The organism is Deltaproteobacteria bacterium (assembly GCA_030690165.1).
In the GTDB taxonomy this organism is placed as follows: Bacteria; Desulfobacterota; GWC2-55-46; order UBA9637; family UBA9637; genus JACRNJ01.
In genome coordinates this window covers 1-55,511 of sequence record JAUYHF010000028.1, presented here as the reverse complement: position 1 = coordinate 55,511, position 55,511 = coordinate 1, and the positions used below count along the sequence as shown (strand labels likewise).

Here is a 55,511-nt window from a genome sequence, read left to right as displayed (position 1 = left end):
CCCCATGGATATTTGTTCCCATTCGGGCCTCTGGCAGCCTTTTCCCACTCTTCTTCTGTGGGCAGTCTCTTGCCTGCCCAGGCACAGTAGTTATAGGCATCAAACCATGTTACATTGGTTACAGGGTGATTTGCTTCACTGTTAGGATACATAGTATTTACCCATGTTGGGGGAGGGGGATAGTTTGCCGCAGTAACAAATGTCTTATATTCCATATTAGTTACTTCGTATTTACCTATATAAAATCCTTTCAGAAATATTTTCCTCACAGGTTTTTCATCCTCATAGTATCTGCCTTTTCTTTCACCGAACTCCTTTCCAAGGCCTTCTGTGTCAATATCTGCGCTTCCCATGATAAACTCGCCGGAGGGTATATATACCATGCCTTCTATTTGGGACGCCTTTTCTATGGAGCACGAAAATAGAAAAAGACTGGAGATTATGAGCAAATAGCCGTAGATCTTCTTATTCTTATCTATCATCGTTAAATTTCCGCATAAATTTTATTTTACATCTGAAGCGCATCTGAAGCCGAAGCTGTCATTCTTTATGGATGGATCAAAAAATGACCTGTTAAATACAGGCGCCGAAATACCGCAGGTGTAGAACGAGCAATCCATCCATGAACCGCCCTTTAACAATCTATGTTTCTGACCAAACTCGGGGCTCACAGCATCTGATCCTGGGTGCGCAAAATAATAATCATCAACCCATTCCCAGACATTCCCGCTCATATCGTAAAGGCCGTAAGGGCTCTTCCCTGCTTCAAATGAACCGACTTCCATTGTGCCTTCATATCCACTCAAGGGATTATTAGATTTATTCATATCCCATTTGTTGCCCCATGGATATATGCGGCCGTCAGCGCCTCTGCTTGCCTTTTCCCATTCCCTTTCACGGGGAAGCCTCTTGCCGCGCCACTTACAGTATGCATCCGCATCATTCCAGCTTACAAATATTACAGGGTGTTTCCCCTTTCCGGACGGATAGCGGCCATATTCCCAATTATCCGGCGCATAGTAACCGGAGGCAGAAGTAAATTTCTTGTAATCCTCGTTTGTCACCTCAAACCTGTCTATGTAAAAAGCCCAGAGATACACAACATGGAGGGGTTTTTCATCCCTCAACCTGTCGTCAGTGCCCATAAGGAATTCACCTGCAGGAATTAAGACCATGTCCTTTAAGTCTGAAATAATCTCCTTCTCTGCAGCTTCTGCTACCCCTATAACCCCTTTCCTGGGAGCCGCATCCTTATAGGGATGGCCTGCAATGCCGTGGCAGGTGAGGCATTTTTTTAGCTTTTCTATATCTTCCTTCTTATATTTGGGATTGGTGTGGCAGTCTATGCAGGTGTTTGCATAGACATAGGCATTGTAGAAAAGCATGACTTGAAAGATAAGGGGTAATATATAGATGAGCCTGCGCATTATTTTAATCTGTTTTCCGATATCTATCCTACTTGAAATCAGGAGAAGCTTTTCTAAGTTTTTCATCCGAGAGAACTCCTTCAAACTGGCAGTTGCAGAGTTTCCTGAGGTATAAAATTACGGCCTTTATTTCCTTATCCGTAAGGGTAGCTCTCCATGGCGGCATCATAGCCGACTTGCTTATACTTATCCCGCCGCCCTTTATTACCTCCTCTAACTGTTTATCTGTCCTTGTTGACATATAAGAGGCGTCAGTATGATCCCTGGGATTTATCCGCATATCGGTATCGGGTGCAGAGTTTACACCATCACCCCTCCCTTCAAGGCCGTGGCACTGGCTGCACCAGTGAAGATATAGCTCGCGTCCATCTATCTCAACCTCAGCGTGGGCAGAAGACGGCATTATAGCACAATATAAAACAAACAATGGATAAAGAATCCGCATCTTCATATAGATGTAGTTTGGCAGGGGTTTTAGCCTGCGATTAGTAACTTGGCTTATGTTTAAAATAGTGAGTCGCTGTTATGTATCGGATTGTCCTAGTCTTTGACCGCATCACAACAGAGTGGGTTTCCGCGCCTCCGCCGAAAAATCTGACGCCTCTTAAGAAATCACCATCTGTAACCCCTGTTGCCGCAAACATTACATCGCCTTTAGCAAGTTCTTCTATGTGGTATATTTTATTTATATCCTTTATGCCCATCTTTTTTGCCCGCGTTATTTCATCGTCATTTCGCGGCTTGAGTCTTCCCTGCATATCGCCGCCTACACACCGCAGGGCTGCTGCGGCTATAACCCCTTCCGGCGCGCCGCCGATGCCCATGAGCACATCCACGCCGCTCTCCTCTTTTGCCGTGGCAATGGCTGCCGACACATCGCCGTCAGGGATAAGCTTTATCCGCGCCCCGGCCCTTCTTACCTCCTCAATAAGGTCTTTGTGTCTGTCCCTCTTCAAGATGATAACCGTAAGGTCTTCAATATTTACTTTTTGAGCGTCAGCGATATTTCGTAAATTTTCCGTAGGCGTCTTGTTCAGGTCAATTGCCCCTTTGGCCCGGGGACCAACAGCTATCTTTTCCATGTAGGTATCAGGCGCATGAAGGAAATTGCCTTTTTGTGCAATGGCTATAACTGACAGCGCATTTGGCCCGCCTGTTGCGGTTAGGGTGGTTCCTTCCAGAGGGTCAAGGGCAATATCTATTGCGGATGAGTTGTTGTCTCCACAGCCTACCTTTTCTCCGATATAGAGCATGGGGGCTTCATCCCTTTCGCCCTCGCCTATAACCACTGTCCCGCACATCTTGATTGAATTAAATGCCTTTCTCATTGCGTCCACCGCAGCCTGATCAGCGGCCTTTTCATCACCCCTTCCCATAAGCCTTGCGCTGGCCAACGCAGCAGCCTCTGTAACCCTTACAACCTCTATTGCTAAGTTTTTATCCATAAATAAATCTCCTGTTTAGCTCATAGCTCATAATAGTTGCTATCAGCTATTTTTCCATCTCAATATCGGATTTCTTGCTGCCCGTGTCTCATCAAGCTTGCCGAGCCTTGTGGTATGCGGCGCATTTTTAACCATATCCGGATTTTCTTCTGACTCGTTTGCAATCTTTATCATGGCATCAATAAATCCATCCAGAGTTTCTTTGGTCTCCGTCTCTGTTGGCTCTATCATGAGCGCACCCGACACAATAAGAGGGAAATAGATGGTAGGCGGATGAAAACCATAGTCAATAAGCCTTTTAGCGATGTCAAGCGTATGCACATCCTTTTCAGATTGCGCTTTGTCCGAGAACACACACTCGTGCATACAGGTCTGGTCATAGGCAAGATGATAGCGGTCTTTTAATCTCTCTTTTATGTAGTTGGCGTTCAGCACTGCCATCTCGCTAGCCTTTTTAAGACCATCCGGCCCCATTGCCTTTATATAACTGTATGCCCTCGCCATAATGCCGAAGTTGCCGTAGAATGCCCTGAGTCTTCCAATGGTTTTTGGCCTATTATAATCAAGGCTAAACCTCCTCCCCTTTTTTATTATCCTCGGTTTCGGCAGGAATGGCTCAAGAGATTTTTTCACGCCAACAGGGCCGCTGCCAGGCCCCCCCCCGCCGTGCGGCGTTGAAAATGTCTTATGAAGATTAAATTGAATCACATCAACGCCCATATCGCCAAGTTTTGCGATACCCATAAGCGCATTCAGATTTGCGCCGTCGCAATAAATAAATCCGCCCTTCTTATGGACTATCTCAGCAATCTCTTTTATATGCCTTTCAAAAAGGCCGAGGGTGTTCGGATTGGTAAGCATCAGCGCCGCTGTGTCCTCATCCATGACAGATGCTATTGCCTCAGGGGTTATAATACCGCCGTTTTCTTCCTTCACAGAGACAACAGTAAAACCGGCAAGATGAGAGCTTGCAGGGTTTGTGCCGTGGGCAGTATCAGGGATAATCACCTTTTTTCGCGGTCTTCCCTTTTCCTTAAAATACGCTGCAATCATGAGCATACCGCACAACTCTCCATGCGCGCCTGCAGCAGGCTGAAGAGTAACCGCATCCATGCCGCTTATCTCTGCCAAAAACCCCTTAAGCTCATACATAAGCTGCAATGCCCCTTGTGTCAGCTCTTCCGGTTCGTAAGGATGAAGCATGGAAAATCCATGAAGCCTTGCAATATCCTCGTTTATTTTGGGATTGTACTTCATGGTGCATGAGCCGAGGGGATAAAAACCTGTATCAACGCCAAAATTCCACTGAGAAAGCCTCGTAAAATGGCGGACAACATCTATTTCAGACACCTCCGGGAATCCCTTAATGTCATCACGCAAAAATTCCTTTGAGATAACATCACGAGGATTAATTTCAGGGCAATCCGATTTTGGTACGGATACGCCCTTTCTCTTTGCAGAACTTTTTTCAAATATTAATGGTTCGTCCATTGCGGGTCCTTTCTTATGCCTATATTACATAATCTATGTAGCTATCTTCTCCAGCCCCTCCAGCAATTCATCCATCTGCTCTTTGGTATTCATCTCAGTTGCGCAAATCAGTACATGCCTTGAAAGCTCACGATAAAGCCCTTTTAGCTGAAGCCCTGCAATCACACCCTTTTTTAAAAGCGCCTTTAACACACCATCAGGTTCTTTATCCAGTTCTATTACAAATTCGTTAAATGTCGGAGCGGTAAATGCCGGCTTAATTCCTTTTATATTTGCAAGCCCATTTTTCAGGTACTCTGCCTTTGATAGATTTAATCTTGCCAGTTCCATCAAACCGTTTTTTCCAAGCGCTGTTAAATAGATCGCCGCCGCCAGAGCGCACAGCCCTTCGTTTGTGCAGATATTGGATGTTGCCTTTTCTCTTCTGATATGCTGCTCTCTTGCAGCCATAGTAAGGACATAGCCGCTTTTTCCTCTTTTATCAACAGTCTCTCCAACAAGCCTTCCCGGCATCTGCCTTAAATACTTTTCTAATGTTGCAAAAAAGCCGAGATACGGACCGCCAAAGTTGAGGCCGTTCCCAAAGGCCTGTCCTTCGCCGATTACAATATCAGCGCCAAGTTCTCCCGGTGGTTTGAGCAGACCCAAAGATATGGGTTCTGCAATTGAAATGATTAAAATACTATTATTTTTATGGACAACCTCAGCAATGGCTTTGATGTCCTCAATTGAGCCGAAGAAGTTCGGTTGCTGGATAACAACGGATGAAGTGTCTTTATCAAGGAGTTTTTCTATTGCCTCCGGCATTGTCCTGCCTGTCTCTGTGCAGTAAAAGACTTCTTTTATACTATCTCTATTTCCGGAGAGATATGTATTGATTACCCCGCGATATTCAGGATGAATGGCGGCAGATAATATAACCTTTGACCTGTTATTAATCCTTCTGGCCATTAAGACTGCTTCTGCACTTGCAGAAGCGCCGTCATACATGGAGGCATTGCTCACATCCATGCCCGTGAGCTGGCATATAAGGGTCTGGTATTCAAATACGGCTTGTAAAGTACCCTGGCTGATTTCCGGCTGATATGGTGTATAGGCAGTATAAAACTCGGAACGGGATATGAGATGATTTACAATGCTTGGCATATAATGGTTGTATGCGCCTGCGCCAAGAAAGGAAACATACTCCTCTACCGTAGCATTCTTTCTGCTGAGAGTTGTCATCTCCTGAATTAGCTCTTGCTCAGAAAGAGGAGCAGGCAAGTTTAACGGCTTCTTTACTCTCAGGTTATCTGGAATTGCCTTAAAAAGGTCTTCTACAGACTCCGCGCCAATGACCTTGAGCATTTCCTGTATATCTTTTTCGGTATGGGGGATGTATGACATGTCGCTATGCTCCATTGCAAAATGAAGATTGAACATTGCAAATTGCAGATTAGATATTTTGCATTTTGCATTTTACAGTTTGCAATGACTATTTTTCTTCCTCCACATACTTTTTATATTCATCTGCTGTCAACAATTCTTTTATTTCCGCCGGACTATTCATCTCGACCTTCAACATCCATGCATCTCCGTAAGGGTCGCCATTTATAACCTCAGGGCTGTCAACCAGCGCGTCATTTATCTCTATGACAGTTCCGCTGATAGGTGAATAGAGGTCCGACACCGCTTTGACAGACTCAACAACGCCAAATGTCTCATCCTTTGTTACGGCTGCCCCGTCACTTGGAAGCTCAAGGTAAACAATATCCCCAAGCGAATCCTGGGCATGATCGGTAATCCCAATTGTGGCTACATTCCCTTCCATTCTTACCCATTCATGCTCTTTGGTGTATCTTAAATCTTTTGGAAATTCCATAGTTCCCTCTCCTTTTCTTTTTAGTTTGCTGCCTTTGCAGCGGTGTCTCTTGTATAAAACCGGGTTTTTGAAACCTTAGCCCTTACCATCTTATTTCTAATCTCTACTGCTAATTCCGTCTCAATAGGCGAAAATGCCGTTTCTACATAACCCATGCCAATGGCCTTGCCAAGAAACGGCGACATTGTTCCGCTTGTTACTTCACCGATTGCCCTGCCCTTTGCAAAGATTTTATAGCGGCTCCGCGGTATTCCGGATTCTATCATCTCAAGACCAACAAGCTTTTTATTTATACCTTGCCTTGCCTGTTTTACCAATGCGTCCTTGCCGATAAAATGTCCTTTATCCAATGTTACAAATTTGTGCAAACCTGCCTCAAGAGGGGTTGTGTTTTCGTTAAGTTCATTTCCATACAACGGGAAACCCATCTCTAATCTCAATGTATCTCTTGCCCCAAGGCCGATTGGCTTTATACCGAACTTATTGCCTGCCTCCATCAATCTTTGCCAAATCGTTATTGTCGCATCCCATGGAGTATAAATCTCAAACCCGTCTTCACCTGTATAGCCTGTCTTTGATATGACAACATCTGCGCCAAAGACATTTACATTTTTAAAATGGTAATACCTTATTAGAGATAAATCAAGATTGCAAGTATTTTGTAAAACCTCCTGAGACAGAGGCCCCTGTATAGCTATCTGGCCAAAATAATTACTTAGATTTTTAATATCTGCAATACTGCCGGCATTTTCCTTAATCCAGTTAAAGTCCTTTTCTGTGTTTGAGGCGTTTACGCAAAACATATATCTTGTATCGCTGAATTTGTAAAGCGTAACATCATCCACTACCCCGCCATTCGGATAACATAACAACGTATACTGCACCTGGCCATCTTTGAGTTTAGATGCATCATTGGTTGTTATGCCTTGAACTGCCTCAATGGCCTTTGCGCCTGATACCTCTATCTCACCCATGTGGCTTACATCAAACAGCCCGCATGACTTACGGACAACGAGGTGTTCTTCTATCACACCGGCATACTGCACAGGCATTTCCCATCCTGCAAAGGGAACCATTCTTGCATGAAGTTCTTTATGGATTTGATGGAGCGGCGTAATCTTTAAATTTTTATTTTCCAAGGTCATCCAGCCCTTTCATTTGGCAATTATTGCAAGTGGAAAAAAAAATGTCAAAGGGAAAAAAATAAAACTTTGTATTGACTCATTTGATTTAAACTTGATAGTCTATGCGCAATTACTTTTTAAAAGTAACTACACAGGGAATCCCGTTAAAACCGGGAGCTGTCCCGATATAACATCGGGGTGGAAAGGGATGGGTTTCTTATTTATGAAAAAAGGCCTGATACATATTTACACAGGGGAAGGAAAGGGCAAAACAACAGCCAGCATCGGCCTTACTATAAGGGCTGCCGGCCAGGGGAAGAAGGCGCTTTTTGTGCAGTTCTTTAAACTTGATGATGCGCCGTCAGGAGAAAAGGAGATATTCAAGAAGATCCCTGAGATAGAGCTTATCCGCTCTAATGTCCGGCATCCAATATTTACAAAGGAACATACAGATAAGGAACTGCTTCAAAAGTCTATTACAGATACCTTTGAAGCAATAAAGAAAAGAATTGATAAGGGCGATGTAAACCTCCTCGTTCTGGACGAAATAAACAGTGTCGTTGCAGGAGGCTGGCTCTCGCTGGATGAATTATCAGCTTTTTTAAGAAACAGGCCGGAAGGGTTGGAGGTGGTATTAACAGGCAGAGATGCTCATGTTGAACTTGTAAAGACGGCAGACTATGTTACAGAGATGCTAAAGATAAAACATCCGTTTGACAATGGTGTAAAAGCTAGGAAGGGAATTGAATACTAAACTTATCTTCGTAACAGGCGGGGCACGTTCAGGGAAGAGCGCCTTTGCATTAAAACTGGCAGAGTCAATTCCTGGAAAGAGATTGTATCTTGCCACTGCCGAGGCATTGGATAATGAAATGCTGCAAAGGATTAAGAGGCACAAAAAAGAAAGGGGAAATAACTGGAAGACTATAGAGTCGCCGATAAAGATCGCCGATGTTATTAAAAAAAATACTGGATACGATGTGATACTGCTGGACTGTTTGACGTTGTGGATTTCAAATATGATGCACACCGCCAATCGCCCCTCTGGCAAAGGTGCGGGAGGAATTACAAAAGAAATCCATTCTCTTATCTCTGCCTGCAAAGCATCCAAAACAAATATCATAATTGTTTCTAATGAGGTTGGGCTTGGCATTGTACCTGACAATCCGTTGGCAAGAAGATTCAGGGATATATCAGGCATCTCAAACCAGAAGATGGCAGAGGCTGCAGATGAGGTCTATTTTGTGGTAAGCGGGATGGAGATGAGGTTGAGATAGCACAGAGTATCAAAAAGAGTCAGGGGGCAGGGAAAAGACTATGACTCTATGACACTAAATTATTTATAAGGGGGTCTCAAATGTCCAAACTTGAACAAACAATAAATTCCATCAGGCCGTTAAATCCTGTATTTTACGAAAAGGCGCAGAAGAGGCTTGATAATCTTACAAAGCCGCAAGGGAGTCTGGGAAGGCTGGAGGAATTCGCAGCGCGGATTGTTGCCATCACTGAAAATACGCGGCCTGCGCTGAATAAAAAGGCGATATTTACCTTTGCAGGGGACCACGGTGTTGCAGAGGAAGGGGTTTCTGCATTTCCAAAAGAGGTTACGCCGCAGATGGTGTTGAATTTCCTGCGGGGCGGCGCAGGGATAAATGTGCTGGCAAGACATGCGGGAGCGGATGTGGCGGTTATTGACATTGGCGTTGATTATGATTTCGGCAATCTGGATGGTCTCATACACAAAAAGATAATCAGGGGAACAAAAAATATCCGCAAGGGGCCTGCCATGACAAGGGGAGAGGCAATTAAGTGTATTGAAGTGGGCATTGAACTATCAGGGGAATATGCTAAAAAGGGTTATCATATCTTCGGCACAGGCGAGATGGGGATTGCAAACACAACCCCTTCCAGCGCCATTGCCTCTCTCTTTTCAAAAAGGCCTGTGGCTGATGTTACAGGCAAAGGCACAGGGATAAATGAGAGCGCCTTTCAAAACAAGGTAAAGGTCATAGAGGATGCGATTAGGATAAATAAGCCCAATCCGAAAGACCCTACGGATGTGCTGGCAAAACTCGGCGGCGCAGAGATAGCGGGCATTGCCGGCCTTGTGCTGGGCGCAGCCGCAAACCGTATTCCTGTTGTTATTGACGGATTCATATCAACAGCAGGGGCGCTCATTGCTTATGAGCTTGAGCCGAAGGTTAAAGAATATATGTTCGCAGCGCACACCTCTGTTGAAAGAGGACACTGGATAATGCTGGAGAGGATGGATTTGAAGCCCATACTCAATCTTAATATGAGGCTTGGCGAAGGAACAGGCGCTGCGCTCGGCATCTCTTTGATAGAGGCAGGCGTGAAGATATACAACGAGATGGCAACCTTTGGAGAGGCTGGCGTATCTGATAGAAATGATGAAGAAGAACCAGCAATCAGCAGTCAGAAGTCAGAAGCAAAAAGATGAAAGGTTTTATATACGCACTGCAACTCCTCACGATTATCCCTGTCAAAATCAAAGACACTGTTGAAGAAAGGGAACTGGGCAGGAGTACAGCCTTCTTCCCTCTGGTCGGCGCAGTTCAGGGGATAATCCTTGTTGGCGCAAATCTCCTCTTTTCAAGGTTTTTACCAACCGATATTGCAAGCGGCCTTGTCTTAGTAGTTTTAATATTGACCAACGGCGGTTTTCACCTTGACGGCTTTGCTGACACCATTGACGGCCTTGCAGGCGGCAATACAAGGGAAGAGAAGCTTGATATAATGCGGGACAGCAGGATAGGCGCTATCGGTGTTGTGGCGCTGATTCTTTTGCTCCTGACAAAATTTCTTGCCATAAACAGCCTGCAGACAGAGATAAAAAATTACATCCTCTTTCTTATCCCTGTTATAGGCAGGTGGTCTATGGTTCCAATGGCATACTGGGCGGATTATGCGAGACCAACAAGCGGCCTCGGCAGGACGTTTACAGAGAATACAGGCATAAAAGAATTTTTGCCGGCAACGTTCCTTGCATTATTTTTCTCCACAATCTTTTTAGGATGGCTTGCGCTTCCCTATTTAGCTGTCATGCTTTTTATGATATATTTAATAACAGTATTTTTCAGAAAAAAATTAGGCGGCGTAACTGGAGATGTGTTCGGTTTTCAGAGCGAGATGTCAGAGGTGTTATTTATTTTAATTGTAATTGCAGAGGTAATATAAAGATATGAACATTACCCGTCTCTATCTCCTCCGTCACGGCCAGGTGGTTAACCACCATGAGTTCCGCTACAACGGCCACTTTGATGTGGATATAACAGACATAGGTGTCCTGCAGATGGAAAATATTGCGGCATTTCTTGCAAAAGAGCCGATAAAGGCAGTGTATTCAAGCGACCTTCAGAGGGCATTCAAGGGGGCTGAGATTATAGGAAAGTATCTGGAGATAAAGCCTGTAAAGATTCATGCCTTCCGTGAGCTTCACCTCGGCAGGTGGGAAGGGCTTACAAGGGAAGAGGGCGCAGCAAAGTTCCCTGAAGAGGCAGATTTCAGATTCAGAGATCTTGCAAATACAAGGGTTAAGGACGGCGAGAACCTGCATGATTTAAAGGCAAGGGTTATGCCTGCCTTGGAAAGTATTTTAAATAAACATAAAGGCGGGCATATTGTCCTTGTTGCACATGGCGGTGTGAACAGGGTTGCCCTTTGCGATGCCATGCGCCTTCCCATGGAAAATTTTTTCAGGATTGAGCAGGATTATGGCTGTCTCAATGTGGTTGATTATTTTGACGATGGTGTTAAGGTAGTAAAGCTTCTAAACGGCGGGCCGAATCAGGAATTAATGACAGCGGAGATTTATTAATTCTATGCTCAATGAAAAACAGAAACTCACACAGATAATAAATCTCGGGCTGGAGGTCGCTCAGGTTAAAGATATAGATGTTCTACTTGAGAGGCTTCTTACAGAGGCGCGGCAATTTGTCAATGCAGATGCAGGCTCAATCTACATAAAAGAAGGCGCTGAGTTAAAATTCAGCTACACCCAGAACGAAACCATTAGAAAGAAACTGCCTGAAGGCAAAAAGCTCATCTATTCCACCTTTGCAATCCCAATAAATGAAAAATCTATAGCAGGATATGTGGCACTTACGGGCAGGACATCGAATATTAAAGATGTTTATAAACTGCCGGATGGTGTCCCCTATTCATTTGACAGGCAATACGACGAGATATCCAATTACCGCACACGGTCAATGCTGACATTTCCTCTTAAAACCCACAGAGGAGATGTAATCGGTGTGCTTCAACTCATCAATGCCCTTGACAAGGACAAAAATATTATCCGGTTTGCTGAGGAGGATGAGCCATTTATTATGCACTTTGCCAATAATGCGGCTATTGCCGTGGAGCGCGCCATGATGACGCGGGCAATAATCCTCAGGATGATAAGGATGGCCGAACTCCGCGACCCCAAAGAAACAGGCGCCCATGTCAATCGTGTGGCTGCATATTCTGTGGAGATTTATGAGACATGGGCTTTGCAAAAGGGGGTTTCGGAAACGGAGCTTAACACTAACAAGGATATCCTCAGAATGGCCGCGATGCTTCATGATGTGGGGAAGGTGGCAATTTCCGATGTTATATTAAAAAAACCTGCCAGACTGGATAATAATGAGATGGAAATAATGAAACAACACACCTATCTTGGCGCAAGGCTTTTTTCCGACGCATACTCAGACTTTGATGAGACTGCCTGCCTTGTTGCGCTAAATCACCATGAAAAGTGGGATGGCAACGGATACCCCGGACATATTGACATCATGACAGGCAAACCCCTCTCTAACTTTGAATCCGGTAAAGGGGCTGCACTCGGCAAAAAAGAAGAAGAAATACCGCTTTTTGGCAGGATAGTTGCTATTGCGGATGTATACGACGCATTATCCTCAAGAAGGGTATATAAAGAGTCCTGGGATGAGTCAAGGGTGCTGGAAACCCTTAAAGAAGACTCAGGCAAGCACTTTGACCCTGATTTGATCAGTGTCTTTTTCGCAAGCCTTGACGCCATACGCAGCATCGCAGCGCGATATCCTGATTAAGAAAAACAGACAGGAGGTTAATGATTTATTTTGAAGAGAAAAGATTATATTTCCTCTGCAAAAAAGATTGTCGTCAAGATTGGCAGCGCTGTGCTTGCAGGCGGACATGATGACGGGCTTGATGAGGCAGTGTTTTTAAATCTTGCGAGGGGCATATCGGAAATAAAAAAGTCCGGCAAAGATATTATTCTTGTTACATCAGGCGCCATTGCAATAGGAATGAAAAAGATGGGGCTTAAAAAAAAGCCGGCAAGCATCCCTGAAAAACAGGCAATCGCAGCCCTTGGACAAGGAAGCCTGATAGCATTGTATGAAAAGGCATTTACGCCGCTGGGCGAAAAGGTTGCCCAGATGCTCCTGACGCATGATGACCTTGGCAACAGGCAGAGATTTTTAAACGCCAGGAATACCCTCTCTACCCTCCTTGGCTACAATATAATCCCGATCATAAATGAAAACGATACTGTGGCAGTGGATGAGATAAAATTTGGCGACAATGACCATCTGGCTGCGCTTGTTACAAATCTGATTGAAGCAGATTTGTTGGTCATCCTGACAGATATAGACGGATTGTTTGATAAGGATCCCAAAAAGGATAAGACAGCAAAACTTATACCTGTGGTAGATAATGTTGACCATCTTGCTGTAGTATGGAGAGGAGAGACAGCAAGCCCCCGATTGAATCTATCGGGGGCAAGCGTATTCGGCACAGGCGGCATGGCATCAAAGGTAGAGGCGGCAAAAAAGGCTGCACACTTCGGCGCGCCGACTATTGTTGCTAATGGAAGAGATGCCGATATATTGAAAAAGATTTTCAGCTGCGCGGATGTTGGGACACTATTTCTTCCAATGGAGGACAAGCTTACAAGCAAAAAACACTGGATTGCATTTTCTGCCAGGCCAACGGGGCGGATATTTGTTGACGAAGGCGCAAAGGATGCTATTCTAAAAAAAGGGAAAAGCCTGCTGCCGTCCGGTATAACAAAGATAGACGGCGTATTTGAGGCAGGTGAGGTTATTTACTGCGTAGACCGGCACGAAAAGGAATTTGCAAGGGGTGTTGCAAACTACAGTTCAATAGAGATTGAAAAGATAAAGGGGATTAAGACCACCGAGATTGAAAAGACCTTAGGCTATAAATATTATGATGAGGTGATACACAGGGATAATCTTGTGACGTTATAATCACAACGATTAGCCAATCTTTTTCTTCTGAATTGGTCGGGGCGGCGGGATTCGAACCCACGACCCCTGCGTCCCGAACGCAGTGCTCTACCAGACTGAGCCACGCCCCGAAAGAATATAATAATGATTGAACAGCAATTAGTGTATAGTAAAAAGATATGAAAGGCAAATTATTCTTAAGACAAAAACTCTGCCCTGTTATTTACCCCCACACCAAAATCTTTGGTGTGGGGGTTTACTTATTACTGTTAACCTCATTAATCTCCTGCGCGCCTGTCATATCGCCGGAGGTTTTAAAGACCGTTGACCAAGCAATTACCTTTGAACAAATATTAACAAACCCAGATGCCTATAAAAATAAAATGGTTCTCCTGGGCGGCACAATTATCAGGACCACAAATCTGCCGGATGAAACGCTTATTGAGGTTGTCCAACAACCATTAAACAGAATAAATATGCCAAAAAATCCTGAGGCATCGAAGGGTAGATTCATTATACTGTTTAAGGAATTCAAAGACCCTGCCATATTTAGTCAGGGCAGGCTTATAACTGTGGCAGGTGAAGTAACCGGCTCTCAGCAAAGGCCGTTTGGTGAAACCAATTATAATTATCCTGTCATATATCCAAAAGAATATCACCTGTGGAAACCCTATGGAGGCCCTGATATTCACATAGGCATCGGTGTAGGAACAACCTTCTAAAAATACTCACGCAAATTTATTCGCCTATCTCCAGCTTCATCGCCGCTATTGTCTTCTTATAGTTTTCGCTCCCGAATACAGCAGAGCCTGCAACAAACACATCTGCGCCTGCCTTTGCCACAGCGCCTATATTAGAAACCTTTATCCCGCCATCCACCTCAAGCTCTGCATTGTAATTACCCTCATCAATCATTCTCCTGAGACGTTCTATCTTCGGAATGCATGAATTTATAAAACTCTGGCCGCTGAAACCCGGATTTACAGTCATAATCAAAACCAAATCAACATCTCCCAATATATGGTCAAGACGGCATAGAGGAGTTGTAGGATTCAGGGATACGCCTGCCCTTATACCTTGTTCTTTTATATACTGAATAGTTCTGTGCAAATGCCTGCATGTCTCCGCATGGACCGTTATAATGTCGCTTCCCACCTTCGCAAAATCCTGAATAAACTTATCAGGGTTTTCTATCATCAGATGAACATCCAAAGGAAGCCTTGTCGCCCTTCTGACAGCCTCCACAATAAATGGCCCTACTGTTATATTTGGCACAAAGTGGCCGTCCATCACATCTATATGTATATAATCCGCCTTTGCGTCCTCAACAGCCTTTATCTCCTTTGCAAGTTTTGTAAAATCTGCAGACAGGATAGATGGCGCTATCTTTTTCATTTCTTACCCCTCCGGAAGGCTTATAGGCTATAATATATTCTAACGGTTTGTCAACTGTTAGGTATTTGTATGTATATCTTTAAAAATCTTTTCAAGCAGTTTACCTGTTTTTGTTGCAGGAGAGATTGACCTCAGATTGTTCCTTAATTTTTTAAGGGTGTTTATCTCATCCACATCATACCATTGCGGCAATACAGCCGATTTTAATCCAGCCCTCTTTGCCTTTTCTATGGTCTCTTTAAAAACCGCATCTGTGCTCCATGAAATGTCTTTGAATATTTCCCTGTGATCCCCCCTTGACATAGCAATAAGATAATAGCCGCCGTCTTCAGAAGGGCCAAGAACAAGCCCTGTTTTTCCTTTAAGCAACAAAAAAGATTTTTCAATGTATTCAATTGGCAGGTCAGGACTGTCGGCGCCTATTATTGCAATCTTTTTGTAACCGATGGAAAAAAGACGGGAAAATATATTCTGAAGACGTTCACCGAGGTCTCTACCTTTTTGAGGGATTATGACAGCCCCTGATGGCGCTAATCTTTTTGCCCTGCCTATGAGATTTTGAGGGGTGTATGCCGCAATAATGTCTATATTACTTAATAAACTTATGCGGCTAAAAGTATCGTGTATAAAACACCTATAAAGTTTTGTCGCATCTTCTTTGCCAATCTGCGTCGCAAGTCTTGTCTTCACCTGTCCAACAACAGGAATTTTTAACATTACCACAAGGGCATGAAAAGATTTTTTTTGAATAAATTGCATTGGGGAAGCCTAACACAAAATGACTGGCTGAACAAGAAAGAGGATTGATCCCTTGAGTTACAGGTATATGCTTCATTGATTTAATTCCACTCTTTAAAGGTAATTTTGTATTTCAATTCCTTTTGCGCTGCCAGCCATTCTACAGCCTTTCCATCGATCTCAGCATATGGATACATAAATCCGTATGGCAGTACACCGTCCTTCTGCGCCGGGCTTAAGGAATAACCCTTTGCCCCTCTGGTTAAGACAATCCTGTACGCATCAACGGCCCCAAAGTAGTAGTCCCGATACTCTTTTGTTTTTGCGTCCTTTATTAACTCCAGTTTTTCCGTAAGCATTGCCTTTCTCACATCTGCAGGGTCAACTGGAACCCAGCCATAGCCGGGCATATAAAACTCAGCCCAGCAGTGATGCCCGCCTGTCATATCCTCTTCAGGCTTTTTGCCGAGTCTTAATCCCCAGACCTCTCTTGCAGGAATCCCGGCTGCCCTTGCAATAGCCACATATACACCGCTTATGTCAGCGCATTTTCCTCCCTTTTCTGCAAGTATCCTCTCCACATCGCCTGTCCCGCACCCCTTAATATCCGGATTCCTGACTGTATTTTCAATAACCCAGTCATAGACAGCCATTGCCTTATCTTTTATATTTTTCTTGCCGCGGATTGCTTTAAGCGCTATCGCCTTTATTTTCCCGTCTATTGGTATAAACTCGGAACCTTTGACATATTCTTTAACCTCAACAGGTATGCCTGACTCCTGAAAAGGAATTTTTGACGGAAAATCTTTTTTTATCCTTTCCATTGCCTTTGCCTTGAATGTCAGGGTGATAAATCTCTCTTTTGCAGGCTGTGTCCACTCAGCATAAAGGGCCATATCCCCTTCCTGCTTCTGACCGTAGATGCCGCTGTAATAAAAATTGCCGTCAATCTTTACATCCTCTATAGTCTGCTCCTTGTCAGATACAGGATATGGAAGCCAGAGCCTTACATCTTTACTGTCCTCTGGCGCCTCAATATTTATCTTAAAGGTAACTTCTCCCTGTCTTTCCTTTGCATATAATAATCCCTGGATAGCAAAAGAAAATACCAATAAAAATAGAGTCATGGTAATTCCTCTAAATATACGCATGGTCTTCTTGCCTCCTTTGTTTTATTCTGCTATTAAAGCAAGTTATATAGATATTATAAATATGTCAAATTCAAAATTTGAATGGCAAAAAGGTTTTATATAGAGGGGCAGGACGTCTGTCCTGCAACTATTGGAGGTGTCAATATTTATTTTGGTTTCATCAAGAACTTGTCAGGTATCTACCTTTGTGGTATGTTAATTTTAATAGACACCAGACTCCTGTTTACCATCTACTATTATATGATCCGGAGGTTATGATTTATGAGCAAAAAGACAATTACAAATACAGAAAAGGCGATATGCGCAGCGGTTCAGGATGACATCCCATTAGAGCCAAGGCCTTTTGAAACACTTGCCAGAGGGATTGGTATATCAGAGGGAGAATTTATAAAAAATGTTCAGGAACTCCTTGATAAGGGATATATCAGAAGATTCGGCGCTGCGCTGCGCCACAGGAAGGCAGGCATAACTGCCAATGGCATGGGGGTATGGATTGTGCAGGAGGCGGACAGGGAAAGGATTGGGAAGATTATGGCGTCTTTTAAAGAGGTAAGCCACTGTTATGAACGGCCAAGCTTTGATGGTTGGCCTTATAACCTTTTCACAATGATACATGGAAAGACAAAAGAGGAATGTTATGAAACAGCAAGAAAGATTTCTGAGGCAACGGGAATAAAGGATTATAAACTTTTGTTCAGTTCTCAGGAATTTAAAAAGGAGAGCATGGTATATTTTTGAGCAGAACCGTGGAAGAGTCAAACATACTCCTTGATGATTTTTTGAATTTCTTAACTGTAGAGAAAGGCCTGTCCAAAAATACCATTGAGGCATACAGCAGGGATATTATTAAATACATTTCTTTTCTTGACGATAAGGGCGTGTCGCCGCTTGACGCCGTATCTTCCCATATAATTTCTTTCCTATCTAAACTCAAAGAAAACAATATTTCCGTGAGGTCTTATACAAGAAATCTGGTTGCCGTCAGGATGTTCTACAGGTTTCTTCTCAAGAACAATAAAATATCAATCTTGCCAACTGCAAATATTGATATGCCGAAGCTTGCAAAAAGGCTTCCAAGGGTTTTAAGTATCGAAGAAGTGGAAGCTATTTTAAATGCGCCAAAAACAGAAAAATATCTCGGTTTAAGAGACAAGGCAATGCTTGAGACCCTCTATGCAACAGGGATGAGGGTTTCTGAGCTGGTTTCTGTAAAATTGAACGACCTAAATCTCCAGACAGGGTATATTATTGCTTACGGCAAAGGCTCCAAGGAAAGGATAGTGCCTATAGGAGAGGTAGCGATAATATACATTAAAAAATATATTGACTCATCAAGACCCGTATTTCTAAAAAACAGGAAAAGCGAATATCTTTTTATAACAGCAAGGGGCCGGAGGCTTACGAGACAAGGCTTCTGGGCCGTTATAAAAAGGTATAGCCTGACAGCCGGAATTTCAAGAGACAGGGTTAAACCCCATGCCATACGTCATTCCTTTGCAACTCATTTGTTAGAGAGGGGAGCTGATTTAAGGGTTATTCAGACAATGCTCGGCCATGCAGATATATCTACCACACAGATATATACCAGTGTAAAAACAGAACAACTTAAGGCAATACATAAAAAGAGTCATCCGAGAGGATAGCGGGTTTGCTTATCACACCCACCAGTTATAGTTCTCAAAATCCTCTGACGGCGCTGTAACAGCCACATACCCTTTTGACGGCCACCTTTCAAGACCTCTTTCACCGCCGTCTACTGTTATGAAAAACCTCATTTCATCGCCCTTTTGTATGCCAAGTTTTTCGAACGGGAGCTCAATCTCTACCACATCCTTTGCCGCAACAGACCCTATCTTTTGTCTTTCTGCAATAGCGCCTGCAGCACCCTCCTTTTCCAGCATCCATGCGCCGGCCTTTTCACCCTCCACAGATATCTTAATCTGCATTGTCTTTGGAAAAATAAAGTTTATAAGCGCATCCCATTTTTGTTTATATGGGGTAATCTCATGGATGTAGTCAAACCTTAAAAACAGCGATTTTAGATTGAAACCATAAGAAATGCCGCCGACAACGCCGCCCGTTGCCCCTCTGTGCATCGCAACGCCATAGTCTGTTCTTTCAAGCCTGCCTACTGAAAGCCATTCGAAATAATTGGAGACCTCTCCGTCAATAACAGGATTTATAAATGCAGTGGGCTTAACCGCAGGCTCGTAGAGCTTTTCCTCCAGCATTATCGGAACATCCAGATACAAAGGGGGTTCTTTTCCAATAAGGGAATACACCTTTTTTATGTGCCTTCTGAAAAGTTCATCAAATTCTTTATCGCTCATGGATGTATGTTCATCGCCATACCACCAGAACCAATCGCTCCCCTCTGCCGCATAAATCTCCTTCCACGCACCGGCTATGTCTTCTTTATGCTGTTCATAAGCTCCGGCTTGCTTGAGCGTATTTTCATATTCAACAAGGCTATCTCGTGCATCCTTGAGATAATCCCATGCCGTGTTATCTTCGCTGTGGCCTATCCATATCTTAAAATTATGATTTATCCATGAGCCTGAATAAAGCATCGGCAGCTCTTCCCCGTGAGGATATTCATTCAGATGCTCGCTTACAGTGACCAATCTAAGTAGTGGATTCTTCGACAATCTATCATAAAGGGCAGTTAAAAAATCCATTCCATCTTTCTTGTAATATTCCCAGGCATTTTCACCATCAAGGATTATGCTCACAAGACAGCCATCCGTATTTTTAAGAGAGTTGTGTATTTTAACAAGTCTGTCAATAAAATCTTCTGCCGCCTTTTCTGCATCCCATGTGGTATATACAAATCCTATAAGATCAGAAAGTATGTGGTCTCTGAATATAATAGAAAGCCTTTTCCCGTCTGCTGCCGCTAAATATGATTTATATAATATTTCCGGGTCAAGGCATTGGCCTTTGCTGTCCCTTCTTATGACGGTTTTTAAAGAATTTGCCAATATCTCTTCATCAGTAGCAATCCAGTTTATGCCTTCATTCGCTATAATGGGTATAATGGCCTCGCTTACCGACCCCTCAGACGGCCACATCCCCTTCGGTTTTCTGCCAAATGTTTTCTCGTGAAGTTTTATGCCGCTTTTAACCTGATCTTCAGCATCATCGGCGCAGATAAATCTTTTTTGAGGCAGCTCTATGCCAGGCATGGCTGCCTTTGCCGAATAGCTGTCGCAAAGCAGAGGTAGTATCGGGTGATAATAAGGCGAGGTGGTTAATTCAATAATCCCCTTTTCCTCCATTTCACGATATTTAGGCAGTATCTGTTTGATTATGTCTTTTTGTTTTGCCGCAAGCCGTACCTTTTCTCCTTCTGTAAAGCCCTTGCCTTTTTCTGCAAGCCCTTTTAAAAATCCGTCATTTTCTCTTATAACAGGATCTATCCATGCAAGATTAAATAACACCTGCAGATCCAGAAAATCCTGAAGAGAAAAATAGCGGAGCGCATTGTCCATCTCCGCCTCGTCATGATAGAACCCTCTCTTTTTAAGGAGCTCCCAGTATCCATGAAGAGGTTTTATCATATGCTCCCAGTTTGCAAGAAAAAAATTTCTGATAATAAATCTCTTATCCTCCCGGGTTAAATCCGCTGCCGGTTTCAATGTCAGGCTTAAAAACCTGTCAGATGCCGCTCCGTCTGCGTAATCATTTATCTGTTCTATTAAAGAAGGCACAATATTAAAGGTCTGATGAAGAGACGGAAATCTCTCAAGTATTGCAACCATGTCATAGTAATCTTTTGTTCCATGAAGCCTTACCCACGGAAGGATATATTCGCCTGTAAAGGGGTCTTTGTATAATGGCTGGTGCATGTGCCAGAGGAAGGCTATGTTGAGAGGTTTCATAATTATTGTTGTGAGTGTGAACAGGGTATATCAGGCAATGCAAGATTAACAGAAAATATCATGGAAAGGCAAATAAAAAGGAGGGTTCAAATGCCTTTTTTGTCTTTGTCTTGATATGGTCAGGGAGTTTCAGAAATAGGCTTGGGTTGGGTCTATCTTGGACAACGTCTCTTTATTCTTGGTCATGACAAACCTTCCATGATACAGTTATTATAAAAAATTTCTTCTACAGGTTCAATTTTGTGAATTGAATCGGCAATGAGCTCTACATATTTATTTCAGAATTTTTGCAGCCCGAAGCACATTTTCATCAATCGTTAAACCAAGATACCATTGTTTTCTTATGCCACTGTCAACCTTACCAGATATGGCGGCGTAACCTAAATTTAAAAGCACCGCAGGGTTGATTTCAAAGGAAAGTCCAACCAGATAATAACTCTTATCCACATTCTTGCCTGTTGTCGCATCTGTGGATGTACTGGTTGTGGATCCTACATTCAAATCCGTCCTATTAAGTAAAGCCATAGGGATATTTTTTGCGAAATTCCATAAGGTCCAACCAAATGAACAGTTGATAGGGCACTCTTTAGCCAAACTATTACTATCGGCTACCCATCTCCATTTAATCAATTCTCTTCTCGGTTCGTAAAAACTCTTTGGTATTAGGAATATCCTGAGCATAGGGGCAGCTACAACACTTTTTGTGTCATACAACCATATTGCAGAGACGCCAAGATTTATATGCTGACGCTCGCCCGTCATTTTTGATATAAAGTTATCGTCAAAGGTAGCTACCTTTAATGCAAGAACCTCCCTGCTTGTGAGTTTTGCATTACCGAAAACATTTTTTTTCGTATAATCTTCAGCGATGTTCCTCTCTCTTTCCTGTTCTCCCCTGTGATATAAGTAATCGCTTATCCCCTCCTCTGACATCCTATCTTTTAAAAGTATGGCATCAGTAACGATGCTGTCTGGCAGAACCCAAAATCTTTTCTCTGTAGAACAAGCATTAATTTTGCCATTACATATTGTTAGCTGAATCTCCACATCATCATCGTCAGTGTATTCTTTTATAATCTTGGGAAGAGTCAATGTTATCTTGCTTTCATCCCACAACTCAACCTCATTATGCTTAAAAGTTCTTTGCTCAATCACTGTCCCATCCCCTATAACAGTTCCGGCAATCACTTTAGCATCTTGCAATTCACCTTCCATTTTGCCTTTCACCTCACCTGTCACATTACCTTTCACTACACCTTCCACTTCACCTGTCACTGTGCCTGTTACCGCCCCAGTCACTTTACCCAGCACTACCCTCTTTACTATAAGTATAACTTGGGCATTCTCCTGTTCACTTTTATCTATACTTAACAAGTTTTTACCGCTGATTTCCAACTTTCCTGAACTTACAGGCACATCAGGTTTTATTGATTCTATGACTGGAATATCGGTACCTTCGGCATGACTGGACATAGCCCCTGTGAAAACAGCGATAAACGCGGCGATGATGAGAAATAACGATTTAAAACTTTTCATGCAGTTTATCCTCCTTTGAATTTTTCAACCACAAAACAAAAACGACCTTCCCGCATCGCTGCAAGAAAGGCCGTTTGATTAAGAACTGTCAGTAATGGCGTCATTTGTTGAGTTGAGTTGAGTTGAGTTGAGTTGAGTTAAGTCGAGTTGAGTTAAGTCGAGTTGAGTTGCAGGATTCGTGCCATGCAAAAACCTCGCAATGAAATCAATTCAAATAACGAAGCAGATGTATTCTCGCAGTCATATCAGCAACTGTCCGTCTTTATATATGACCTTTCCCTTTGAAAGTATCTCACCCACAAAATCGGTATTTTCATGCTCAAAATAGGTTTTCTTGCTGAACGGCAGCGGCTCTATATCTGTATCAATCTTGCGCCGCAATTTAAACAGGTTCTTCATCTCCTCAAAAACATTCTTTCCGAAATCATCCGAAAACACGGCAACATCGACATCACTCAAATCGTGTCCCCTTCCTTCCGCGTAAGAGCCATACAAGACAACCGCAAAGATATTATAAGACCTTGTCAGCAACAAGATAAATTCTTTCAGTTCGCTGTTTATTTGGGAGATGCTTTTAGCCATGCAATAAATTCCCCTGTTCTTGCAAAAATATCCCTTGCCTTTTCTTTATCTATCAGCTTGTAGATGGCCTCTTTATATGCCGGATACCTTGCTTGAATATTGAGCGGCGTCAGTTCATCTATAAGGTCAATCTTTTCTTCCGGCAGACTGTTTTCCAATCCTATGAGTTCTATGAGTTTATCGAGTTTATGGATATAAGGCGGAACCGCTTTGTGTTTATAAACATATACGGCTTTCAGCATTTTTTCAACGCTTTGATGACACAGAAAGCCGACATAGAGATAATGCCCCTTTTCCAACAAAGATTCTGCAACTTGCAGGTCATATTCAGACAACGCAATCCAGTATTGAACGGTTTTATTGCCGGGGCCCATTATAGGACTAATACTAACATCAATTCCTTCCCCATTGTCAAGCCATTTTTATACGGGACGGTCATCTTTAGGAAATCAGAGACAAAAAGGGGAAAAGTCCTTATGGCACAGGAATCTATCGGCTTGATTTATATATACGCAGGAATCCATTGTCAGTCACTAAAAAAAGATGGTTGTATGCGGCGGCCATGGAAGCAGAAACGGTTGAATCTATATTTTCGTTCCATACCTTTTTCCCCTTATCCATATCAAATATGTCCAGATAACTGCCTATAGCGCTGGAGAAAAGGGTTTCAGTTTTATAGTTTGATGAGGTTATAATATAATTGTCTGCGGCAATCATAGAAACCGGAATACCCTGACTGACTTTTTTCCTCCAAACAATCTTTCTGCTTTTGTTCATCGCAATGATGCTGCCGTCATATCCGGCAGCAAACATATAACCTTTGCTTAATGTAAAGTCAGAGATTTTTATTATATCAAACCTCCATCTCTCTTCACCGTTTTCCGCATCCAGGGCAATAAGAAACCCATCTCCGTTTATAAGATAGACCAGACCATCTTCTATTGTTGGGGTGAATCTTGCAGCGCCTGCCTGGTCTTCTCCAAGAATCCTCTTCTGCCAGACCTCACGGCCTGAAGACTTTTCAACAGCAGCAATATAGCCATCGGTAAAATTGCAGTATATCTTATCGCCATGCGCAACAGGCGAGGCAAACATCCTCTTAACTATCTTTTTTACATATCTCCTGCTGTAATGCCACAGCTTTTCACCGGTTTCAGCCTTCAATGCATAGAGTTTATCATCTGCGGAATTAAAATAAACCGCGTCTCCCTCAACTACCGGAGAAGATATAATCTCTGTTCCGGCCTGAAACCGCCATATCTCGCGGCCGTCTTTACTGCCTAAACAATACAATATGCCGTCGCCTGTTCCAAAATACACCCTGCCGTTGTGAACGGTTGGAGAGGATTCTATTGCGCCTGAAGTTGAAAATTCCCATATTACCCTCCCCTTTTTGAGGTCAATGGCATAAAAATATTTATCTGAAGCGCCGACATATACTATGTTGTCAACTATTGCCGGAGATGAATACTCTGCAGGGACATAGGGAAGGAAAAACTTAAATATTGCTGCGCCGGCAATCCTGAAATCAGCGGAAGAACCGGCTGGCAGTTTCATTGTATCTTCAGTCTTACCCTCTCTTTGACTGTTAAATAGATAAGTCTTCCACGGAAGGCTTTTAATCTCACCACTAACTATCTTGTCTCCGGCGCAGCCGCTGATAAAGATAGGCAATAGGCAAGAGGCGGCGATGGGCAATAGGAAAATCCTTAGCCTATAGCCTCTATCCCATAGCCTATAGCCTATCTTATAAGACCCTCTGCAATATCTCTTCAGCATTTTTACTTATTCTCCTGAAATCTCCTTCTGTAAGACCTGCCCCGATAACTATTTTCATTGCCATTTCGTCGCTTATAAGGTCAGACGGAGAATGGGTATCTGTATTTAAGACCATTTGAACGTCAAATTTTTTAGAAAGTTTGGCCACATGGCCGTTTGAAAGGCTATGTCCTTTTCTTGCCGAAAGTTCCAGATATACTGACCTTTCTGCTGCAAACTTTGCGTCCTCCTCGCTGATAAGCCCCGGATGCACTAATATATCAGCGCCTGCATCTATAGCCGCCCTGTTAGTCCCGGAGGCAACAGGCTCTGTAATTGTCTCGCCGTGAACCAGAATAAGCCTTGCGCCAAATGCCCTGGCCTTTTTCACCATCTGCTCAATCTGCCGGGGAGGTATATGTGTCAGCTCTACACCAGGTATAACAGGTATCCCGCTCCCCTTGAGTTCGTTGCATACATTAACTATTCTTTCTATGACAAAATCAAGATTAGAGGCATCGCTGTGGTCAGTTATTGCAATCGCCTTATACCCTGCTGCCTCTGCCCTTCTCACTAATTCCGACGGCAGCAATTCTCCGTCGCTTAACAGTGAATGTGTATGAAGGTCTATCATGCCGATATATACTCATCCTTTAGAAGATAGCCAAAAAATGCATTAAAGATATGAAAAACTTTTTCTCTGTTTGCAGGCTCAAATATAAACATCTGTTCGTCCCTCCTCATCCCCATTATCTTTCTAAACCCTTCCTCCTGCCTTTTATCAATATCATGGTCAGCGGCAAAGATATGCAGAATAGGGAGCCGTCTTACAGACAGTATTGAGTTTTTAATATAAGCAAGTTGTCTTGCCTCTTTCATGCCTTCATTATCACACAACAGCATCATGCCTATCATGTTCTTAGAAAATGCCTTCCATATAGGCCTCATCTTCTCATTCAGAGGAACAGCAAAAAGAACCACATCCATCCCTCCATACAGCTTTAGAGTCGCTATGTCTCCAAAAGGGTTTTCCCTATGTATTGGAGATGTAATAAACTGCCTGTTTACCGAGAAACCGGGTATATCCTTGCATGAATCCACAAAGCTCACAATAAGATTATCATTGGTGGATACTATGAATATCTTTCCAAAGCTTGCAACCTCCATATCTTTCCATTTGGCGGCCACCTTTTCCCTTATCTTTAATGCCTGAGCGGATGTGAGTATTTCCCGATGAGGCCCGGCTCGCTTATCCCCAATTCCCTTATCTTTGACCTCTTCCAGAACCCCTTTGCGCATTAAGCCAGCCAGGGTCTGGTAAACTTCATAATCAGGAAATGTGCAGTGATCTACCAGATCTCCTATCACAGGATAATAATCCACCAGAAAAAGAACCTCGTATATGATGGGTTTCAATCCCTTTGGCAAACTGGAAATATCAACCTTCAGCTTTATCTGCGAATCAGGCCTTGGCAACTGCCCCTTTGCCTTATTCCACTCATCGTACTGGCGCATCCCCTCCATAAGGAGATTCCCTGCTGAACGATGGATCTTTTGAGGCGCATCAACAAGCTTTGGCGAAAACTCAAACTTCCCGTCATGCCATGATAGGAGCCTGAAGAGCGCCTTTTCCTTTTCCATATTCCCTATAACTGCATTGTATATAGCCCCTTCCTTTATATAAATGAGGCCTTCTCTATTCTCATAGGAAACCTTCAAAATACCCTCTTTCCTGTTCAGATGGAGTATCTGCAGCAGGTCTCCAAGCGAGATATGGGACAGCCTTCCTTCAATCTCCTTATCCCCGATAGCGCCCTTAACCTCTCCTTTTTGATCAGCGAATGCCCTGTTTACCCTTCTAAATATTTCTTCATCTTTTATTGGTTGCAGCAGAAGAGAATCGACATCCCTGCGGAAACCTTTTATCTCAACAGCCTCTGTCCCCATAAAAATAAAAGGTATCTCTGCTGTATGGGGATTGTTCCTGAGTATTTGAAAGACCCTCTCGCCGTCTATAACAGGAATATCGGTCTCTATTATTATTATTGAAGGTCTCTCATTCAGAGCAATCTCCAGAACAGACGCCCCATCCATTGCGGTAAGTATATTAAAGCCCTTATCCTTCAGATAGTCGCTTAAGGATGTCAGTCTCCCACTGTCGCCGGATGCTATGAGAATTTTCATATTATTATCCATATGTGCTTACAACTGCTCCTGGAGAGAATATTCCCTTTGAAATTTGTTTATCAACCCCTCTATAAGATACGGGCTAGCGGTATGAAAACATGAATATTGTTCTCCCCATCTTTCTTTGCATACAACTGCATAGGAAAAATCTTCTCCCAAAAAAAATATAAAGAATGTCTCTAACAGACGGGAATCAGACAGATATATTGGAGTTGCGTTGGAGAGATTCCATTTTTTCTCTTCCCCTTCTCCCACTATAAAAATCTTTGTGCCAGTAGCGCCTAAGGTGTCTACGGCCTTTAAAACAGGAAGGGTTGGCGATATTTTTCTCGCCCCAAGGTATAGAATGCCATTTTTCTTCGGATCCCGCAATATCTCCTGAAGTATCATCTCCTGAAGCCTGTCAAGAAAGAGGACTGGAAGGTCAAATCCTTTGCCGATATCAAAAGGCGCCGCATCTTTTTCTTCATAGGCCTTTCCGGCAAGGAGTATGGAAATAATCTCCCAGAACGGTTTATTCTCAAATCCTGATTTCAGCCACAGCCCGTCTTTCTGCTCCTCTACTCTTTTATCAGCGGCAGCCAACAGTTCGCCGTATCCTTTGCCGTCCCTTGGGTATGAAACATTGGAAAATATAATAGAGGCATACGGTTCGCCTTTTGTTGTAACATTCTCAATGTCCTTTTTAATCTTTCTTATAGCTATGCACGAACCAAAATAGTCTGTCTCCGGAAGTATTGCAACAATCTTCTTATCTTCCACCATCCCGATAACATCGCAATTTCTTAAGGTATCCATCATAGCCTTTATAAGCCCTTTCAGGAAGTCCAGAAGTTCTTTTTTTTCCAGTTTTTTACTGAGGGTATGGAATCCTTCTATGTGCGTGAGAATAACAGAAAAGTTTTTATTATACCTCTCTGCCCTTAATGTCTCTAATTTGCCGTATTCTGTCACAAAGAAGGCATTATAAAACCGGCTTGGAAATACTTTTTTAGATTCATCAAGTGTAACTGAGTCTACAGGCTTTTTAGCTCCTGAGACAGGCGCAGCTGGCTTTGGGGGCGGGATTTCTGAAACAGGGTGCTCTTCCTCGCCAATAGATAAGTTCTTCTCATCAACCGGCTTTTTAACATAGCTGCTTGCGCCGGACTTTAATGCGAGAGAACGTTCTTTGGCATCATTATTGTTGCCTGAGATAGCTGTTATCCAGAGTCCTGGATAAAGATGTCTGATGCCGCTTATAACTACATTGAACCTGACAGTGTCATCAATATCAACAATAACCGCCTCTATCCCTTCTTTCTTTAAAACATCTAAAACACTCTTTTGCTCCACATGCTCTACAACATATCCCTTTAGGAAGAGGATTTCCTCCACCCCTAAACAAGAACCAATGGCCACCACCTTTTTAATCATTACAATAACCTCATAAAAAAGAAAAAACAGGCTATAGGCAAGAGGCAATGGGCAATAGTAAAAACCCTTCGCCCATAGCCTATAGCCCATAGCCTATCTTTTACATCTTGTATTTCCCAAAATTCTCAGGGGAAAGCCTTTCCAGTATATTCAGCCATTCATCCTGCTTGTCCCCTTCCTTATCCACTCCATTCTTCTGACGCCCTTTGGATGAAGCAACCTTCTTTCCAATATCAAGGGTTTTTGATTTTTCTAAAACCTTATTTTCAACAAATATTGACGAGTTTGCTCTCAGGGCAACAGCTATTGCATCGCTTGGTCTCGCATCTACAGCATAGCTGTTTTCCCCATACATCAAATGGATGACGGCATAATAAACATTATCTTCAAGGTCTGTTATCGCAACTTTAGAAACAGTTATACCAAGGTTTTTAAATATATCTTTTAAAAGATCATGAGTCATTGGTCTGGCCAACTGTATCTTTTCCAGTTCTGTTGCAATAGCGCTTGCCTCTAACGGCCCTATCCATATAGGAAGGACATTTTTGCCTTCCGTATCTTTTAAAATGAGTATAGGCGCATTGGTAACCGGATCTATGGCAAGACCAAAAACCTTCATCTCTAACAGCATATATTTGGTTTTTCCTCCTTATCTTCTGAGTAAAGCCCAAGCATGGAATTCGGAGCAGCGCTTATTATTCTTACCGGCACAATCTTTCCAATGAGTCTTTCGTATGCGGAAAAATTTACCACCTTATTGCATGATGTCCTGCCTGTAAGTTGGGCGGCGTCAATATTTAACATAACATCGTAACCCGCCTCAGGCGGGCGAACCGACGATGTTTTTCTTTTCCCCTCTGTCAAAACATCCAAAATCCTTCCTATCATTTCCTGATTCTTGCGCAGGGCTATATCCCTCTGCACTCCATGGAGTATCTCAAGCCTCTCCTCCTTTTCCGGCTCAGGAATGTGATTATCAAAGGATGCAGCCGTTGTCTCCTGTCTTTGAGAATACTTAAATGAAAATATGTTGTCAAATCCCATTTCTTTTATTAAACCCATAGTATCTGAAAAATCGGCTTTAGTCTCTCCCGGAAAACCAACGATAATATCAGTTGTAATGCCCATATCAGGATAAAGCCTCTTGAGTTTATATGCCTTATTCAGATATTCCTCTCTGGTATATCCCCTGTTCATCTTTTTTAATATTATATCAGAACCGGACTGAACTGGGAGATGAATATGACGGCAAAGCCTTTCCTCTTCCCCAAAGAGTTTTATAAGTTCTTCTGACATATCTTTGGGATGTGATGTTATAAACCTGACCCTTTCTATCCCATCTATTCTGCAAACCCGCCTTAAAAGCTCAGGAAAGGAAATGCATTCGCCTTTATTCCAGTATGAATTAACATTCTGACCCAGAAGGGTTATCTCTTTTATCCCTGCCTCTGCCAGCCTATTTATCTCCTGCAGTATATCGCTGCTTTTTCTGCTCGATTCCCTCCCCCTCACATACGGGACTACACAATAGGTACAAAAATTATCACATCCCCTCATTACAGCAACCGATGCCTTAACCCTGACAGCGAAATATTCTGACCGATTTTCAAAATATGCATGGTCAAATAATTCTTCTTCAATGGAATCATAAAATCCTGTAGCAACAGCCTTGTTTTTTGCAGTCTCAACCTCTCTGACCAAATCCGGCAGGCGATGGATATTGTGCGTGCCAAATACAACGTCAAGATGCGGCGCCCTCTTTAATAATCTATTTCCCTCTTGCTGAGCCATGCAGCCACCCACACCAATAATCAAATTCGGTTTACCGGCCTTAAGTTTCTTAAGCCTGCCTAATGCGCTGTAAACCTTATGCTGCGCCTTATCCCTGATACTGCATGTATTGAGTATAACCATATCCGCGTTATCGGGGTTATCAGTAGTCTTGAAATTACTATGTCTCATGAGACCAATTATCCGCTCTGAGTCATTTTCATTCATCTGGCATCCAAATGTCTCAATAAAAAGGTATTTTTCTTTTTTATCTAATTGAGGTTCCATTGTTAAAATAAGCCGATTATAGTGAACGATAAAAATAAGTTGACATAACTGCTGGCAGCCGCAGGCTTTATGCCTGCTAAAATAACGCACCCATAAAGGGTGCAGCTACCTGTTGCGGACTGGGGTTTAATTCAGATGGCTCGTTATCTCTTTCTTTTTTGGTTTGACTGTCCATATACCGCTTATGCTGTAGTTGCCTGATATTTTCTGCCCTATAGCCTTTGCCTCCCGGTCTGACGCATAAAACCCTATTCTGACCCTATACCAATGCTTCCCACTCATAGCAAACTCTGTCATATAGGCATTATAGTTATCCTGTTTCAGTTTTTTTACCACGGATAAGGCCTCTTCTTTTGACACATAAGATGCAACATGCACGGCCCATAGCTTATAAGCCATTTTCTTATCTGCAGCAGGCCTTTGTTTCTCTTTTTTAATCTCTTCCTTTTTTTCAGGAACAACCTCTTTAACAGCAGTCTTTATTTTCTCTGTTTTCTTAATCTCCGGCTTCACTTCAACAGGCTTTGCAGCGCCCTGCTCTACAGGCGGCTGCGTCTGTGTCTGCACCCCAGCCGGTATTGTTATCTCCTTCTTTACCTCAGGAGGCGAAGGAACCTCTATCTTCATCCTTTTTGCAACTTTTTCAGGTTCAGGCGCAGTCATAATGCCAGAGTCTTTAAAGAATAAGAAATAGGCAGCAGCTCCGCCTATTACTACAAGCGCTGCCAGTAATATAATTGTCTTTTTGTTCACGGCTTCACCTCCATAGGGTTATTTTTATCTTTATCTATTTGACTATCATATTTGACTATCCGGGGGGTTATAAACACCAGCAACTCTTCATTATCCGCAATCTTGCTGTTTGACTTAAAAAGCCAGCCCAATATCGGTATCTTTGAAAGATACGGAATAGAATTATCAGCGTCAGACGCTGTGCTTTTATAGAGCCCGCCGATTACAGTAGTTTCTCCATCCTTAACAAGAACAGATGTGCTTGCCCTTTTTTCACTGACACCAGGTATTCCGTCCACGCTGCGCGCAAAATCAGGGTCGCTTTTACTTGCAATGATGTTAAGATAAATAAAATCATCGGATGATATTCGAGGAGTCACCGTCAGGTCTATGCCGGTTTTTACATCCTCAAGGCCTGCGCTTATTGTGCCGGTTGCAGTTGCGGCGCCTGTGGTTGTGGTGGTCGTTGATGTCCTTACCTTAAAGTTAAGCCCGCTGTGTATAGTAGCCGCGGTGTTGTTCAATGTGGTCACCTTTGGCTGAGAGACTATCTTTAACTGGCCGCTCCTCTCGCCGGCAGATATGCGGAGATCCAAAAGAAGGGGGTCGCCTGTCAGCTTGCCAAATGCAAGGCCCAATGCCCCTACGGGTACCCCTGCTGCTGGAAGGTTTACAGCAAAATTTGGCTGTGTGGCAAATCGCCCTCCCGAACCTATGAAACCACTTGGTGTTACGGTATTAGAAGGAGCGGTTGCCGTGCTGCCAAAACCTGTAGTAAATGCATTCTTGCCTGCTGTGCCGCCAGCCGCGCCCCACTGTACGCCAAGGTCTCTTGCAAAGTTATTTTGGACCTCTATGATCCTTGCCTCTATAACAACCTGCATAGTCCTCGTATCCAGAGATTTGATAAGAAGTTTTGCATCCTCTATATTTTTTTTCGCATCTCTTAATATGAGGGAATTTGTCCTGCTGTCAGACACAGCGCTTCCCTTTTCGCTTAAAACGCCTTTAATATTTCCGGCAACATCCGATGCCTTTGCATAATTAAGCTGCACCATTTCCATTATAATATCCTCCCCCGTCTTTGCAATACTATCTTTCTTGCCAATCCAGAGGACATTGTTTTGAATCACATAACTAAGCCCATTGGTTTTGGTGATAATCTCAAGCGCATCCTTAAATGTAATCTTATCCAAACTAAATGTTGCCTTAGCCGCTATATCCTCCCCCACAATAATATTAAGGTTATTCTGCTTGGCAAGGGCCCTTAGAACATCTTTAAGCTCCGCATCTTTAACCTCTATGGTAAAGACAGTTGTATCCCCTTCAATCCTTGCCTTTATGTTGTTATATATCTCGGCCTCTGCAACAGAACAGGCAATAGACAATAGGCAATAGGCAATAGGTAAAACCCATAGCCCATAGCCTATAGCCAATAGCCTATAGCCCCCGACCCCTGCCTTCTTATTGTTGTGTTTTTTTAATATCATATGACTGCCCCTCTGTGCTGCCTATCTCCAGTTTGTAAGCGCCGCTAATACCACGGAGTATAACATACTGTTTTGTTATATCAATAACTTTTTGCCCATCCACACTATCACCTATATATATTATCTTATTATTTACAATGGCAGACGGTTTTTTATTATTGTAGATGATAGCTGTAAGCTTGAGATTGGCTTGTTTCACAAACCTATCTCCTGTTAAAGCCACAAAAGGGTCTCTCCCCCATGGCACATTAACAATCTTTTTAGCCGGAAGGATGCGATTTAAATCTGATAATGATTCTTTAACAGTATCCTGGGCAAGTACAGGAAAAGAAAGTAAGCAGTAAGCAGTAAGCAGTAAAAATACAGTCACCGGACACCAGACACCAGACTTGTGACTTGTAACTTGTAACTCCTGGCTCTTCATCATTGCCCTCCAAGGACATATGTATTCATAAATAATTGAATGGAAAGATGGGGCTTGCCCCCGATTGACTCTGTCGGGGGCTGGTCTTCCTCTTTTGCCTCTATTCTGAAATTTTCCACAGTAACTATCCTCGGCATCTCTTCTATCCTCTCTAAATATTCACCAAATGACTGAAACCCCGCCTGCATGGTTATCTGAAACGGCAGTTTAAAATATTCGCCTTTGGGTTCCAGTGGCAAAGGCCTGAGTGATATAAATTTTATGCCCCTCTTTCTATCATCGCCAATAAGACCTTTTAATATGGACGAGAGTTGTTTGTCAGAGGGAAGTTTACTCTGTGTTACTGTAAACCTTTCTTCCATATCCTTAAGCCTTTCCATTGCGTCTTTGAGCCTCTCTGCAATCTTCTGCGTCTCTTTTATCTCCGTTGAAACCCTGTTAACATCTGCCGCTACCTCCTGAATCTGAGAGTCTATTCTTTTGAGCTCTACAACCTTTTTTAAATAAATATACTGGTAAAAGAAGAAAGTTGCAGCCGCAATAAGCAAGAGCCCGATTACTGCTTCCCTGTATTCCCTGACTGCTGGTATTTCAAGCCTTGATATTATATCTTTAATATCCGCCATATCTATCTCTTTACCCCTCTTAAATCTGCTGAAATCTCAAAATCATAGAGATCCCTGCCCTGAAATTCATTTTTCTGGGAATAGGCTAAAACCACATTCCCAAAATCGCGGGAATTCTCCAGGGCAAAGACAAACGCCGCAATCGCTGAATTTGAAAGAGCGGTTCCATTGAATTTAACACCCTTGCCCCCGGTTGACTCTGCCGGGGGTTTGCCGGACACTTTGGCCAAATCATTAGTGGACAAACTGGTAAGCCAAATCCCATCTGGTATACGATGAGTTGTGTTCCGCAGTATCTCTGACCAATATACCCTGTCTTCCAAAAGAGAACTTATCACCGCCAGCCTTTTTTTTATATCTTCTTCCCTTTTCTGCACAAGATTAATTCTTTCTATGACCTCTCTGTATCTTGCATTCTGCGCTATAAGTTCATCCCTTTGCCTTCTTGTCTGCTCCACATTATTCAATCTTTCTTTAACTTTAGCCTTTTGATAAATATAAACCGCGCCCAAACCCAGAACATAAAGAATCAAAATACCGATAATAAAAGGCCTTTTTTGCCCGGCCTTCTTACCTATAAGCATCTCATCAGGAATAAGGTTTATCCGTTCTATCATAGGGCCAAACCCACTGTAATGGCAAGGGCAGGGGCAAACTCTCTCACCCTTGCCGCCTCAAATCTTTTAGGTTCCACCTTTATATTGCGCAGCGGGTCATCTATAAAACAAGGGACTCCAAGGATGTTTGCAAAAAAATCATCCAGGCCTTTAAGTCTTGCTGTCCCGCCGCACAAAAAAATCTTACTTACACTACCTTCCCTGAACTGCGCCTGGTAATACTCAAAAGACCTGTGAACCTCGGCAGCCAGCCGTTCTAAAACACCTGATACTGCGTCTGCAACCCCTTGCCCTCCTTCACCCGACCGCAATACCCCGCATCTTATTTTCTCCTTCTCCGCCATATCTGAGCCGCATGCCAGTTTATTCATAACAGCCGTTGTTATTTCCCTGCCAGCTGCCGGTATCTCTCTGGCAAACATAAGCTTCCTATCCTTAAATATGGCAAGCATTGATTTTGAATCACCAATATCTATCATTGAATAATTTATGCCATTCTCCCATATATTGTTATAATCAAAACATGCAAGCATGGCCATTGGGGCCACATCAATTCTAACAGGCTCAAGCGCAGCATCCTCAAGGGTTTTTATCAACTGCTCCACATCCTTTTTCCTGGCGCCGAATGCTATAAGGGAAATGACGGATCCCTCTCCCCTTTTTACCTCGCCGATAGTAGTAAAATCACAAACTAATTCCTCGGGAGAAAAAGCAACCTGCTTCCGCATTTCCCATCGCACAGCCTCCTTCATATCCTTTTTTGGCATATTGGGCAGGTATAGATGCGCCAGAGCCAAAGAACCGCCGGAAAGAACAGCCGCAACCTTTTTTGTCTTTATTCTGTGGGCATTAAAAAGATTTCGAAATGTTTCGCTTAATTTTGAACTGTCCTCAGGAAATTGCGCGCTGTCCAGCCTCGAATACCCGAGAGCCTCGAGGGAGCGGCTGCTCCCTTTTCCTTTTATCTTTACAACCTTTACAGCATACGAACCTATATCAATGCCTGTAAGGTTAGCACGGTCAAAAATAAACATAAAATCTCCTGTTTATAGCCTCTTACCCCCGCTTGAATCTGTCGGGGGCTTACCTGTTTTTTCCTACCGCAAAGCTGTTAGCTTTAAGATAAAGAACCCTCTCTCTTACATCTCTTAAGAGAATCTCGCCCTGAACAAGCCCCCGATTGACTCTGTCGGGGGCTTGTTCCGCATGGGACAAAAACCCTTCGTAATAAATTATTGCATCCTCAATCCTTTTGCTATTCTCAAGAGAAACAGCCATATTGAGGTAGGGGTCGGGGTAATCAGGCGCAATCAAAACAGCCTTTTTGAAATATTCTCTTGCCGCATTTGAATTTCCCTTCATTTCCAAAAGAATACCGTAGTTATTCATGGCCTCAGGATAGCCGGGTTTATATTGAAGGGCCTTTTTATAGCTATCCTCTGCATTTTTAATATCGCCCAATTGCTTATATGTTAAACCAATATTGTTATATGCCTCGGCATATTCCGGAAATATTTCAATGGAAGATAAAAACTCCATTTTTGCAAGAAAGAATCTGCCCTGTTTGTAAAGCTCCACTCCGTTAATATTTTTAGTTTTTGCCGCTTTTAACGCAGGCTCTGCCGCGGCAATCACACCGCTGCCTTTTACGCCTTTTACATCGGGGAAGCTTGCCCCCGATTGAATCTGTCGGAGGTTGGCCTGTCCCATGGATTCTAAATCAGGCTGTGGTTTCTTAAAAACCACCTGATGTCGGGTTGAGAAACCAATCCTGCCAATACCCCACCACACTGCAAAAACAAGGATTAGCAAAGAAAGGGCTAATAAAATAGTTCTCACCCTTGCCGCAGGAAGATTAAAATATATATGCCCCTTCGCCCCCTCGCTATATACAGGCAGGGCTTCGGTCTTTTCTATTGTTTGAATCTTATTGAGCGCCTGGTGTATTAAACTCATAAAGTTAACTCCCCCCAACCCCCTCTTTAATCAAAGAGGGGGTGCCGAAGGCGGGGGAGTTATTAGTAATGATTTTTATAAAAATCCCGCCTATCTTTTTGTCTCCGTGTTTTACAACTACCGGATATTCCAAGCCCCGCCTTTTTATAGAATATTTAACCCATAGGTCCTTTGCCGTATCAACCAAATAACCTCTGTCTTCTCCTTTATTAACAGATTTATTTGGAACAAAACCGAGAAGGTTTACCGATACTTCTCTGCTATCAGTGCCTTCCACAATTGCATCAATTATCTTAAGCCTATCCCCTTTTACAATCTCCAAAGTCTCACCGTTGGAAATAGTATGCTCAACTGCGTTTACAAGAATTACCATCTCTTTCAGTATCGCTGTCTCCTCAGAAATAACCGTTTCAGATGGGTTTTCTGTGCCAGTTTGCGCGGTCGATGCCTTATTGCCCTCTACCTCACCAAAATCTTTGGCTTGGGGAGGAGTTGAAGGACTTACGGGTTCTTCCGGAAGAGATTTTATAACAGGTGTGCCTGCAAATGAAGGAGCCGCAGCTGTTTTCCTATTATTCCACCACACTGCAAACATCACAGCAATAATAACTGCCGATACTGCCGGATATAATATATATCTCCTCCCCAGATTCTGTCCACCCTGCTTACTGCCTGCAGGGGCAGGCCTGACCCTCTTCTTGTGCGGTATCTCAATATCCTTTCTTAAGGTTCCATCCATATCCAGTTCATCTACGGCCTTTTTTCCTATCTCCTCATCAATCACCCTCTTTCCTGCCACGAAGGCTGCTGTTAAAGTCCTGTCGCACACAATATTTATAAGACGGGGAATGCCGGAACTTGCCTCGTATATGGATTTTAAAGCCATTGCAGTAAATTTTACACTGCCCTTGCCTCCTGCAATTGTAAGCCGTTTAAATATATATGACTTGGTCTCCTCAAAATTCAAAGATCCCAAATGGCATCTCACTACAATCCTCTGATTTAACTGGCGGAGTTCAGGAAGTTTAAGCTTCTCTCTCAGCTCGGGCTGGCCTACCAAAACTATCTGCAGAAGCTTCATCTTTTCTGTTTCAAGATTTGATAACAACCTTATCATCTCCAACGCCTTTGAGCTCAGATTCTGCGCCTCATCCATTATCACAACCGCATTTTCAGCATTTTTGGCCTTCCCGACGAGAAAAGAGTTTAAGGCATCCACCTGTTCCTTCATGGTCATGGTTTCTGCCTTCAGGCCAAAATCTTCATTTATGGACTTAAGCAGTTCAACATCTGACAGAAGCGGGTTTATAATAAGGGCGCTGCTCACCTTTGAGTCTAATTTCTCCAAAAGCGCCCTGCAAATAGTTGTCTTTCCGGTGCCAACCTCGCCAGACAGCATAAGGAAACCCTTGCGCTGTGAAATGCCAAAAAAGAGAAGGTCCAGCGCCTCCTGATGTTTCTTACTCATATATAAAAATTTCGGATCAGGAGTTATATTAAACGGATTTTCCTTTAAATAAAAAAACTTTTCGTACATCCTTATTTATACCCTCCCCTTTTTAGCATGCCCCTCATCCATATCTCCCATGGCCTTTTGATACGCTGCTTTATGTTTAAAACCCTTTTTTAAATATTTCCATATAAGACGAACTTTCTTTACATCTATCTCGCTATATTCCCTTGCCTCAAGGTCGCCCATCGGTATACGCTCCGGAGCTATATACCCCTTTTGCTCAAGGTAATAGAGCTTATGCCTCGGAATGCCTACCTGTTCCAATATCTGAGATGTCTTCATATCACCACCTTTGAAAGTCAAAAATTGAACCACCTTTAGCGGGGTGAACCATAAATTTGGCTTTATGTTTGGTTTTAGATTTACTTTTATACAGTTTGTAGCTTAAAAAACCCGGCCTGTCAAGCTTTTTTTGCAGCTTTCATAATCTCTGCCCTGCCAGAGATGCAATCGCTTTTTTTATTTCTTCTTCAAAGATGCCTTCTCTATAGAAAAAGATGTGCATTCCTTCAAACAATCTTAATAGTTCATTTGGTTTGAGTAAAAATTCAGGATTTTTTGGCTGACCTATTGCCTGCTGCTCCATAGTATAGGTTTCAAAGATAATAACCCCTCCCTTTTTCAGGCCGTTTTTAATGCCGGATACAAGCGTCCTCTGAAGATAGTTGTAATTCACAATAAGGTCATAAGTCTCTGCCTTGATTTTATATTGCTCCATGTCAGCATGGATGAAATTAACCCTCACACCTTCCTTCTCTGCTGTTTTATCCCCATTTTTAATCGCAACGGCTGAGATATCCACTGCATCCACATCATAGCCGTTCTTTGCAAGGAATATGGCATTCCTTCCCTCGCCACAAGCTATATCCAGCGCCTTTCCCTTCGGCAGGGCAACTATAAATTCCTTCAGCAGCTTGCCGGGTTCCTTTGAAGAAGAGTATTCTCCCGCTGTATATCTGGCGTCCCAATCCGGCACAGCGGTCATAATTTTTCCCTCAATTCCACTGACGTTGATACGGCCGTCTCATATTCCTCAGTCTCAATATCATGCTCAGTAAACATCCTCATAAGGAGATAATTCTGCCGCTCTTCCACCTTTGTCATTCGTGTATAAGGATTAAAATAGCGGGGATTTGGAAGGATTACAGCCAGAAGCGCCGCCTCATTCAGATTCAATTCCGAAGGCCCTTTGCCAAAATAATATCCTGATGCCTGACCGATACCGTAAATCCCCGGGCCCCATTCTGCGATATTAAGATATAATTCCAGTATCCTGTTTTTTGTAAGCGTATTCTCAAGCCTGTATGTGAGATACGCTTCTTTGAGTTTCCTTGATATAGTCTTTTCCTTTGTAAGATATAAATTTCTTGCAACCTGCATCGTTATTGTAGATGCGCCCCTTGCAAACCTCTTCTTTTTCAAATCTGCCTTAATGGAATTCTTTAGCTCCTCAAAATTAAAACCATCATGCTGGAAAAATGCATCGTCCTCTGCTGCAACCACAGCATCAATAATACGCGGCGATACCTGACTTAAAGGAATCCATGAAGGATTCCTTACACCGACAATCCAATTCCTGTGTTTTCCATTAGCATCCTTCACATTTATTGACAAACCTGTGTCTGCCTTCTTGAGGCCGCTTATATTCGGAAGGCTCAAAACCCACCATCCAAACCAAATGCCGGCGCTGGCGATTGCTGATAGTATTATAAATATTATTGCAAGAAATAATTTTTTAAGCATACCCTTCTCCAAAAAAATATGGTATTCCAAGATCTGCCCCCTTTTCTTTTTAAAGCTCTGAACCAGCTAATATTTGAAGTTTTTCCTTACACGTGCACTACTGCTTATCCATCCAACATACCAGTTCTTCGTTGGTGATGGGCCTGCTTATAAAATATCCCTGGGCAGCGTCACAGCCGAGCGAAGCAAGCCTATCCATTGTTTCCTGGCTCTCCACACCCTCTGCTACAACCTTTAGCCCAAGGCTATGGGCAAGTTCTATTGTGGAATGTACGATCTTCAGGCTATTCTCATCTGAAAGCATTTTCATGACAAAGGACTTGTCTATCTTGATCTCATCAACAGGCAGTCTCTGAAGGTATTTAAGCGATGAGTATCCTATCCCGAAGTCGTCGATTGAAAAGCGTACCCCCATGATGGTCAACTGGGTGATGATCTCCATGGCAAGTTCAGGGTCGGACATGATAACACTCTCTGTGATCTCAAGCCTTAACCTGCCTGGATCAACACCCCATGTGGCAAGGAGTCCCTTTGTCTGGTCAAGGAACATTGGGGCATAGAGGCTCCTTACTGAGAGGTTTGCTGCCACAGAGATATCACGTCCGGCCGATTGCCAGCCTCGTGCCTGGCAGAGCGCCTCTCCTATTACCCAGGAGGTAAGCTGTTTTATTAAACCTGAATGCTCTGCAAGGAAGATGAACTGGTCAGGCGGTATAACCCCATTTGTTGGGTGCTGCCATCTTACAAGCGCCTCGACGCCTATTACCTTGCTGGTCTTCAGGTCTATCTTAGGCTGATAGAGAAGGAACATCTGATTTGAGTCTATAGCATGTCTAAGCACGCCTATTAAGGCCAGATGCCCGGATGAAAATTTCTCATATTCAGGGGAGTAGATGGCCCAGTTGCTCCCTTGCTTCCTGGCCTCATGCAAGGCTATATCCGCCCTCCTTAGCAGGGTGTGGGTATCCTCGCCGTGGCCCGGAAAAAAAGATACGCCGATGCAGGCAGTAGTGTTAATTGGTATGTCCCCGATCAGGAATGGCTCATCAAGGCTTTTTGTGATCTTATCCACGAATCGGGATACAGTCTCAACGTCTGCCCCCGGCAGGATAACCGTAAAATCATCCCCGCCCAGGCGGGAAACTGTGCCGGTATCAGCAAATATATTCTTTAGGCGATCGGCTATACTCACCAGTAAAGTGTCTCCATGCTGGTGGCCTAGTGTGTCGTTTATATCCTTGAAGTGATCTAAATCTATGATGAACAGGGCAATAGACCTGCCCTCCTTCCTTGCGCCGGAGATGGCCTCTTCTATTTTGTCATGGAGCATTAGGCGGTTTGGGAGGCCGGTTAAGATATCGTGATAGGCAAGATAGTTGATCCGTTCCTCCGACTGTTTTTGCTGAATAAAGATACCAAGCTGGGACGCTACTGCAGAGATGAGTCCTACAAATCGTTTATCTTCTTTTTTTTCTTCATAAACAAAGAAACTCATTACAGCAACTACAGCATCATGCGCCAGGACAGGGATTGCTACCCCGCCCTTGATACGCGCCTTCTTTGCAAGTTCGGAGCGGGGAAAATTTTTATCAACAGTTACATCCTGAATCCATACCGACTGTTTGGACGACCATACGCTTCCCGGCAGCCCAACCCCGGGGGGGAATGTAAGTTTTTCGCTGGCCTTTCTAAATTCCTCGAGGCCGCTATCCCTGCTGTACCATGCTTGGCTGTATTCAAGGCAGGAGCCGTCGGGCATTGGGACCCATGCCTCTCCCATAATCCAGCCTGTTTTCTCACATACCTTGCGCAGCACAACCTCAAGTGCAGCGCAAAAATCGTTCGCCCCGCTTATATCTTGTGTAATAGACTGCAAAAGGGTAAGCTCCGCCTCTGTCCTCCTGGTTTCAGTAATATCACGGATAACGGTTATCACATAGAGGCCATCCTCTGTCTCAATAGGACCTAAATTTATTGATACTGGAATCTTGGCGCCATCTTTTCGCCGTGCAAAAAGATCCAGCCAGTCACCCATTGGACGCACAGACGGGTTCGCATAATAGGTCTCCATGTGCCCTATGTGTACCCCCCTATACTCATCGGGCAACAAGATTTCAATAGGCTTGCCGATCAGTTCCGACCATTTATATCCAAAGACCTTCTCGGACTGCCTGTTGGCAGTGATAATTATACCTTTATCGGATATTATTGTTACATCCGGTGTGGCCTCAAGAAAAACACGGCATTTTTTTTCAAGCATCTTAATGCAGGGTTTATAGTGCTGAAGGGCAATTTCAATGGTGATGCGAAGGTCTCTCTCATTATAGGGTTTTATTATATATCCGTAAGGCTCTGTCTTCTTGGCACGGGTCAGGGTTTTTTCATCTGAATAGGCAGTGACATAAACGATGGGGATATTCAGTTTTTCATATATCTGAGTGGCCGCCTCTATCCCATCAATCTTACCCTTGAGTACAATGTCCATGAGCAAAAGATCGGGTTTGATTTTTAGCGCCTTCTCGACAACCTCCTCTCCTGATACTGCTATGGCAGGAACGGTATATCCAAGGCGCTCCAGCATCATTTTAAGATCCTCAGAGACAATGGCTTCATCTTCAGCAATCAATATCTGTTTCTTACTCATATGGCTGGCCTCCTCATTTTATAAATTTCTACCATTGAATTCTATCCTAAAGTCTGTCCCGTCCTTCCTGAGGATCTGAATCTTACCTTCCATCTGCCTTACCAGTAGATTTACCAGCTTAAGGCCTATTGATTCTGATTTAGCAACATCAATATCCTCCGACAACCCCACTCCATTGTCCTTAACAATCAGCGCCATCATATCATGAGCAATTGATCGGAATTCTATTTTTATCTCTTTTTTTTTATCTATCCTGTCTTGTGGGAAGGCATGCTTTATGCTGTTTACAACAAGTTCATTGATTATAAAGCCTAATGGAATGGCAGAGTCTGGTTTGAGAGAAATTTCGTCCAAAGATACGTCAACATTAATATTCCCTGCATATTCCCTATAAGAACTCATGATACCATCCAGCAGGTTCTTAATATAATATTTGGAATTGATTTTTGCCAGATTATCGGATTGGTAAAGCATCTCGTGGACAAGGGCCATGGATCTTATCCTGTTTCTGCAATCTAAAAATAACTCAGATGCCTTATTGTCTTTGGTATATCTGGACTGAAGGCTGAGCATGCTTGATATAACCTGCATATTGTTTTTGACGCGATGGTATACCTCATGAAGCAGAACCTCTTTTTCCATTAGTGAAGCCCTTACCTGCTCTTCGGCAAGTTTTCTCTCGGCAAACTGTCCAATCTGACTCCCGATCAAATCAAATATATCCATGATATCCTTATCAGGATAGAGAGTCTCCATGCTTAAGAATTCAATGACACCCAGGATATCTCCTCCAAGTTTAATAGGAAAACCGAATAGCGAATGAATACCCGCCCTTTCTGCATAGACAGCACGGAGAAAAGATGGATCCCCTGCAACCTCCGTGATCCATTCAGGCTTGCCGCTGGCCCAGATGCGCCCCGGCATCCCCTCGCCATGCGAAAATTTATACCCTCTTGTGATTGCCTCAAATTCCGGGACATCTATCGAGGAAAGATGCCAGTAGTCAATACAGCAAAGCACATTTTTCAGCTTGTCTATCATCCAGATTGCTCCCATATCCCACCCTAGATTCTCACAAACGGCCCTGACAATCCTTGGTGTAGCTACAGCAAGGGAGGTAGAATCAGCCAGTATCTTGCTTATTAAGTGCTGGATAATCAGACGATTTTCTGCCCTATTGCGCACAGCTATCTGTATCTTTAGCTCCTCATTGGCCGATGCAAGCTCTCTCGTACGATCCAAGATACGCATCTCCAACTCGTTCAAAGAGCGCAGATATTCTCCGCTTTTTTTTAAAGATTCCTGGGCTTTTTTGCATCTTTCGATAATAACATTGTAGTATAACCAGGAACCAATAAGGATCAGGATAACCAATAGACGCATCCAGATTTCATTGGAATCAGGGGCAAATATACGCTCTGATAGACTACCCTGGTGGAATACAAAGGAATCAAAAAAGGATTCAAAAAGCCAGTAAAAAAGAGCAATGCCTATAACGAAAGGATAAAAGGAGGTTTTTATTTTATTAGCTACCGCACCCATATTGCTAATCGCACCCCTAACAATTTCAGACCAAAATACAAAAATGCCATTCTAACCAGAATGGCGTGATATCCCTCCTGTTAAATAATTAACATTATACGGTTTTATTGAGTAAATTCAATACATTTGAGATAGCTTGCCATCCGCCAGAGGGATGGGGCCATGATTTTTAGATGGCCTCGTTAATCATATTCTGACTATACTTTATTTAGCTTACTATGCCAACCTACCCTTGTTTACCCAACCAGACCGCAAGCTCTGCATGTGGGATCGGTTTGCTGATAAAGTATCCCTGGGCAGCGTCACAGCCAAGCGCGGTGAGCTCATTCAATATCTCTTTGTTTTCTACACCTTCGGCTACAACCTTAAAACCAAAACTATGGGCAAGCTCTATGGTAGAACGGACGATCTTCATGCTGCTTTCATCTGTCATCATGTTTAACACGAATGATTTATCTATCTTAATCTCATCCACCGGCAAACTCTGGAGGTATCTAAGGGAGGAATATCCGGTGCCAAAATCGTCGATTGAAAAGCATATCCCCATTAGGGTCAACTGGGTCAGTATCTCGATCGTGAGTTTCGGGTCGGCCATTATTAAGCTCTCTGTGATCTCAAGCCTTAGCCTGCGGGGGGAAACACCCCATGTGGAGAGGAGCCCCTTTATCTGATCAAGGAGTAATGGATTCTGGAGATTCTTTGTTGAAAGGTTTACCGCTACAGAAACCTCAAGTCCTGCCTGACTCCAAGATATTGTCTGGCGAAGCGCCTCTCTTAAAACCCAGAAGGTAAGCTGCTTTATTAAGCCTGAATGCTCTGCAAGGAAGATGAACTGGTCAGGCGGTATAACCCCTTTTGTTGGGTGCTGCCACCGGACAAGAGCCTCTACACCTAACGTCCGGCCGGTTTTTAGGTCTATCTTCGGCTGATATACCAGAAAGAGCTGATTTTTACCAATAGCCGTTCGGAGTTCACCCATAAGCGCCAGATGCTCCGGGATAAATTGGTCGTATTCCGGCGCGTATATGGCATATCCGCTTTCAGTCTGTTTCGCGGCATGCATAGCTACATGCGCCCGCCTGATAAGCGTATCGGCGTCCTCACCATGGCCAGGGAACAGGGCAATACCAACACTTACAGCAATATCAAGCGAGAACCCTTCAACAAATACCGGCTCCTCAAGGCTTTTTGCGATCTTCTCTGCTTCCAATACGGCGATATTTGCATCAGCATTTAAAATCAGGACTCCAAATTCATCCCCCCCTGTCCTGGCGATTGAAAATGTCTCCGGAAGGATAGTCTTCAGGCGCTTACCTACCTGCTGCAGCACGATGTCTCCTTTTTGATAGCCGATGGTGTTGTTGATTTCCTTGAAACGGTTGAGATTTACAGCAAGCAGGGCAAAAGAAACAAGTTCCTTCCTTGCCGCTGTTAGTGCGCGGTCAATGTCATCGCGGAGCATAAGACGGTTTGGAAGATCGGTTAGCATGTCAAAATAGGCCAGATGGAAGATCTGCTCCTCTGTCTGTTTTCGCTCGGTTATATCCCTGAAACTCCAGACCCTTCCGACGTTTCTTTCGCCTGTTCGCTGCGGCAGCGAGTATCGCTCAAAGAACCTTCCATCCTTAAATTCCAACACATCGTAACTCTTTGCATCAGGCTGCGAATACAACTCCCTTACCTTGCCGAGAAATACCTCCGGGTCCTTCAGTTGATCAATTACATGTGCCAGCGCCTGATTATCATCCTTGGATGCTACAATGGATTCAGGGATGCGCCACATATCTACAAACTTCTGATTAAGGCCAACCATTTTCCCGTCATTGTTTACAACAAGGATGCCGTCGGCAGTTGATTCGAGTGTTGCGCGCAGGAGAGAAAGAGAATTTTCGATCTCCTCCTCTGCCCTTTTTCTCTCCATGAACTGCCCGATCTGGCTGCCGATGGCGGCAAACATATCAAGCAATTCCTCATCGACATGGCGTATCTCACGGCTGAAAAATTCAATGATGCCCAATATCCCGCCTTCAAATATGATAGGGAAACCGAATGCGCCATGCATATCTGCCCTGACAGCATATGGCGCCCTGGGAAAATTTGCATCCATTGTAACATCGATACTCCATTCAGGTTTACCGCTGGCCCAGACACGGCCAGGCAATCCGACGCCAGAGACAAAGGTAACCTCACGGGTGATCGCCTCAAACTCAGAGACATCAACTGTCGGAAGATGCCAGCAGTCAACGCAGCGCAAAAGGTTAGCCTTTCTGTCAATAAACCATATTGCGCCCATATCCCACCCGGTAGTTTCGCAAATTGCCTCTATAATCTTCGGTGTAACCTCTTTAAGTGTAGCCGTTTCAGCCAACACCCTGACTACAGAATACTGAATAGCGAGGCGGCGCTCCGCCTTCTTCCGCTGCATGACCAAACCTATCTGAGCTGCTATCGACGAGATAAATTTAATAAACCTTTCATCTTCTTTTTTCAGTTCTAACATAAAAAAATCCATCACAGCAACAATTTCTTTCCCTGCCAAAATTGGAATAGCGGCTCCTGCCCTGATACCTGCCTCCATCGCAATGGCGGCACGGGGAAAATTTGTGTCCTTTGTAACATCCTCGACCCATGCAGGTCTTTTTGATGTCCATACACGGCCAGGAAGCCCAACTCCCGGGAGGAATGTAAACTTTTCGCTATTGCTTCTAAATTTTTTCAGGCCTTCAGAACTGCTATACCATACCGGACTACATTCAAGTCGTGAAGCATCAGAACTTGGCACCCATGTCTCGCCAAAAACCCAGCCTGTGGTTTCACACACCTTTTGCAGCACAATTTTAAGCGCAGAGTGGAAACTCTCGGCCTCGCTGATCGCCTGTGTTAGTGATTGTAATAGGCTTTTTCCAGCCTCTGCATACTTATGTTCTGTGATGTCACGGAAGATCTCAAGCTTGGAGATGGTCCCATCTTGATTTCGCAGTGGAGTCTCTAATAGATCATATGTCTTGTTGTTTTTAGCGGAATACCATTCCCGCCGAACGGTCTTTCCTGCAAAAACCTCCTGGTGCTCGCACCATGGACAAACCTCATCCCTGTCATAGAAATATTCATAACATTTACGTCCATTAATAGGACCAAATTCCCTTTCAATAACGGGGTTGATATATTCTATATCATTAGCCTGGTTCCCGATATATACACCATCCTCCATAGATTCCAGGACATTGATGAACTTGTCCCGTTCCACCTTCAGCGCCCCTTCGGCAGTTTCTAATTGCGCAGTGCGCTCTATAACACGGAGTTCCATGTCTTCATTTAGTTTTCTAACTTCCTCCTCAGCCCGCTTTCGCTTGTCAATTAATGATTGGGCATAAAAGCTGAATATAATCAGGGTAGATATAACTAACAGACGCATCCATATATCTATAGGGTCCGGAGCGATTATCTGCTCAAAAAAGGTGCGCTCTCCAAATATTAAGGCATCTATCGCAGAATCAATAAACCAGAATAGGATTCCAATACCTATGCCGATCCATTTCAGGCGAGCTATTTTTGGGGACAATGGGCTTTCCTTGATATTAATGGTTCCACCCCCGCACACAAATCAAAAGCAGTCTTTCTGGTTTTTGTTAAATTTTTAATATCATACCACTTTATGTTATTTTTTCAATATTGTTTCTAAATTTTAATTTTTTATAATCTATCGGTGGTTAAATCAGCAATAAGTCTCCCAAAAATAGACTTTGATTTTTGGAGTCTATTATTTATTGACATAGCTTCCATATCTGGAATAAGTTAGTATAAAATCCATATATGGAGATGTTGAAAAATAAAATACAACTTCCAAATATCTATCCCATTATAGATATTTCGCTGATTTCCTCCGACAAAATAGGAGAAACTGCCCATGCTGTCATTGACGGCGGCGCAAAAATACTCCAGTTAAGGGCAAAGAAACTTTCATCCAGAGAATTCCTTGAAACAGCCCGCATTATCAGAAAGATAACCAAAGACAAAGGGGCGGTCTTTATTGTTAACGACAGGATAGACATAGCATTGCTGACTGATGCTGACGGCGTGCATCTGGGACAGGATGATTTGCCTGTGAAAGAGGCAAGAAGGCTTTTGGGAAATAATAAGATAATAGGCTATTCCACCCACAATATAAGAGAGGCGCGTGCAGCTAAAAAACTGCCGGTTGACTACATCTCATTCGGCCCGATCTTTGCTACTAAAACAAAAGAGGACGCTCAAACACCAAAAGGTCTCAAAGGGCTTGATGAGATAATGAAGGCTGTCAAGATTCCAATAGTTGCCATCGGAGGGATTACAGAAACAAATATGGCTCATGTTCTTAAGCAAGGAGTTGAAAGCGTGGCAATGATTTCGGAGATACTAACCGCAAAGGATATTTCCCAAAAAATAAATAGACTTATATTCACTGCTAAAGAGATCAAACGCCCCTAATCTTATGTTTTTGTATCACCTCCCGCTTCCCCTCAACCGGATATTTCGCATTGACCCACGCGTCAAAACCACCCAATAGCGCGCTTACCTTTTTAAAACCCTTATTTAACAATATCAGCGCCACACGGGCGCTGGTAGCCTCATCGGGTCAGCTGCAGTAGGTGATAATCTCTTTGTCCATCGGCAGTTCTTTATATCTCGCCTCAATTTCATTGGGAGGAATCCTCAAGGCTCCTTTAATCTTAATGCTGCTGTCGTTGTATGACATGCCTGTCCTGACATCTAATATGATAATATCCTCACCTTTTTCAATCTTTGCCTTTAACGCTTCCTTAGTGATCCTCGGCACGCTGTCATCTGCCGCAGTAATAAAAGGCATCACAATAATGAAGATAATGGCGATTACACCGGTGTAAAATCTTTGCATATTTCAACCCTCCTTATGTTTGATTTAATGGCTTACAATACCTCTTTAAATAAGATATAATCAGACCCTTCTGTTATTTTCAATGCCTTTTCAATTTCCTTCCTGTTAAAACTGCCATCTTTATTTTTCAGTAAGCCCTTGTAAAATCTGTTATAGAATTCATCCGGATAAACCCTGACTTCAAAGACAAGTTTGCCCCTATTATAAGATTTGTTCACTGTATAGTCAAACTCAAAACTTTTCTCAGGCGGTATACGGGTGTCAAAGATTTCCTTGCTCAGGTCAAGGCTGACCTTGCGGCCTATAAATGCCTTCTTCACCGAAGATGGTATAGCCTTGCCGCTTTTATCAAGCATAAATCCTTTCACAATAACCAACGGCGTCGCATAGGTAGGAAAATAATGCCCCGCACCGGAGTTCGTTATTATAAGCCTCACCCCTTTTTCATGCCGAACTGATTCAATGCGGACCCCCCGCAGAACCATCTCTTTATCATGTATGCCCCTGAAAAGATGCTGCCTGTCAGGCATGTGGCATTTCTGGCAGGTTATATTATTTTTACTGTAGATGCTTTCTTCCCATTCCCTGTAAGTGTTTACAATTACCTTGCCATTTAATTCATACCCTTCATCCAGTTGATGACAGGCTGCGCAAAACTCAGCCCTTTCAAAAAACCCTTTCTCTATAAAACCGTTATGGGCCTTTTGTCCCCCCTCCCTTTTCCCCTCCCCACTGGCGGGGGATGGATAGGGTGGGGGAGATTTGGCAGGCGGTCCGTATATCTTGCCCTCCCTTAAATGACAGACAACGCAGGAAACTCCGGAAAGCTTTAGCCTGTTATCAAAGGATGGGGTTTTAATCCCCTCACCCTGGCCATCTCCCGCAAGGGGAGAGGGGAATATTACCTCTGATTGTTCTGCCATCGGCGCATGGCAGAAATAACAGGACCGCGCAAAATCAGGATCCTTCTCATGGTTTATCTGACCCAGAAGACCAGGGCTTACGGCCTTATTGTGGAAAGACTCTTTCCAATCTTTATACTGATTTTTATGGCATTGGCCGCATTCTTGAGGATACGGCAAAAATTTAATCTTATGATTTTGGGGCGGGATAGGTCTATTCCAATATATTGATAAAAAATCCTCTCCCCCTCTTGCTGTGGAGGAGAGGATAGTAAAGCTGTAAACACAGCCAACCAAAATTATCGCTACTTTCTTCCACACTCGCCCATATGTTTTTTCTCTATTACTTTTTTCTATATACATTTATTCCTATTTTAATATTCTCATGCTCAGGCACTGTAATATTACCTTCGGTAGTGGCAATTATTATTGTCTTCCCGGAAGCAGAAGGTCCAAACTCCTTCTTTAAATCTACCTTGACAGTAAGTATGTCACCTTGAATCTGCATATCAATATTCTTCATAAAATAACCCTCCTTTTGTAAAACTAATTTTGGCAAACTTAAAGTATTTTCTATTCTGCCGCAGCCGCGCAAAGCGGGAAGGAAATGACCTTTTCTTCTTTTCCTTTTAGCAGCTTTACCTTTGGGTTAAATATTACAAAGTCCTGATGAAAGGACGTTCTTACACTTCCACCGAAGGTGGAGTTGTCGCCAAGGGCAATATGGATTGTGCCGAGTATCTTTTCTGATTCAAGGATATTGTCAGGCCTCTTTGCCATGTCATTTGTCCCTATGCCAAGTTCGGCAATGTTTCTGAAATCAGGATTTTCCTTAAGCTTTGCCTCAAGTTTTTTGGCATACGGGTCTCTGCCGCTTATATCCTTAACAACCCCTTTTTCTATTTTCAGAGTAACCGGCGAACTGAGTTTAAATGTCGGAGCCCAGTCAATCACCATGATGCCTTTTGTTGTCCCTTCCACCGGCGCAACAAAGACCTCGCCTGCCGGAAGATTCCCGAATGCGCCTGGCGAGGTCAGATTGCCGGTATCCGCCAGCGCCTTTCTGCCTTTTATTCCAATTGCAAGGTCTGTGCCATTAGGCGCAGTGATAAGCGCCTTTTCTGCGCCGTCCATGCTGGCTGCAAGATTGTTTGTCCTTTCTTTTAACGCCTTCCAGTCCACCTGCATCGGGCCATAGAACATCTCTTCATCAAACAGGGGCATGCTTGCGTAACGGGTTTTACAGATATTGGTTAAGAGGTCTCTGAACTTTGTGTGGCTTGTTGAAAAATTTGGAAGGGCTATGACTACATTTACGGCATCGGTCTTATTTGATTCTACTATATTCTTTATATCCCCTGCCTCTTTCTGACTTAACTGCCCTTTGCTTATGAGCTTTCCAATGAGTCCATATTCCTCTAATTTCTCTACAGTCTTTTTGCCAAAGGCCGCAGCCCATATCTCTTTCGGCGGCTCCGAACCATGCGCTTTTAGAGAAGGATAAGCAAGAAATGTTATACTCTGACACAGCTCTTTCCCTGTCTCAGCCACCTTTCTGGCCAGATCCGGAAGGGCATCCCTGCGCTTTCTGTCAGCCTCGTTTATATCTTCTTCGGTCAGGAGCGTGTCAGTAAAGACAATCGCCCTTTCATCTTTCTTTACAGCGAGATTGGTAATATAAAGTTCTCTTATGGCTTTGGTTAATGTAGTCATCTTAAGTTTTGCCCCGATAAATTCCATCGGGGGTTATAGTTTTGCATTTTCCTGAAACATTAGCAATATCTTTGCCTTCTTTGTTCGCTTTCTTTGATGAGGATTTTTATTTTATCTGCACCAGTCATAGCTTTTATAGAGCGACCTTTACCTCATATATTCCCGCCAAATACTCAAAACTCATATTCGCTTGCACGGCATTATGCGGAATCAATACATACTTCCACGGCTTGCCGCTGTTTTGGGTTGTAAAATCAGTTGCGCTTTTACAATATTTTAAGGCTGCCTGTGTTTTCTCCTGAACATCGGAAGATTCAATATCACCCTCTTTTTTGGTTTCTACCATATAAATCATATCCGCTGTCTCCACAACAAAATCAGGGCTGTAACGCTTTGAGTTATGCTTCCAGTAGACATGAAATTGATTTTGAGCGGGTCTCAGCCATTTCAGCACAGACTGGTCATTCTCAAGAATGCTTGCAAAATCCTTTTCAGTCTTTGAATCAAATTTATATAGGTTATGACAGGCTTTTCTAAAACCGCTGAACACCTTGCCTGGAATAGCGCTCGTTGGAGTTATAGTATCGGTAAAATGATGGATGCTGTCTTTTGTGTATTTTGAAAAGTTATGCTCTTCAATCTTCGTGAAAGGTTTTACAATTGGCTTTTCAAAATTCGGCGATTCACAATAAAAATGCTCCATCAACTGGGAATAAATATATCCGCTAATCTCCTTTTTGTGGCACTGAACAACATTCATTAAATCATCTTCAGTGAGATATGACTGAAACTTCTTTATAGCCTGCCCCGCAAGTTTGAATAACAAATCTGACTGCTCATCATAATCTATCTCAGGGTAATTTTTAAGCTCATTTACAACGAGTCTTTCCGGCGTATCAACATCAATTCTGCCCTTACCTATAACAATGTCAATGCTGTTTTCCTGTTCCCTCAGTTTCTTGATAAGAATTTCTTCCGATACAGGCTGATAGTTCAGGTTTTTGGCATCAAGGTCAAAATCCTTAAACCCTGATTTCACCTCGCCTGACTGTTGTATGGTTATTCTCGGAATTTCTATAAGGTTGGCAGCAAATTCATTTACAACAGCTTCATAGGCTGCCTCTGCTTCTCTTATCATCTCTGCTGCAAACATAGCCTGCTGGGGTTCGCTTGCAATCTTCTCTCTTATTTTCTCAATCGCTATTTCTTTGATTTCCTCTTTTTTCAATTCATTGATGCCTGTTACCTTGCTGTTTAGCTCTGGAATCGTGGAAAGAATAACCTTGCGGACTTCAAGGGACATTTGGGCTTTTTGCTTTTCTTCAAGTCCGGCAATCGCGTCAATTACCTTCTGCCGCTCCTCTATTGCCCTTTCAATGTTTGAAACCGCCGTGATAACCTCTTTCGGTTGGCTCAACTCCTGTTCATCTATGGTAATGATGTTTTCTTTCCTGATAATAGAATCAGGTTTGTTCGCCTCGTCAATAATCTCCTGAAATTTATCATGCGCCACAATCGTGAGTTTATCCGCCTTGTCGTTCCCTGTCCGTTTCCCGTAGGGAAGCCGCAGCCCCCTGCCAATGGTCTGCTCCCGTAATGTAGTAGAGGCTGCTGTTCTCAATGGAATTATGGTATAGAGGTTTGTAACATCCCAACCCTCTTTAAGCATATTTACATGAATGACTATCTCAATTTTATTGTCAGGGTTTTCCAATAAAAGCAGTTGAGCAATATTTTCGTCCTTCTCCTCACCGGTCTGATTAGAATGGATTTCCATAACCTTATCAGCATACCTGCCTTCAAAAAAAGCGCTGGAAGTAATCAGTTCTCTCAGCTTGCTGGCATGGTCGGTATCTTTTGCAACAACTAATACAAAAGGCTTGACGATAGACATTTTGTTGTCCCTTGCAAATATGTCCAGGGCAACCTTTGTATCCTCATGGATGCGGATGCCGTCTTCCAATTTTATTCTGTCCAAATCTTCAAGTGCATATTGTGAAGGGTCAAAATCCTTTCGTGTAGCCACAGCAGGCTCTTTTACAAACCCGTCCTGAATGGCTTTTGATAGAGAATATTCATAAACCACATTTTTGAACTTGATAGCCCCGCCGCTTCGTTCAACCTGCGGGGTGGCAGTAAGCTCAAGACCTAAAATCGGGTTTAACTCATTGATGACCTCCATGCCCCTGTCAGCGCGGTAATGGTGCGATTCGTCCATAAGCAAAACGAGGTCATCAAGATTGGAAAGGTAATTAAAATAAGAATCGCCAAGATATTCCGATAGCCTTTTAATGCGGGGTAGTTTGCCGCCTCTCATCTCTGCGTTTATCTTGGAGATATTGAAAACGTTAATCCTTATTTCCTCCTCCTTGTAAAGGTCACCTATGGAATTGTAATTGTCGCCGGTAATGATTACAGGCTTGTTATGGACAAACTCGCCGATGCCCTGAAATACATATTTGGGATGGGTAGTATTGGAAAAATCTTCAATGAGTTTGTTATAAATTGTCAGGTTCGGGGCAAGGACAAAGAAGTTTCTTATCCTCTTTGCCAAATATAGATATGCCGCAAATGCCCCCATCAAACGGGTCTTGCCAACGCCGGTAGCAAGTGCAAAACAGATTGACGGAAAATTACGCTCAAAGTCCGTGCAGGTAGGATAGGGGTTCTTTACTATTTCCAATTGCTCTTTTAGGAAAGTCCCCTCTTGGGAGGGGTCAGGGGTGGGTTTCTTCAAAGTTAATTTATCCGTCAACTCAGCCAATATACTCAGGCTTTCCGCCTGTGGCTGACGAAGACTCAAACGGTTCTTTATTGAATTTGCAATGCGGTTCATTTACCCACCCCTGTATCCCCTCCGAGGAGGGGACTTTTAATTCCCCTCTTGAGAGGGGTAGGGGTGTGTATATCCGAGGGGTTAGGGGCGGGTTCATTCACCCTTATCCACTCTTCAATTGCAACAACGACCCCCTGCATATTTCCTTTAACATCTGAATCATAAAACCTCAGAAATCTTACTCCAAGAGATTCAAGATTTGATTGCCTGAGAGCATCGTCCTCCATTTTGTTTTCATGACTAAGACCGTCAATCTCAATTGCCAGCATCAATTCATTGCAGAAGAAATCAACGATATAATTGCCAATGGGCTTTTGACGATCAAAGTCATACCCTCTCACTTGCTTTTTCTTTAAGTGATGCCAGAGCAATACTTCGGATAACGTGCTGTTATTTCTCAATTCTCTTGCCAATGATTTGAGCTTAGGATCGTAGGGTAGTATCTTTTTATTCTTCATCAGAACAGTTTGGGTTGTTCTTTTCTTAATTTTGTTTTTTTACCCATGCCTGTTTCCCCTCCAAGGAGGGGACTTTCTTTACTCCCCTCTTGGGAGGGGCTGGGGGTGGGTTCCACAGGCATATTCACTATATTCAAACTGTAATCTTCTTTCCCAAACTCGCACCGTCCCAAAAGCATCTTCGGAATTTTCTTAACTGTAATATTCGGGTGTCTGCTCTCACACGGTTTTGAGAAGGACTTGCAGCAGATAAGCAAACTTTCGTCCGGCTGCATTTCATCATGGATTTTATCAAGAAACTCCATGGTAACAAATTTCGTAGTAGTGAAGATGTAATCCTTTTCCGTTGACTTGCCCTGCCTCCAGTAGATTTGTTCATCAGGGGAATATTTAAAACCCTCATGCTTTGCCATTGCAGCGGCAAGCATATTCGCATTATATCGCTCGTCAATGATCCAATTTCCGTATTTGTCCTCTTTCAGCAGGCTTGGGGCAAGATAGTAATATTTGAATCCGCCTCCGCCCTGCCAGTTAACAGATTTCGAGATGCCCCCCTGATCCGTGCCGTCAACAACCTTTTTCAATCGCGGCAGGCAATGGGTATGGCAATGCTCGCCAAGCTCTACCATAATCCATTTTCTCCCCATCTTATGAGCAACCGCGCCGCTTGTGCCAGAGCCGCCGAAAGAATCAAGAACGAGGTCACCGGGGTTTGTGGCTAAAGTAAAGATGCGATGGATAAGACTTTCAGGTTTTGGGGTTGCGAAAGGATCATTAGCATTGAATTTTTTAACCTCTTGACGTGCGTTTCTATTCTCTCCAACTTCCTCGTATAACCAAACAGACTTAGGGACAATCTTAGACTCTTCTACTTCAGTTAGGAAACGCTTAATGCAAGGCTTGTTATTACCGTCTTTGCCAAAAGTAATCCTATGATCCTTAATGAGTTCTTCAAATCGTTCTTTTGAATAAACCCACGCACGTCCATCAGCAGGTTTGCACCTCCCCCGAAATAGTGGACACACCAAAGGGTTAGGTTATAGTAGAATCATATAACCTAAGGAGGTGTGAAATGCAAGAAAGGAAAGTGAACAGGAAATACGATAAGCAGTTTAAGGAAGAAGCAGTAAGACTT

The 55,511-nt window shown here is 43.3% G+C and carries 52 protein-coding genes, 1 tRNA gene and 1 pseudogene; 11 read left to right on the top strand and 43 right to left on the bottom strand.

Going from position 1 to position 55,511, the window contains the following annotated elements; translation table 11 throughout:
* The 8 genes from Q8P28_05605 to gcvT form a co-directional block, all read right to left on the bottom strand.
* On the bottom strand, nt 1-482 hold a 482-nt coding region (locus Q8P28_05605; protein MDP2682269.1), incomplete at its 3' end, for an SUMF1/EgtB/PvdO family nonheme iron enzyme.
* Between the two features lie 21 nt (nt 483-503).
* A complete protein-coding gene (locus Q8P28_05600) occupies nt 504-1,493 on the bottom strand; it encodes an SUMF1/EgtB/PvdO family nonheme iron enzyme (GenBank protein ID MDP2682268.1) in 990 nt (329 codons plus the stop codon).
* The gene (locus Q8P28_05595) at nt 1,456-1,878 is read right to left on the bottom strand and encodes a cytochrome c (GenBank protein ID MDP2682267.1); all 423 of its coding nucleotides are present in this window, start codon (nt 1,876-1,878) and stop codon (nt 1,456-1,458) included. The genes Q8P28_05600 and Q8P28_05595 overlap by 38 nt, the downstream gene beginning before the upstream one ends.
* Before the next feature lie 34 nt (nt 1,879-1,912).
* Entirely contained in the window at nt 1,913-2,872 is a 960-nt protein-coding gene (gene glpX / locus Q8P28_05590; GenBank protein ID MDP2682266.1) for a class II fructose-bisphosphatase, read from the bottom strand.
* Between the two features lie 42 nt (nt 2,873-2,914).
* A complete protein-coding gene (gene gcvPB / locus Q8P28_05585; protein MDP2682265.1) occupies nt 2,915-4,363 on the bottom strand; it encodes an aminomethyl-transferring glycine dehydrogenase subunit GcvPB in 1,449 nt (482 codons plus the stop codon).
* A gap of 33 nt (nt 4,364-4,396) precedes the next feature.
* Nucleotides 4,397-5,749: an aminomethyl-transferring glycine dehydrogenase subunit GcvPA gene (gcvPA, locus tag Q8P28_05580; protein ID MDP2682264.1), complete on the bottom strand. Its 1,353-nt coding sequence runs from the start codon at nt 5,747-5,749 to the stop codon at nt 4,397-4,399.
* Between the two features lie 88 nt (nt 5,750-5,837).
* The gene (gene gcvH / locus Q8P28_05575; GenBank protein MDP2682263.1) at nt 5,838-6,224 is read right to left on the bottom strand and encodes a glycine cleavage system protein GcvH; all 387 of its coding nucleotides are present in this window, start codon (nt 6,222-6,224) and stop codon (nt 5,838-5,840) included.
* 20 nt (nt 6,225-6,244) lie between these two features.
* Nucleotides 6,245-7,369, bottom strand: coding sequence for a glycine cleavage system aminomethyltransferase GcvT (gene gcvT, locus Q8P28_05570; protein ID MDP2682262.1), 1,125 nt, complete (start codon nt 7,367-7,369; stop codon nt 6,245-6,247).
* 187 nt (nt 7,370-7,556) lie between these two features.
* Between gcvT and Q8P28_05565 the strand changes: the two genes are divergently transcribed.
* The 7 genes from Q8P28_05565 (at nt 7,557) to proB (ending at nt 13,605) form a co-directional block, all read left to right on the top strand.
* Nucleotides 7,557-8,102 carry a cob(I)yrinic acid a,c-diamide adenosyltransferase gene (locus Q8P28_05565; GenBank protein ID MDP2682261.1) on the top strand — a complete coding sequence of 182 codons (546 nt, stop codon included), beginning with the start codon at nt 7,557-7,559 and terminating at the stop codon, nt 8,100-8,102.
* The gene (cobU, locus tag Q8P28_05560) at nt 8,092-8,625 is read left to right on the top strand and encodes a bifunctional adenosylcobinamide kinase/adenosylcobinamide-phosphate guanylyltransferase (GenBank protein MDP2682260.1); all 534 of its coding nucleotides are present in this window, start codon (nt 8,092-8,094) and stop codon (nt 8,623-8,625) included. The genes Q8P28_05565 and cobU overlap by 11 nt, the downstream gene beginning before the upstream one ends.
* 80 nt (nt 8,626-8,705) lie before the next feature.
* On the top strand, nt 8,706-9,809 hold the full coding sequence (cobT, locus tag Q8P28_05555; GenBank protein ID MDP2682259.1) for a nicotinate-nucleotide--dimethylbenzimidazole phosphoribosyltransferase: 1,104 nt from the start codon (nt 8,706-8,708) through the stop codon (nt 9,807-9,809).
* Complete coding sequence (cobS, locus tag Q8P28_05550) at nt 9,806-10,546, top strand: adenosylcobinamide-GDP ribazoletransferase (GenBank protein MDP2682258.1); 741 nt, start codon at nt 9,806-9,808, stop codon at nt 10,544-10,546. The genes cobT and cobS overlap by 4 nt, the downstream gene beginning before the upstream one ends.
* 4 nt (nt 10,547-10,550) lie before the next feature.
* Nucleotides 10,551-11,186 carry a histidine phosphatase family protein gene (locus tag Q8P28_05545; GenBank protein ID MDP2682257.1) on the top strand — a complete coding sequence of 212 codons (636 nt, stop codon included), beginning with the start codon at nt 10,551-10,553 and terminating at the stop codon, nt 11,184-11,186.
* 4 nt (nt 11,187-11,190) lie between these two features.
* Nucleotides 11,191-12,420, top strand: coding sequence for an HD domain-containing protein (locus Q8P28_05540; protein MDP2682256.1), 1,230 nt, complete (start codon nt 11,191-11,193; stop codon nt 12,418-12,420).
* Nucleotides 12,421-12,450: 30 nt separating this feature from the next.
* Nucleotides 12,451-13,605, top strand: a complete 1,155-nt coding sequence (gene proB / locus Q8P28_05535; GenBank protein ID MDP2682255.1) for a glutamate 5-kinase — start codon at nt 12,451-12,453, stop codon at nt 13,603-13,605.
* Nucleotides 13,606-13,638: 33 nt separating this feature from the next.
* Here proB and Q8P28_05530 read toward each other — a convergent pair.
* Nucleotides 13,639-13,715: transfer RNA gene (locus Q8P28_05530), tRNA-Pro, on the bottom strand.
* Nucleotides 13,716-13,763: 48 nt separating this feature from the next.
* Here Q8P28_05530 and Q8P28_05525 point away from each other — a divergent pair.
* A complete protein-coding gene (locus Q8P28_05525; GenBank protein MDP2682254.1) occupies nt 13,764-14,306 on the top strand; it encodes a Slp family lipoprotein in 543 nt (180 codons plus the stop codon).
* Nucleotides 14,307-14,322: 16 nt separating this feature from the next.
* Here the strand turns inward: Q8P28_05525 and rpe are convergent, their stop codons facing one another.
* From rpe to Q8P28_05510, 3 genes are all read right to left on the bottom strand, one after another.
* Nucleotides 14,323-14,979 carry a ribulose-phosphate 3-epimerase gene (gene rpe / locus Q8P28_05520; protein ID MDP2682253.1) on the bottom strand — a complete coding sequence of 219 codons (657 nt, stop codon included), beginning with the start codon at nt 14,977-14,979 and terminating at the stop codon, nt 14,323-14,325.
* Nucleotides 14,980-15,036: 57 nt separating this feature from the next.
* The gene (locus tag Q8P28_05515; protein ID MDP2682252.1) at nt 15,037-15,696 is read right to left on the bottom strand and encodes a TIGR04282 family arsenosugar biosynthesis glycosyltransferase; all 660 of its coding nucleotides are present in this window, start codon (nt 15,694-15,696) and stop codon (nt 15,037-15,039) included.
* 122 nt (nt 15,697-15,818) lie between these two features.
* Nucleotides 15,819-16,868 carry a transglutaminase domain-containing protein gene (locus Q8P28_05510; GenBank protein MDP2682251.1) on the bottom strand — a complete coding sequence of 350 codons (1,050 nt, stop codon included), beginning with the start codon at nt 16,866-16,868 and terminating at the stop codon, nt 15,819-15,821.
* A 261-nt stretch (nt 16,869-17,129) separates the two neighbouring features.
* On the opposite strand from Q8P28_05510, the gene Q8P28_05505 reads away from it, so the two are divergent.
* The gene (locus tag Q8P28_05505; GenBank protein ID MDP2682250.1) at nt 17,130-17,606 is read left to right on the top strand and encodes an Lrp/AsnC family transcriptional regulator; all 477 of its coding nucleotides are present in this window, start codon (nt 17,130-17,132) and stop codon (nt 17,604-17,606) included.
* Nucleotides 17,603-18,511: a site-specific tyrosine recombinase XerD gene (gene xerD, locus Q8P28_05500; protein MDP2682249.1), complete on the top strand. Its 909-nt coding sequence runs from the start codon at nt 17,603-17,605 to the stop codon at nt 18,509-18,511. Before Q8P28_05505 ends, xerD begins: the two co-directional genes overlap by 4 nt.
* Before the next feature lie 12 nt (nt 18,512-18,523).
* Here xerD and Q8P28_05495 read toward each other — a convergent pair whose 3' ends face one another.
* From Q8P28_05495 to Q8P28_05380, 24 genes are all read right to left on the bottom strand, one after another.
* Nucleotides 18,524-20,749 (bottom strand): glycoside hydrolase family 57 protein, encoded by a 2,226-nt coding sequence (locus tag Q8P28_05495; GenBank protein ID MDP2682248.1) that lies wholly within the window; start codon nt 20,747-20,749, stop codon nt 18,524-18,526.
* Between the two features lie 273 nt (nt 20,750-21,022).
* Complete coding sequence (locus tag Q8P28_05490) at nt 21,023-22,285, bottom strand: hypothetical protein (GenBank protein MDP2682247.1); 1,263 nt, start codon at nt 22,283-22,285, stop codon at nt 21,023-21,025.
* A 240-nt stretch (nt 22,286-22,525) separates the two neighbouring features.
* A complete protein-coding gene (locus tag Q8P28_05485) occupies nt 22,526-22,867 on the bottom strand; it encodes a nucleotidyltransferase domain-containing protein (protein MDP2682246.1) in 342 nt (113 codons plus the stop codon).
* The gene (locus Q8P28_05480) at nt 22,843-23,241 is read right to left on the bottom strand and encodes a HEPN domain-containing protein (protein ID MDP2682245.1); all 399 of its coding nucleotides are present in this window, start codon (nt 23,239-23,241) and stop codon (nt 22,843-22,845) included. Before Q8P28_05480 ends, Q8P28_05485 begins: the two co-directional genes overlap by 25 nt.
* 115 nt (nt 23,242-23,356) lie before the next feature.
* Entirely contained in the window at nt 23,357-24,646 is a 1,290-nt protein-coding gene (locus Q8P28_05475; protein ID MDP2682244.1) for a PQQ-binding-like beta-propeller repeat protein, read from the bottom strand.
* Complete coding sequence (locus Q8P28_05470) at nt 24,615-25,259, bottom strand: histidinol phosphate phosphatase domain-containing protein (GenBank protein ID MDP2682243.1); 645 nt, start codon at nt 25,257-25,259, stop codon at nt 24,615-24,617. The genes Q8P28_05475 and Q8P28_05470 overlap by 32 nt, the downstream gene beginning before the upstream one ends.
* Nucleotides 25,256-26,809: a DUF4388 domain-containing protein gene (locus Q8P28_05465; GenBank protein MDP2682242.1), complete on the bottom strand. Its 1,554-nt coding sequence runs from the start codon at nt 26,807-26,809 to the stop codon at nt 25,256-25,258. Before Q8P28_05465 ends, Q8P28_05470 begins: the two co-directional genes overlap by 4 nt.
* 18 nt (nt 26,810-26,827) lie before the next feature.
* Nucleotides 26,828-28,228 (bottom strand): diguanylate cyclase, encoded by a 1,401-nt coding sequence (locus Q8P28_05460; protein ID MDP2682241.1) that lies wholly within the window; start codon nt 28,226-28,228, stop codon nt 26,828-26,830.
* A gap of 100 nt (nt 28,229-28,328) precedes the next feature.
* Complete coding sequence (locus Q8P28_05455) at nt 28,329-28,859, bottom strand: bifunctional nuclease family protein (GenBank protein MDP2682240.1); 531 nt, start codon at nt 28,857-28,859, stop codon at nt 28,329-28,331.
* Nucleotides 28,850-30,286 (bottom strand): tRNA (N6-isopentenyl adenosine(37)-C2)-methylthiotransferase MiaB, encoded by a 1,437-nt coding sequence (gene miaB, locus Q8P28_05450; GenBank protein ID MDP2682239.1) that lies wholly within the window; start codon nt 30,284-30,286, stop codon nt 28,850-28,852. The genes Q8P28_05455 and miaB overlap by 10 nt, the downstream gene beginning before the upstream one ends.
* A gap of 126 nt (nt 30,287-30,412) precedes the next feature.
* Complete coding sequence (locus Q8P28_05445; protein ID MDP2682238.1) at nt 30,413-31,039, bottom strand: SPOR domain-containing protein; 627 nt, start codon at nt 31,037-31,039, stop codon at nt 30,413-30,415.
* Complete coding sequence (pilQ, locus tag Q8P28_05440; GenBank protein MDP2682237.1) at nt 31,036-32,508, bottom strand: type IV pilus secretin PilQ; 1,473 nt, start codon at nt 32,506-32,508, stop codon at nt 31,036-31,038. The genes Q8P28_05445 and pilQ overlap by 4 nt, the downstream gene beginning before the upstream one ends.
* The gene (locus tag Q8P28_05435) at nt 32,483-32,932 is read right to left on the bottom strand and encodes a hypothetical protein (protein MDP2682236.1); all 450 of its coding nucleotides are present in this window, start codon (nt 32,930-32,932) and stop codon (nt 32,483-32,485) included. Before Q8P28_05435 ends, pilQ begins: the two co-directional genes overlap by 26 nt.
* On the bottom strand, nt 32,932-33,558 hold the full coding sequence (gene pilO / locus Q8P28_05430; GenBank protein ID MDP2682235.1) for a type 4a pilus biogenesis protein PilO: 627 nt from the start codon (nt 33,556-33,558) through the stop codon (nt 32,932-32,934). Before pilO ends, Q8P28_05435 begins: the two co-directional genes overlap by 1 nt.
* A gap of 2 nt (nt 33,559-33,560) precedes the next feature.
* Nucleotides 33,561-34,175 carry a PilN domain-containing protein gene (locus Q8P28_05425; GenBank protein MDP2682234.1) on the bottom strand — a complete coding sequence of 205 codons (615 nt, stop codon included), beginning with the start codon at nt 34,173-34,175 and terminating at the stop codon, nt 33,561-33,563.
* Complete coding sequence (pilM, locus tag Q8P28_05420; protein ID MDP2682233.1) at nt 34,172-35,209, bottom strand: type IV pilus assembly protein PilM; 1,038 nt, start codon at nt 35,207-35,209, stop codon at nt 34,172-34,174. The genes Q8P28_05425 and pilM overlap by 4 nt, the downstream gene beginning before the upstream one ends.
* Nucleotides 35,210-35,258: 49 nt before the next feature.
* Nucleotides 35,259-36,131: a tetratricopeptide repeat protein gene (locus Q8P28_05415; protein ID MDP2682232.1), complete on the bottom strand. Its 873-nt coding sequence runs from the start codon at nt 36,129-36,131 to the stop codon at nt 35,259-35,261.
* A gap of 4 nt (nt 36,132-36,135) precedes the next feature.
* Entirely contained in the window at nt 36,136-37,668 is a 1,533-nt protein-coding gene (locus Q8P28_05410; protein MDP2682231.1) for an AAA family ATPase, read from the bottom strand.
* A 6-nt stretch (nt 37,669-37,674) separates the two neighbouring features.
* The gene (locus Q8P28_05405) at nt 37,675-37,926 is read right to left on the bottom strand and encodes a MerR family transcriptional regulator (protein MDP2682230.1); all 252 of its coding nucleotides are present in this window, start codon (nt 37,924-37,926) and stop codon (nt 37,675-37,677) included.
* Nucleotides 37,927-38,065: 139 nt separating this feature from the next.
* Nucleotides 38,066-38,629 (bottom strand): class I SAM-dependent methyltransferase, encoded by a 564-nt coding sequence (locus Q8P28_05400; GenBank protein MDP2682229.1) that lies wholly within the window; start codon nt 38,627-38,629, stop codon nt 38,066-38,068.
* Nucleotides 38,626-39,387, bottom strand: a complete 762-nt coding sequence (locus tag Q8P28_05395) for a biosynthetic peptidoglycan transglycosylase (GenBank protein MDP2682228.1) — start codon at nt 39,385-39,387, stop codon at nt 38,626-38,628. Before Q8P28_05395 ends, Q8P28_05400 begins: the two co-directional genes overlap by 4 nt.
* 97 nt (nt 39,388-39,484) lie before the next feature.
* A complete protein-coding gene (locus Q8P28_05390; GenBank protein ID MDP2682227.1) occupies nt 39,485-42,031 on the bottom strand; it encodes an EAL domain-containing protein in 2,547 nt (848 codons plus the stop codon).
* A gap of 18 nt (nt 42,032-42,049) precedes the next feature.
* Nucleotides 42,050-43,273: a histidine kinase dimerization/phosphoacceptor domain -containing protein gene (locus Q8P28_05385; GenBank protein ID MDP2682226.1), complete on the bottom strand. Its 1,224-nt coding sequence runs from the start codon at nt 43,271-43,273 to the stop codon at nt 42,050-42,052.
* A 526-nt stretch (nt 43,274-43,799) separates the two neighbouring features.
* Nucleotides 43,800-47,135 carry an EAL domain-containing protein gene (locus Q8P28_05380; GenBank protein MDP2682225.1) on the bottom strand — a complete coding sequence of 1,112 codons (3,336 nt, stop codon included), beginning with the start codon at nt 47,133-47,135 and terminating at the stop codon, nt 43,800-43,802.
* Nucleotides 47,136-47,386: 251 nt separating this feature from the next.
* Between Q8P28_05380 and thiE the strand changes: the two genes are divergently transcribed.
* Nucleotides 47,387-48,040 (top strand): thiamine phosphate synthase, encoded by a 654-nt coding sequence (thiE, locus tag Q8P28_05375; protein ID MDP2682224.1) that lies wholly within the window; start codon nt 47,387-47,389, stop codon nt 48,038-48,040.
* A gap of 148 nt (nt 48,041-48,188) precedes the next feature.
* Here the strand turns inward: thiE and Q8P28_05370 are convergent, their stop codons facing one another.
* The 7 genes and pseudogenes from Q8P28_05370 to Q8P28_05340 all read right to left on the bottom strand — a co-directional run bounded on the left by Q8P28_05370 (nt 48,189) and on the right by Q8P28_05340 (nt 55,371).
* On the bottom strand, nt 48,189-48,467 hold the full coding sequence (locus tag Q8P28_05370) for a rhodanese-like domain-containing protein (GenBank protein MDP2682223.1): 279 nt from the start codon (nt 48,465-48,467) through the stop codon (nt 48,189-48,191).
* Between the two features lie 32 nt (nt 48,468-48,499).
* Nucleotides 48,500-49,732 (bottom strand): multiheme c-type cytochrome, encoded by a 1,233-nt coding sequence (locus tag Q8P28_05365; GenBank protein ID MDP2682222.1) that lies wholly within the window; start codon nt 49,730-49,732, stop codon nt 48,500-48,502.
* A complete protein-coding gene (locus tag Q8P28_05360) occupies nt 49,713-49,892 on the bottom strand; it encodes a hypothetical protein (GenBank protein MDP2682221.1) in 180 nt (59 codons plus the stop codon). Before Q8P28_05360 ends, Q8P28_05365 begins: the two co-directional genes overlap by 20 nt.
* A gap of 50 nt (nt 49,893-49,942) precedes the next feature.
* Entirely contained in the window at nt 49,943-51,082 is a 1,140-nt protein-coding gene (locus Q8P28_05355) for an aminopeptidase (GenBank protein ID MDP2682220.1), read from the bottom strand.
* Nucleotides 51,083-51,215: 133 nt separating this feature from the next.
* On the bottom strand, nt 51,216-53,918 hold the full coding sequence (locus tag Q8P28_05350) for a DEAD/DEAH box helicase family protein (protein MDP2682219.1): 2,703 nt from the start codon (nt 53,916-53,918) through the stop codon (nt 51,216-51,218).
* Nucleotides 53,915-54,376 (bottom strand): endonuclease domain-containing protein, encoded by a 462-nt coding sequence (locus tag Q8P28_05345; protein MDP2682218.1) that lies wholly within the window; start codon nt 54,374-54,376, stop codon nt 53,915-53,917. Before Q8P28_05345 ends, Q8P28_05350 begins: the two co-directional genes overlap by 4 nt.
* Nucleotides 54,376-55,371, bottom strand: a pseudogene (locus Q8P28_05340) (site-specific DNA-methyltransferase). Before Q8P28_05340 ends, Q8P28_05345 begins: the two are co-directional and overlap by 1 nt.
* Nucleotides 55,372-55,511 lie beyond the last annotated feature (140 nt).

Bases quoted from the DNA above. Each gene is read 5' to 3' on its own strand.
- rpe (MDP2682253.1), bottom strand. From the start codon at position 14,979: ATGAAAAAGATAGCGCCATCTATCCTGTCTGCAGATTTTACAAAACTT.
- cobT (MDP2682259.1), top strand. From the start codon at position 8,706: ATGTCCAAACTTGAACAAACAATAAATTCCATCAGGCCGTTAAATCCT.
- Q8P28_05480 (MDP2682245.1), bottom strand. From the start codon at position 23,241: ATGGGCCCCGGCAATAAAACCGTTCAATACTGGATTGCGTTGTCTGAA.
- Q8P28_05510 (MDP2682251.1), bottom strand. From the start codon at position 16,868: ATGCGTATATTTAGAGGAATTACCATGACTCTATTTTTATTGGTATTT.
- pilO (MDP2682235.1), bottom strand. From the start codon at position 33,558: ATGGCGGATATTAAAGATATAATATCAAGGCTTGAAATACCAGCAGTC.
- Q8P28_05495 (MDP2682248.1), bottom strand. From the start codon at position 20,749: ATGAAACCTCTCAACATAGCCTTCCTCTGGCACATGCACCAGCCATTA.
- Q8P28_05425 (MDP2682234.1), bottom strand. From the start codon at position 34,175: ATGATAGAACGGATAAACCTTATTCCTGATGAGATGCTTATAGGTAAG.
- Q8P28_05505 (MDP2682250.1), top strand. From the start codon at position 17,130: ATGAGCAAAAAGACAATTACAAATACAGAAAAGGCGATATGCGCAGCG.
- Q8P28_05365 (MDP2682222.1), bottom strand. From the start codon at position 49,732: ATGTATATAGAAAAAAGTAATAGAGAAAAAACATATGGGCGAGTGTGG.
- Q8P28_05435 (MDP2682236.1), bottom strand. From the start codon at position 32,932: ATGAAGAGCCAGGAGTTACAAGTTACAAGTCACAAGTCTGGTGTCTGG.
- Q8P28_05515 (MDP2682252.1), bottom strand. From the start codon at position 15,696: ATGTTAAAAATTCCTGTTGTTGGACAGGTGAAGACAAGACTTGCGACG.
- Q8P28_05470 (MDP2682243.1), bottom strand. From the start codon at position 25,259: ATGATAGACCTTCATACACATTCACTGTTAAGCGACGGAGAATTGCTG.
- Q8P28_05395 (MDP2682228.1), bottom strand. From the start codon at position 39,387: ATGCTTAAAAAATTATTTCTTGCAATAATATTTATAATACTATCAGCA.
- Q8P28_05360 (MDP2682221.1), bottom strand. From the start codon at position 49,892: ATGAAGAATATTGATATGCAGATTCAAGGTGACATACTTACTGTCAAG.
- gcvT (MDP2682262.1), bottom strand. From the start codon at position 7,369: ATGACCTTGGAAAATAAAAATTTAAAGATTACGCCGCTCCATCAAATC.
- thiE (MDP2682224.1), top strand. From the start codon at position 47,387: ATGGAGATGTTGAAAAATAAAATACAACTTCCAAATATCTATCCCATT.
- Q8P28_05410 (MDP2682231.1), bottom strand. From the start codon at position 37,668: ATGTACGAAAAGTTTTTTTATTTAAAGGAAAATCCGTTTAATATAACT.
- Q8P28_05345 (MDP2682218.1), bottom strand. From the start codon at position 54,376: ATGAAGAATAAAAAGATACTACCCTACGATCCTAAGCTCAAATCATTG.
- Q8P28_05390 (MDP2682227.1), bottom strand. From the start codon at position 42,031: ATGAGTAAGAAACAGATATTGATTGCTGAAGATGAAGCCATTGTCTCT.
- miaB (MDP2682239.1), bottom strand. From the start codon at position 30,286: ATGGAACCTCAATTAGATAAAAAAGAAAAATACCTTTTTATTGAGACA.
- Q8P28_05490 (MDP2682247.1), bottom strand. From the start codon at position 22,285: ATGAAAAGTTTTAAATCGTTATTTCTCATCATCGCCGCGTTTATCGCT.
- cobS (MDP2682258.1), top strand. From the start codon at position 9,806: ATGAAAGGTTTTATATACGCACTGCAACTCCTCACGATTATCCCTGTC.
- Q8P28_05415 (MDP2682232.1), bottom strand. From the start codon at position 36,131: ATGAGTTTAATACACCAGGCGCTCAATAAGATTCAAACAATAGAAAAG.
- Q8P28_05475 (MDP2682244.1), bottom strand. From the start codon at position 24,646: ATGCTGAAGAGATATTGCAGAGGGTCTTATAAGATAGGCTATAGGCTA.
- Q8P28_05460 (MDP2682241.1), bottom strand. From the start codon at position 28,228: ATGATTAAAAAGGTGGTGGCCATTGGTTCTTGTTTAGGGGTGGAGGAA.
- Q8P28_05350 (MDP2682219.1), bottom strand. From the start codon at position 53,918: ATGAACCGCATTGCAAATTCAATAAAGAACCGTTTGAGTCTTCGTCAG.
- Q8P28_05370 (MDP2682223.1), bottom strand. From the start codon at position 48,467: ATGCAAAGATTTTACACCGGTGTAATCGCCATTATCTTCATTATTGTG.
- gcvH (MDP2682263.1), bottom strand. From the start codon at position 6,224: ATGGAATTTCCAAAAGATTTAAGATACACCAAAGAGCATGAATGGGTA.
- gcvPB (MDP2682265.1), bottom strand. From the start codon at position 4,363: ATGGACGAACCATTAATATTTGAAAAAAGTTCTGCAAAGAGAAAGGGC.
- Q8P28_05400 (MDP2682229.1), bottom strand. From the start codon at position 38,629: ATGACCGCTGTGCCGGATTGGGACGCCAGATATACAGCGGGAGAATAC.
- Q8P28_05565 (MDP2682261.1), top strand. From the start codon at position 7,557: ATGGGTTTCTTATTTATGAAAAAAGGCCTGATACATATTTACACAGGG.
- Q8P28_05600 (MDP2682268.1), bottom strand. From the start codon at position 1,493: ATGAAAAACTTAGAAAAGCTTCTCCTGATTTCAAGTAGGATAGATATC.
- Q8P28_05355 (MDP2682220.1), bottom strand. From the start codon at position 51,082: ATGACTACATTAACCAAAGCCATAAGAGAACTTTATATTACCAATCTC.
- pilQ (MDP2682237.1), bottom strand. From the start codon at position 32,508: ATGATATTAAAAAAACACAACAATAAGAAGGCAGGGGTCGGGGGCTAT.
- pilM (MDP2682233.1), bottom strand. From the start codon at position 35,209: ATGTTTATTTTTGACCGTGCTAACCTTACAGGCATTGATATAGGTTCG.
- Q8P28_05455 (MDP2682240.1), bottom strand. From the start codon at position 28,859: ATGCTGTTAGAGATGAAGGTTTTTGGTCTTGCCATAGATCCGGTTACC.
- Q8P28_05525 (MDP2682254.1), top strand. From the start codon at position 13,764: ATGAAAGGCAAATTATTCTTAAGACAAAAACTCTGCCCTGTTATTTAC.
- gcvPA (MDP2682264.1), bottom strand. From the start codon at position 5,749: ATGTCATACATCCCCCATACCGAAAAAGATATACAGGAAATGCTCAAG.
- Q8P28_05595 (MDP2682267.1), bottom strand. From the start codon at position 1,878: ATGAAGATGCGGATTCTTTATCCATTGTTTGTTTTATATTGTGCTATA.
- Q8P28_05540 (MDP2682256.1), top strand. From the start codon at position 11,191: ATGCTCAATGAAAAACAGAAACTCACACAGATAATAAATCTCGGGCTG.
- Q8P28_05485 (MDP2682246.1), bottom strand. From the start codon at position 22,867: ATGGCTAAAAGCATCTCCCAAATAAACAGCGAACTGAAAGAATTTATC.
- Q8P28_05465 (MDP2682242.1), bottom strand. From the start codon at position 26,809: ATGAAAATTCTCATAGCATCCGGCGACAGTGGGAGACTGACATCCTTA.
- Q8P28_05405 (MDP2682230.1), bottom strand. From the start codon at position 37,926: ATGAAGACATCTCAGATATTGGAACAGGTAGGCATTCCGAGGCATAAG.
- glpX (MDP2682266.1), bottom strand. From the start codon at position 2,872: ATGGATAAAAACTTAGCAATAGAGGTTGTAAGGGTTACAGAGGCTGCT.
- Q8P28_05545 (MDP2682257.1), top strand. From the start codon at position 10,551: ATGAACATTACCCGTCTCTATCTCCTCCGTCACGGCCAGGTGGTTAAC.